This is a genomic window from Bartonella sp. AR 15-3, assembly GCF_002022445.1.
Classification (GTDB): domain Bacteria; phylum Pseudomonadota; class Alphaproteobacteria; order Rhizobiales; family Rhizobiaceae; genus Bartonella.
Genome location: NZ_MUYE01000001.1, coordinates 402,304 through 457,484, shown reverse-complemented (window position 1 = coordinate 457,484; position 55,181 = coordinate 402,304). Strand labels below are relative to the sequence as shown.

Annotated in this window: 71 protein-coding genes, 3 tRNA genes and 4 pseudogenes (2 of these 78 only partly in view); 21 read left to right on the top strand and 57 right to left on the bottom strand. The window is 37.0% G+C overall.

What is annotated here, in order from left to right:
* The 34 genes and pseudogenes from recA to rpsL form a co-directional block, all read right to left on the bottom strand.
* Positions 1-552, bottom strand: the 5' portion of a protein-coding gene (gene recA / locus BAR153v2_RS02070; protein WP_078680099.1) for a recombinase RecA. The gene continues 492 nt to the left of window position 1, outside the view; the window shows 552 of its 1,044 coding nt (coding positions 1-552); its start codon is at positions 550-552; the stop codon falls past the left edge of the window.
* A gap of 233 nt (positions 553-785) precedes the next feature.
* Positions 786-2,105: a replication-associated recombination protein A gene (locus BAR153v2_RS02065; protein WP_078680098.1), complete on the bottom strand. Its 1,320-nt coding sequence runs from the start codon at positions 2,103-2,105 to the stop codon at positions 786-788.
* Between the two features lie 9 nt (positions 2,106-2,114).
* Positions 2,115-3,509 carry a DegQ family serine endoprotease gene (locus BAR153v2_RS02060; protein ID WP_078680097.1) on the bottom strand — a complete coding sequence of 465 codons (1,395 nt, stop codon included), beginning with the start codon at positions 3,507-3,509 and terminating at the stop codon, positions 2,115-2,117.
* Between the two features lie 290 nt (positions 3,510-3,799).
* A complete protein-coding gene (gene rplQ / locus BAR153v2_RS02055; protein ID WP_078680096.1) occupies positions 3,800-4,228 on the bottom strand; it encodes a 50S ribosomal protein L17 in 429 nt (142 codons plus the stop codon).
* 23 nt (positions 4,229-4,251) lie between these two features.
* Positions 4,252-5,265: a DNA-directed RNA polymerase subunit alpha gene (locus tag BAR153v2_RS02050; RefSeq protein WP_078680095.1), complete on the bottom strand. Its 1,014-nt coding sequence runs from the start codon at positions 5,263-5,265 to the stop codon at positions 4,252-4,254.
* Between the two features lie 94 nt (positions 5,266-5,359).
* On the bottom strand, positions 5,360-5,749 hold the full coding sequence (rpsK, locus tag BAR153v2_RS02045; protein ID WP_078680094.1) for a 30S ribosomal protein S11: 390 nt from the start codon (positions 5,747-5,749) through the stop codon (positions 5,360-5,362).
* A 133-nt stretch (positions 5,750-5,882) separates the two neighbouring features.
* Positions 5,883-6,251 (bottom strand): 30S ribosomal protein S13, encoded by a 369-nt coding sequence (gene rpsM / locus BAR153v2_RS02040; protein WP_078680093.1) that lies wholly within the window; start codon positions 6,249-6,251, stop codon positions 5,883-5,885.
* 182 nt (positions 6,252-6,433) lie between these two features.
* Positions 6,434-7,012 (bottom strand): adenylate kinase, encoded by a 579-nt coding sequence (locus BAR153v2_RS02035; RefSeq protein WP_078680092.1) that lies wholly within the window; start codon positions 7,010-7,012, stop codon positions 6,434-6,436.
* Positions 7,009-8,354 (bottom strand): annotated as a pseudogene (gene secY / locus BAR153v2_RS02030) (preprotein translocase subunit SecY). Before secY ends, BAR153v2_RS02035 begins: the two are co-directional and overlap by 4 nt.
* 129 nt (positions 8,355-8,483) lie before the next feature.
* A pseudogene (gene rplO, locus BAR153v2_RS02025) lies at positions 8,484-8,950 on the bottom strand (50S ribosomal protein L15).
* 20 nt (positions 8,951-8,970) lie between these two features.
* Positions 8,971-9,177 carry a 50S ribosomal protein L30 gene (rpmD, locus tag BAR153v2_RS02020; RefSeq protein WP_078680091.1) on the bottom strand — a complete coding sequence of 69 codons (207 nt, stop codon included), beginning with the start codon at positions 9,175-9,177 and terminating at the stop codon, positions 8,971-8,973.
* 30 nt (positions 9,178-9,207) lie between these two features.
* On the bottom strand, positions 9,208-9,756 hold the full coding sequence (gene rpsE, locus BAR153v2_RS02015; RefSeq protein ID WP_078680090.1) for a 30S ribosomal protein S5: 549 nt from the start codon (positions 9,754-9,756) through the stop codon (positions 9,208-9,210).
* Positions 9,757-9,871: 115 nt separating this feature from the next.
* Positions 9,872-10,234 carry a 50S ribosomal protein L18 gene (gene rplR / locus BAR153v2_RS02010; protein WP_078680089.1) on the bottom strand — a complete coding sequence of 121 codons (363 nt, stop codon included), beginning with the start codon at positions 10,232-10,234 and terminating at the stop codon, positions 9,872-9,874.
* Positions 10,235-10,246: 12 nt separating this feature from the next.
* Entirely contained in the window at positions 10,247-10,780 is a 534-nt protein-coding gene (gene rplF / locus BAR153v2_RS02005) for a 50S ribosomal protein L6 (protein WP_078680088.1), read from the bottom strand.
* 37 nt (positions 10,781-10,817) lie between these two features.
* The gene (gene rpsH, locus BAR153v2_RS02000) at positions 10,818-11,216 is read right to left on the bottom strand and encodes a 30S ribosomal protein S8 (protein ID WP_078680087.1); all 399 of its coding nucleotides are present in this window, start codon (positions 11,214-11,216) and stop codon (positions 10,818-10,820) included.
* Between the two features lie 14 nt (positions 11,217-11,230).
* Positions 11,231-11,536, bottom strand: coding sequence for a 30S ribosomal protein S14 (gene rpsN, locus BAR153v2_RS01995; protein ID WP_078680086.1), 306 nt, complete (start codon positions 11,534-11,536; stop codon positions 11,231-11,233).
* 24 nt (positions 11,537-11,560) lie between these two features.
* A complete protein-coding gene (rplE, locus tag BAR153v2_RS01990; protein WP_078680085.1) occupies positions 11,561-12,118 on the bottom strand; it encodes a 50S ribosomal protein L5 in 558 nt (185 codons plus the stop codon).
* Complete coding sequence (gene rplX / locus BAR153v2_RS01985; protein WP_078680084.1) at positions 12,111-12,425, bottom strand: 50S ribosomal protein L24; 315 nt, start codon at positions 12,423-12,425, stop codon at positions 12,111-12,113. The genes rplE and rplX overlap by 8 nt, the downstream gene beginning before the upstream one ends.
* 12 nt (positions 12,426-12,437) lie before the next feature.
* Entirely contained in the window at positions 12,438-12,806 is a 369-nt protein-coding gene (gene rplN, locus BAR153v2_RS01980) for a 50S ribosomal protein L14 (RefSeq protein ID WP_013545242.1), read from the bottom strand.
* Positions 12,807-12,953: 147 nt separating this feature from the next.
* Entirely contained in the window at positions 12,954-13,193 is a 240-nt protein-coding gene (rpsQ, locus tag BAR153v2_RS01975; protein ID WP_078680083.1) for a 30S ribosomal protein S17, read from the bottom strand.
* A 12-nt stretch (positions 13,194-13,205) separates the two neighbouring features.
* Positions 13,206-13,406 (bottom strand): 50S ribosomal protein L29, encoded by a 201-nt coding sequence (rpmC, locus tag BAR153v2_RS01970; protein WP_078680082.1) that lies wholly within the window; start codon positions 13,404-13,406, stop codon positions 13,206-13,208.
* A 12-nt stretch (positions 13,407-13,418) separates the two neighbouring features.
* On the bottom strand, positions 13,419-13,832 hold the full coding sequence (gene rplP, locus BAR153v2_RS01965; protein ID WP_078680081.1) for a 50S ribosomal protein L16: 414 nt from the start codon (positions 13,830-13,832) through the stop codon (positions 13,419-13,421).
* 38 nt (positions 13,833-13,870) lie between these two features.
* On the bottom strand, positions 13,871-14,581 hold the full coding sequence (rpsC, locus tag BAR153v2_RS01960; protein ID WP_078680080.1) for a 30S ribosomal protein S3: 711 nt from the start codon (positions 14,579-14,581) through the stop codon (positions 13,871-13,873).
* Positions 14,581-14,970 (bottom strand): 50S ribosomal protein L22, encoded by a 390-nt coding sequence (rplV, locus tag BAR153v2_RS01955; protein WP_078680079.1) that lies wholly within the window; start codon positions 14,968-14,970, stop codon positions 14,581-14,583. Before rplV ends, rpsC begins: the two co-directional genes overlap by 1 nt.
* 2 nt (positions 14,971-14,972) lie before the next feature.
* On the bottom strand, positions 14,973-15,251 hold the full coding sequence (rpsS, locus tag BAR153v2_RS01950) for a 30S ribosomal protein S19 (RefSeq protein ID WP_013545248.1): 279 nt from the start codon (positions 15,249-15,251) through the stop codon (positions 14,973-14,975).
* A 15-nt stretch (positions 15,252-15,266) separates the two neighbouring features.
* Entirely contained in the window at positions 15,267-16,100 is an 834-nt protein-coding gene (gene rplB / locus BAR153v2_RS01945) for a 50S ribosomal protein L2 (RefSeq protein ID WP_078680078.1), read from the bottom strand.
* A 20-nt stretch (positions 16,101-16,120) separates the two neighbouring features.
* The gene (locus BAR153v2_RS01940) at positions 16,121-16,414 is read right to left on the bottom strand and encodes a 50S ribosomal protein L23 (RefSeq protein ID WP_078680077.1); all 294 of its coding nucleotides are present in this window, start codon (positions 16,412-16,414) and stop codon (positions 16,121-16,123) included.
* Positions 16,411-17,031 (bottom strand): 50S ribosomal protein L4, encoded by a 621-nt coding sequence (gene rplD / locus BAR153v2_RS01935; protein WP_078680076.1) that lies wholly within the window; start codon positions 17,029-17,031, stop codon positions 16,411-16,413. The genes BAR153v2_RS01940 and rplD overlap by 4 nt, the downstream gene beginning before the upstream one ends.
* Positions 17,031-17,771 (bottom strand): 50S ribosomal protein L3, encoded by a 741-nt coding sequence (gene rplC / locus BAR153v2_RS01930; RefSeq protein WP_078680075.1) that lies wholly within the window; start codon positions 17,769-17,771, stop codon positions 17,031-17,033. The genes rplD and rplC overlap by 1 nt, the downstream gene beginning before the upstream one ends.
* A gap of 27 nt (positions 17,772-17,798) precedes the next feature.
* Positions 17,799-18,107, bottom strand: coding sequence for a 30S ribosomal protein S10 (gene rpsJ, locus BAR153v2_RS01925; RefSeq protein WP_007477064.1), 309 nt, complete (start codon positions 18,105-18,107; stop codon positions 17,799-17,801).
* Between the two features lie 68 nt (positions 18,108-18,175).
* The gene (tuf, locus tag BAR153v2_RS01920) at positions 18,176-19,351 is read right to left on the bottom strand and encodes an elongation factor Tu (RefSeq protein ID WP_078680074.1); all 1,176 of its coding nucleotides are present in this window, start codon (positions 19,349-19,351) and stop codon (positions 18,176-18,178) included.
* Between the two features lie 75 nt (positions 19,352-19,426).
* Positions 19,427-21,511: an elongation factor G gene (gene fusA, locus BAR153v2_RS01915; RefSeq protein ID WP_078680073.1), complete on the bottom strand. Its 2,085-nt coding sequence runs from the start codon at positions 21,509-21,511 to the stop codon at positions 19,427-19,429.
* Between the two features lie 33 nt (positions 21,512-21,544).
* The gene (gene rpsG, locus BAR153v2_RS01910; protein ID WP_078680072.1) at positions 21,545-22,015 is read right to left on the bottom strand and encodes a 30S ribosomal protein S7; all 471 of its coding nucleotides are present in this window, start codon (positions 22,013-22,015) and stop codon (positions 21,545-21,547) included.
* Positions 22,016-22,035: 20 nt separating this feature from the next.
* Positions 22,036-22,407 carry a 30S ribosomal protein S12 gene (rpsL, locus tag BAR153v2_RS01905; protein WP_078680071.1) on the bottom strand — a complete coding sequence of 124 codons (372 nt, stop codon included), beginning with the start codon at positions 22,405-22,407 and terminating at the stop codon, positions 22,036-22,038.
* Between the two features lie 472 nt (positions 22,408-22,879).
* Between rpsL and xth the strand changes: the two genes are divergently transcribed.
* From xth to BAR153v2_RS01880, 5 genes and pseudogenes are all read left to right on the top strand, one after another.
* Positions 22,880-23,662 carry an exodeoxyribonuclease III gene (gene xth, locus BAR153v2_RS01900; protein ID WP_078680070.1) on the top strand — a complete coding sequence of 261 codons (783 nt, stop codon included), beginning with the start codon at positions 22,880-22,882 and terminating at the stop codon, positions 23,660-23,662.
* Positions 23,663-23,786: 124 nt separating this feature from the next.
* Positions 23,787-24,692: an amino acid ABC transporter substrate-binding protein gene (locus BAR153v2_RS01895; protein ID WP_078680069.1), complete on the top strand. Its 906-nt coding sequence runs from the start codon at positions 23,787-23,789 to the stop codon at positions 24,690-24,692.
* Between the two features lie 140 nt (positions 24,693-24,832).
* The gene (locus tag BAR153v2_RS01890; protein ID WP_078680068.1) at positions 24,833-25,585 is read left to right on the top strand and encodes an amino acid ABC transporter permease; all 753 of its coding nucleotides are present in this window, start codon (positions 24,833-24,835) and stop codon (positions 25,583-25,585) included.
* 2 nt (positions 25,586-25,587) lie between these two features.
* Entirely contained in the window at positions 25,588-26,295 is a 708-nt protein-coding gene (locus BAR153v2_RS01885) for an amino acid ABC transporter permease (RefSeq protein ID WP_244548617.1), read from the top strand.
* 13 nt (positions 26,296-26,308) lie between these two features.
* Positions 26,309-27,054: pseudogene (locus BAR153v2_RS01880) on the top strand (amino acid ABC transporter ATP-binding protein).
* A gap of 470 nt (positions 27,055-27,524) precedes the next feature.
* Here the strand turns inward: BAR153v2_RS01880 and BAR153v2_RS01875 are convergent.
* From BAR153v2_RS01875 to BAR153v2_RS01855, 5 genes are all read right to left on the bottom strand, one after another.
* Entirely contained in the window at positions 27,525-30,248 is a 2,724-nt protein-coding gene (locus BAR153v2_RS01875) for a valine--tRNA ligase (protein WP_078680066.1), read from the bottom strand.
* Between the two features lie 161 nt (positions 30,249-30,409).
* Positions 30,410-30,955 (bottom strand): DUF2497 domain-containing protein, encoded by a 546-nt coding sequence (locus BAR153v2_RS01870; RefSeq protein WP_078680065.1) that lies wholly within the window; start codon positions 30,953-30,955, stop codon positions 30,410-30,412.
* A gap of 236 nt (positions 30,956-31,191) precedes the next feature.
* Positions 31,192-32,484: a TolC family outer membrane protein gene (locus BAR153v2_RS01865; protein ID WP_371325859.1), complete on the bottom strand. Its 1,293-nt coding sequence runs from the start codon at positions 32,482-32,484 to the stop codon at positions 31,192-31,194.
* Positions 32,485-32,540: 56 nt separating this feature from the next.
* Complete coding sequence (locus BAR153v2_RS01860) at positions 32,541-33,215, bottom strand: protein-L-isoaspartate O-methyltransferase (protein WP_078680064.1); 675 nt, start codon at positions 33,213-33,215, stop codon at positions 32,541-32,543.
* Positions 33,216-33,423: 208 nt separating this feature from the next.
* A tRNA-Cys gene (locus tag BAR153v2_RS01855) sits at positions 33,424-33,497 on the bottom strand.
* 194 nt (positions 33,498-33,691) lie between these two features.
* Between BAR153v2_RS01855 and BAR153v2_RS01850 the strand changes: the two genes are divergently transcribed.
* Positions 33,692-33,766: transfer RNA gene (locus tag BAR153v2_RS01850), tRNA-Asn, on the top strand.
* Positions 33,767-34,423: 657 nt separating this feature from the next.
* On the opposite strand, the gene BAR153v2_RS01845 is transcribed toward BAR153v2_RS01850, so the two are convergent.
* The 3 genes and pseudogenes from BAR153v2_RS01845 to BAR153v2_RS01835 all read right to left on the bottom strand — a co-directional run bounded on the left by BAR153v2_RS01845 (position 34,424) and on the right by BAR153v2_RS01835 (position 36,906).
* Positions 34,424-35,716, bottom strand: coding sequence for a DEAD/DEAH box helicase (locus BAR153v2_RS01845; protein ID WP_078680063.1), 1,293 nt, complete (start codon positions 35,714-35,716; stop codon positions 34,424-34,426).
* Positions 35,717-35,978: 262 nt separating this feature from the next.
* A pseudogene (locus BAR153v2_RS01840) lies at positions 35,979-36,504 on the bottom strand (hypothetical protein).
* 201 nt (positions 36,505-36,705) lie between these two features.
* The gene (locus tag BAR153v2_RS01835) at positions 36,706-36,906 is read right to left on the bottom strand and encodes a hypothetical protein (protein ID WP_078680062.1); all 201 of its coding nucleotides are present in this window, start codon (positions 36,904-36,906) and stop codon (positions 36,706-36,708) included.
* Positions 36,907-37,656: 750 nt separating this feature from the next.
* On the opposite strand from BAR153v2_RS01835, the gene BAR153v2_RS01830 reads away from it, so the two are divergent.
* Positions 37,657-37,742, top strand: a tRNA-Leu gene (locus BAR153v2_RS01830).
* 194 nt (positions 37,743-37,936) lie between these two features.
* Here BAR153v2_RS01830 and BAR153v2_RS01825 read toward each other — a convergent pair.
* The 7 genes from BAR153v2_RS01825 to BAR153v2_RS01790 all read right to left on the bottom strand — a co-directional run bounded on the left by BAR153v2_RS01825 (position 37,937) and on the right by BAR153v2_RS01790 (position 42,603).
* Positions 37,937-38,194, bottom strand: coding sequence for an AlpA family transcriptional regulator (locus BAR153v2_RS01825; RefSeq protein ID WP_078680061.1), 258 nt, complete (start codon positions 38,192-38,194; stop codon positions 37,937-37,939).
* 93 nt (positions 38,195-38,287) lie between these two features.
* Entirely contained in the window at positions 38,288-38,911 is a 624-nt protein-coding gene (locus BAR153v2_RS01820; protein WP_078680060.1) for a lambda exonuclease family protein, read from the bottom strand.
* A gap of 1 nt (position 38,912) precedes the next feature.
* On the bottom strand, positions 38,913-39,704 hold the full coding sequence (gene bet, locus BAR153v2_RS01815; RefSeq protein WP_078680059.1) for a phage recombination protein Bet: 792 nt from the start codon (positions 39,702-39,704) through the stop codon (positions 38,913-38,915).
* A gap of 99 nt (positions 39,705-39,803) precedes the next feature.
* Positions 39,804-40,295 (bottom strand): Rha family transcriptional regulator, encoded by a 492-nt coding sequence (locus BAR153v2_RS01810; protein ID WP_078680058.1) that lies wholly within the window; start codon positions 40,293-40,295, stop codon positions 39,804-39,806.
* A gap of 361 nt (positions 40,296-40,656) precedes the next feature.
* Positions 40,657-41,379, bottom strand: a complete 723-nt coding sequence (locus tag BAR153v2_RS01800) for a Rha family transcriptional regulator (protein ID WP_078680056.1) — start codon at positions 41,377-41,379, stop codon at positions 40,657-40,659.
* A 50-nt stretch (positions 41,380-41,429) separates the two neighbouring features.
* Positions 41,430-41,810, bottom strand: a complete 381-nt coding sequence (locus BAR153v2_RS01795; RefSeq protein WP_078680055.1) for a hypothetical protein — start codon at positions 41,808-41,810, stop codon at positions 41,430-41,432.
* Positions 41,811-41,985: 175 nt separating this feature from the next.
* The gene (locus tag BAR153v2_RS01790; protein ID WP_078680054.1) at positions 41,986-42,603 is read right to left on the bottom strand and encodes an XRE family transcriptional regulator; all 618 of its coding nucleotides are present in this window, start codon (positions 42,601-42,603) and stop codon (positions 41,986-41,988) included.
* 109 nt (positions 42,604-42,712) lie between these two features.
* Between BAR153v2_RS01790 and BAR153v2_RS01785 the strand changes: the two genes are divergently transcribed.
* A complete protein-coding gene (locus BAR153v2_RS01785) occupies positions 42,713-42,973 on the top strand; it encodes a helix-turn-helix transcriptional regulator (protein ID WP_244548616.1) in 261 nt (86 codons plus the stop codon).
* Positions 42,974-43,022: 49 nt separating this feature from the next.
* Positions 43,023-43,355 carry a hypothetical protein gene (locus BAR153v2_RS01780; RefSeq protein ID WP_244548615.1) on the top strand — a complete coding sequence of 111 codons (333 nt, stop codon included), beginning with the start codon at positions 43,023-43,025 and terminating at the stop codon, positions 43,353-43,355.
* Here BAR153v2_RS01780 and BAR153v2_RS01775 read toward each other — a convergent pair.
* Positions 43,300-43,968, bottom strand: coding sequence for a hypothetical protein (locus BAR153v2_RS01775; protein WP_078680053.1), 669 nt, complete (start codon positions 43,966-43,968; stop codon positions 43,300-43,302). The genes BAR153v2_RS01780 and BAR153v2_RS01775 overlap by 56 nt on opposite strands.
* A 71-nt stretch (positions 43,969-44,039) precedes the next feature.
* On the opposite strand from BAR153v2_RS01775, the gene BAR153v2_RS01770 reads away from it, so the two are divergent.
* The 4 genes from BAR153v2_RS01770 (at position 44,040) to BAR153v2_RS01755 (ending at position 46,643) form a co-directional block, all read left to right on the top strand.
* Entirely contained in the window at positions 44,040-44,513 is a 474-nt protein-coding gene (locus BAR153v2_RS01770; protein ID WP_078680052.1) for a crossover junction endodeoxyribonuclease RuvC, read from the top strand.
* Complete coding sequence (locus BAR153v2_RS01765; RefSeq protein ID WP_078680051.1) at positions 44,503-45,597, top strand: DUF1376 domain-containing protein; 1,095 nt, start codon at positions 44,503-44,505, stop codon at positions 45,595-45,597. Before BAR153v2_RS01770 ends, BAR153v2_RS01765 begins: the two co-directional genes overlap by 11 nt.
* Positions 45,557-46,006, top strand: a complete 450-nt coding sequence (locus BAR153v2_RS01760; protein WP_198934313.1) for a hypothetical protein — start codon at positions 45,557-45,559, stop codon at positions 46,004-46,006. Before BAR153v2_RS01765 ends, BAR153v2_RS01760 begins: the two co-directional genes overlap by 41 nt.
* Before the next feature lie 178 nt (positions 46,007-46,184).
* A complete protein-coding gene (locus tag BAR153v2_RS01755) occupies positions 46,185-46,643 on the top strand; it encodes a hypothetical protein (RefSeq protein WP_078680923.1) in 459 nt (152 codons plus the stop codon).
* A gap of 172 nt (positions 46,644-46,815) precedes the next feature.
* Here BAR153v2_RS01755 and BAR153v2_RS01750 read toward each other — a convergent pair whose 3' ends face one another.
* The 3 genes from BAR153v2_RS01750 to BAR153v2_RS01740 are packed head-to-tail and all read right to left on the bottom strand — an operon-like array spanning position 46,816 to position 47,708.
* On the bottom strand, positions 46,816-47,109 hold the full coding sequence (locus BAR153v2_RS01750) for a HigA family addiction module antitoxin (protein WP_078680049.1): 294 nt from the start codon (positions 47,107-47,109) through the stop codon (positions 46,816-46,818).
* Positions 47,110-47,125: 16 nt separating this feature from the next.
* Positions 47,126-47,431, bottom strand: coding sequence for a BrnA antitoxin family protein (locus tag BAR153v2_RS01745; protein ID WP_078680048.1), 306 nt, complete (start codon positions 47,429-47,431; stop codon positions 47,126-47,128).
* Positions 47,409-47,708 (bottom strand): BrnT family toxin, encoded by a 300-nt coding sequence (locus BAR153v2_RS01740; protein WP_078680047.1) that lies wholly within the window; start codon positions 47,706-47,708, stop codon positions 47,409-47,411. The genes BAR153v2_RS01745 and BAR153v2_RS01740 overlap by 23 nt, the downstream gene beginning before the upstream one ends.
* Before the next feature lie 193 nt (positions 47,709-47,901).
* On the opposite strand from BAR153v2_RS01740, the gene ssb reads away from it, so the two are divergent.
* Both ssb and BAR153v2_RS01730 read left to right on the top strand, forming a co-directional pair.
* On the top strand, positions 47,902-48,354 hold the full coding sequence (ssb, locus tag BAR153v2_RS01735; protein ID WP_078680046.1) for a single-stranded DNA-binding protein: 453 nt from the start codon (positions 47,902-47,904) through the stop codon (positions 48,352-48,354).
* A 10-nt stretch (positions 48,355-48,364) separates the two neighbouring features.
* The gene (locus BAR153v2_RS01730; RefSeq protein ID WP_078680045.1) at positions 48,365-48,907 is read left to right on the top strand and encodes a hypothetical protein; all 543 of its coding nucleotides are present in this window, start codon (positions 48,365-48,367) and stop codon (positions 48,905-48,907) included.
* A 3-nt stretch (positions 48,908-48,910) separates the two neighbouring features.
* Here the strand turns inward: BAR153v2_RS01730 and BAR153v2_RS01725 are convergent, their stop codons facing one another.
* Complete coding sequence (locus BAR153v2_RS01725) at positions 48,911-49,333, bottom strand: type II toxin-antitoxin system HicB family antitoxin (protein WP_078680044.1); 423 nt, start codon at positions 49,331-49,333, stop codon at positions 48,911-48,913.
* Positions 49,334-49,353: 20 nt separating this feature from the next.
* Positions 49,354-49,536 (bottom strand): type II toxin-antitoxin system HicA family toxin, encoded by a 183-nt coding sequence (locus BAR153v2_RS01720; RefSeq protein ID WP_078680043.1) that lies wholly within the window; start codon positions 49,534-49,536, stop codon positions 49,354-49,356.
* Between the two features lie 351 nt (positions 49,537-49,887).
* Between BAR153v2_RS01720 and BAR153v2_RS01715 the strand changes: the two genes are divergently transcribed.
* From BAR153v2_RS01715 to BAR153v2_RS01685, 6 genes are all read left to right on the top strand, one after another.
* Entirely contained in the window at positions 49,888-50,214 is a 327-nt protein-coding gene (locus tag BAR153v2_RS01715) for a hypothetical protein (RefSeq protein ID WP_078680042.1), read from the top strand.
* Positions 50,211-50,795: a hypothetical protein gene (locus tag BAR153v2_RS01710; RefSeq protein ID WP_078680041.1), complete on the top strand. Its 585-nt coding sequence runs from the start codon at positions 50,211-50,213 to the stop codon at positions 50,793-50,795. The genes BAR153v2_RS01715 and BAR153v2_RS01710 overlap by 4 nt, the downstream gene beginning before the upstream one ends.
* A 239-nt stretch (positions 50,796-51,034) precedes the next feature.
* Positions 51,035-51,751, top strand: coding sequence for an enterotoxin A family protein (locus tag BAR153v2_RS01705; protein WP_078680040.1), 717 nt, complete (start codon positions 51,035-51,037; stop codon positions 51,749-51,751).
* A 636-nt stretch (positions 51,752-52,387) separates the two neighbouring features.
* The gene (locus BAR153v2_RS01700; protein ID WP_078680039.1) at positions 52,388-52,729 is read left to right on the top strand and encodes a hypothetical protein; all 342 of its coding nucleotides are present in this window, start codon (positions 52,388-52,390) and stop codon (positions 52,727-52,729) included.
* A gap of 879 nt (positions 52,730-53,608) precedes the next feature.
* Complete coding sequence (locus tag BAR153v2_RS01690; RefSeq protein WP_078680038.1) at positions 53,609-54,361, top strand: phage regulatory protein/antirepressor Ant; 753 nt, start codon at positions 53,609-53,611, stop codon at positions 54,359-54,361.
* Positions 54,358-54,636, top strand: a complete 279-nt coding sequence (locus BAR153v2_RS01685; RefSeq protein ID WP_078680037.1) for a hypothetical protein — start codon at positions 54,358-54,360, stop codon at positions 54,634-54,636. Before BAR153v2_RS01690 ends, BAR153v2_RS01685 begins: the two co-directional genes overlap by 4 nt.
* Before the next feature lie 50 nt (positions 54,637-54,686).
* On the opposite strand, the gene BAR153v2_RS01680 is transcribed toward BAR153v2_RS01685, so the two are convergent.
* Together BAR153v2_RS01680 and BAR153v2_RS01675 are read right to left on the bottom strand one after the other, a co-directional pair.
* Positions 54,687-54,968 (bottom strand): type II toxin-antitoxin system YafQ family toxin, encoded by a 282-nt coding sequence (locus BAR153v2_RS01680; RefSeq protein WP_078680036.1) that lies wholly within the window; start codon positions 54,966-54,968, stop codon positions 54,687-54,689.
* Positions 54,955-55,181 carry the 3' portion of a type II toxin-antitoxin system RelB/DinJ family antitoxin gene (locus BAR153v2_RS01675; RefSeq protein ID WP_078680035.1) on the bottom strand. It continues 37 nt past the right edge of the window, so the window shows 227 of its 264 coding nt (coding positions 38-264); its start codon lies beyond the right edge, outside the window — the gene reads right to left on this strand; its stop codon occupies positions 54,955-54,957. The genes BAR153v2_RS01680 and BAR153v2_RS01675 overlap by 14 nt, the downstream gene beginning before the upstream one ends.

The window sequence follows — 55,181 nt, the reverse complement described above, 5'->3', positions numbered from 1 at the left end:
GTTAGAGCGAAAAATCGATGCTGTTAATTTTCGTAATGCCTGACTCATTAACCTAGCTTGTAATCCAGGTAAAGAATCTCCCATTTCACCATCAATTTCTGCACGTGGAGTTAAAGCTGCCACTGAGTCAACAACAAGCACATCAACCGCACCAGAACGAACAAGTGTTTCTGTAATTTCCAATGCCTGTTCACCAGTATCTGGCTGAGAAATAAAGAGATTTTCTAAATCAACACCAAGTTTACGTGCATAAATAGGATCAAGAGCGTGTTCTGCATCAATAAAAGCACAAATCCCACCATTTTTCTGCGCTTCAGCAATAGAATGAAGAGCCAGTGTTGTTTTCCCAGAACTTTCTGGTCCATAAATCTCAATAATGCGTCCTTTTGGTAGTCCACCTATCCCCAAAGCAATATCCAAAGATAATGAACCAGTTGAAACTGTCTCAATTTCAACAACCTGCTCTTTCTGCCCAAGACGCATAATTGAGCCTTTACCAAACGAACGTTCAATCTGTGAAAGAGCAGATTCTAGAGCTTTTGTTTTATCCACAACTATATCCTTAGTGAGTTATAACAAATTTAATATAATATGTACTTGTACTATATACTGTACTCTTCACCTAATTAAAGCCTCTAATTTGGATGTTCACAGACTATTTCTTTTTATTCGTCGTTGTTTCAACAATACCAGACTCTCTCCCCTTAAAAGAAACTAGGTTTTCTTTTACAATATGGCTAAGTACAAAAACTATCAAAAATATACTCCTATTCTCCTCTGAAATCTTATTTTAAATTAACTCGTTTTTGTCTTAACTTCTTCCACCACTCAAGACGCTTCATAATTTCACGCTCAAAACCACGTTTTTGTGGTTGGTAATAAATCTGACGCCCAAGTTCTTCAGGGAAATATTCCTGTCCTGAAAAAGCATCCTGTTCATCATGGTCATAACGATAACCATGCCCATATCCCTCTTCTTTCATAAATTTGGTGGGAGCATTAAGAATGTGCTTAGGAGGAGATAAAGAACCGTTTTTGCGAGCACTATGCATCGCCGCTTTATAAGCAAGATAAGTTGCATTTGATTTTGGTGCAGTTGCAACATAAAGACATGCTTGCACAAGAGCCAATTCCCCTTCAGGTGATCCTAGATAACGATAAGCATCTTTTGCTGCGTTACAAATTACAAGAGCTTGTGGATCTGCTAAACCAATATCTTCAATAGCTATACGAACCAACCTACGCCCAATATATAAAGGATCTTCACCTGCATCAAACATACGTGCAAGATAATAAAGTGCAGCATCAGGATCAGAACCACGAACTGATTTTTGCAATGCTGAAATAAGATCATAATGACTATCTCGTCCTTTATCGTAAATCGGAGCTCGACGCTGAATAACAGCTTGCAGAGTTTTGGCATTAAACACTTCTTCTGACTGTGCAACCCGCCAAATCTCTTCTGCTAATGTTAAAGCTGCTCTTGCATCACCGTCAGACATCCTTATCAAAATTTCTCTAGCTTGATCATCTAAAGGCAGTGCTCTTCCCTCCATTTTTTCAGCACGCTTCAAAAGTATCTCCAAACTTTCATTATCATGTGTGTGAAAAGTTAAAATACGTACACGTGAAAGAAGAGCAGCATTAAGTTCAAATGAAGGATTCTCAGTTGTTGCTCCTACAAGAATTATAGTTCCATCTTCCATAAAAGATAGAAAACTATCCTGCTGAGCGCGATTAAAGCGATGAATTTCATCGATAAATAATAACGTCTGACATCCAGACATTAAACGAGCTCGAGCTACTTCAAAAATTTTCTTTAGCTCCGATATTCCAGTAAAAATAGCAGAAACTTGTTCAAAAGCAAAATTTGTTTCAAGTGCCAATAAACGTGCTATCGTCGTTTTACCTGTGCCTGGCGGTCCCCAAAAAATCATGGAACTAAATGAGCCAGATGCAGCCATACGTGAAAGAAAACCTTCCGCTCCAATTAAATGGTTTTGCCCTACCACTTCATGAAGAAAGCGGGGACGCATCCTTTCTGCAAGAGGGCGATTTTGATTAACAGAAGAATCAAAAGATAAAGTAAAAAAATCTTTATTCAAATAAAATCCTCAACGAATCAATTGACGAATATGTACACCATTGCGCTCATATTCTAGTTCCCAAATATGTGAGTATTTTTGCGTAAGCACTTTTTTCAATTGACTCACAGTTTGAATTTTATGGCCATTAACAGTATGCAAAATATCTCCAGGACGAAAAATACCCGCAGCGTTACTTATTTGGTCAACATTGGTAATTATCACACCTTTCGCAGTAACAGGAAGATGAAATCGTCGACTATTGTACTGCGTTAAATCTAATACTTCAGCGCCAGAAAGAGGGTTTTCTCCTACAATTTTTTCAGATTTTACAAACGCAGACTCTGGTGTTGATAATACAGTTATTTCTGTTTTAAAAATTTTTCCATCCCGTAAATATTCTAAAACAAGGCCCTGCCCAATCCTAGTTGTCATCAAACGATATCCAAGACTATCTGGACTCTCAATTTGCATCCCTTGCACACTCAAAATAACATCACCTACTTTTAAACCAGCTTTCTCAGCGGGACCACCTTTGATAATTTCAATAATGAGAGCACCATGCGAATGTTCTAAACCTAAACCACCTGCAATATCAGGTGTAATACTTTGAAAAGATGCTCCAATATAAGGCGGCACAAAAAACTTTCCACCACGCTTAACTGTATCAAGAACAACTTTAATAAGATTAACTGGAATAGCAAAACCAATCCCTACAGAACCACCTGAACGTGAATAAATAGCCGTATTAATCCCTATTAATTGACCTTTCATATCAATTAAAGCCCCACCAGAATTACCTGGATTAATAGCAGCATCTGTTTGAATGAAAAAATCAAAATCAGAAATACCTATACGCGTACGCGCTTGTGCTGAAACAATACCGCTTGTAACTGTCTGCCCAACACCAAAAGGATTACCAATCGCTAGAACAAGATCTCCAACTTCCACTGTATCAGAATCCCCTAAAGGAAGAACAGGAAATTGAGAACCTTTCGAATTAATTTCAAGTACTGCAATATCAGTTGTTTCATCCTTTAATATAACTGTACTTTCAAATTCCCGGCCATCAGAAAAAGCAACTTTAATTTCGCTAGCATCCTTAATGACATGGTAACTAGTAACGATCAAACCACGTGTATCAACAATCACTCCAGATCCTAATGATGCCTGAGTACGCAAAGACCGCTTACCTTGATAACGACCAAAAAATTGTTCAAAAAATGGATCTCCCTCAAAAGGCGAACGCACTCTAATTTTCCGTGCAGCATAAATATTCACAACAGATGGAACAGTCTTTTTAACTAAAGGAGCAAATGAAAAAGTAATATCTGATTGTTTTTGTGGAATTTGAGCATTCGCATAATGAAACGTTGTTTGTGCCATAATCATAAAAAAAAGTCCCATTAAAATAGAATATTTCATTATTAGCTCCTTCATAAACTAAAGGCTTACTTCATAAGATAAGAAGCCCTCCTACTTACCTTGAAAACCGATAATCATCACTAAATAACTGATGAGTTAGGCACAAAAAACTTATCTAAACAACAAACAATATATAAATTAAACAACTCAATGAATAGAGATCTCCCCTCTCCTTTTATATATTGGAAAAATTAGCCCTACAATTTTAATAAAAAACCGCTCTTAAAATTTAATAAAAAAAACCGCCTTTAAAAGACGGTTTTTAAAAACCTAATAAAAAATTGCTCCTTTTATGAAGTAGCTTCCTCTTTAACAGTTGTTGCTTCCACGCGTGCATGATCAACAGAACCTTTTGCGTCAACATCGCGATCAACGAACTCAATAACTGCCATAGGAGCATTATCACCCGTGCGAAAACCTGCCTTCATAATACGCAAATAACCACCTTTACGTGATACATAACGTGCAGCTAACGTATCAAACAATTTTGCAACATGTTTCGCATCACGAAGAGCTGAAATCGCTTGCCGACGTGCATGCAAATCTCCACGCTTACCAAGCGTAACTAATTTTTCAACAATAGGACGAATTTCTTTAGCCTTTGGAAGCGTCGTCATAATCTGCTCGTGCTCAATAAGCGAAGCCGCCATATTTGCAAACATTGCTTTACGATGACTAGCCGTTCGGTTCAGCTTGCGACCTGATTTACTGTGGCGCATAAGCCTTCTCCTTCAATTTTAATTTAATACTGATCTTCATAACGTTTAGCAAGATCATCAATGTTTTCAGGAGGCCACGCAGGAATTTCCATTCCAAGATGGAGCCCCATACATGCGAGAACTTCCTTAATTTCATTCAATGATTTTCGTCCAAAGTTTGGTGTCCGAAGCATTTCAGCTTCCGTTTTTTGGATAAGATCACCAATATAAACAATATTATCATTTTTAAGACAATTTGCTGAACGCACTGAAAGTTCTAATTCATCTACCTTTTTGAGCAAAGCCGGATTAAAAGAAAGCTCAGGATCCGGCTCTTCAATCAATTCTTTTTGTGGTTCTTCAAAATTAACAAATACCAATAACTGATCCTGAAGAATACGCGCTGCAAAAGCAATTGCATCTTCACCGTTAACAGCACCATTAGTTTCAACTGTTAATGTCAATTTATCATAATCCAGAATCTGTCCTTCACGTGTATTCTCTACTTTATAAGATACTTTACGAACTGGTGAATAAAGGCTATCAACAGGAATGAGACCTATTGGTGTATCATTAGTACAATTTCGTTCCGCTGGAACATAACCCTTCCCTGTATTGACAATAAGTTCCATGCGAACTTCTACGTCTTCATCCAATGTGCAAATAACATGCTCCGGATTAAGTATTGCCATATCTCCAATTGTTTGTATATCCCCAGCTTTAACTACACCAGGCCCTTCTTTACAGAGAATAACCCGCTTAGGTCCCTCCTCTTCCATACGTATCGCAATCTCTTTGATATTTAAAATAATATCTGTAACATCTTCACGAACACCTGGGATTGACGAGAATTCATGTAAAATACTATCAATTTGTACAGCAGTAACTGCAGCGCCACGAAGTGATGACAGCAACACACGACGCAATGCATTTCCTAATGTCAAACCAAAACCACGTTCAAGAGGCTCTGCAACTACACTTACAATATTCGGATCATTATGCGCATGAAACTCCACTTTATTGGGTTTAATTAATTCCTGCCAGTTTTTCTGGATCATATTTTTATTCCTGTTCTTTAGTTCCGTCACCATTCAATCGCAACGGCCAGTGTGAACATCGGAGGAAACTCCGACAATGAAAAACAATACCCAATTAAACACGCCGTCTTTTACGCGGACGACATCCATTATGAGGGATTGGTGTCACATCACGAATGGAAGTAATTAAAAAGCCAACAGATTGCAATGCACGTAAAGCGGATTCACGACCTGCTCCAGGACCACAAACTTCAACTTCCAATGAACGCATACCATGCTCTTGGGCTTTTTTAGCACAATCCTCTGCTGCAACCTGTGCAGCAAAAGGCGTGGATTTACGTGATCCCTTAAATCCCTGAGCTCCAGCAGATGACCATGCAATTGTATGTCCCTGAGGATCAGTAATAGTAATCATCGTATTATTAAATGTTGAATTGATATGTACAACACCTGATGAAACATTTTTACGCTCGCGACGGCGAACACGCGTGGCTTCTTTGGCCATAGCTTTCCTTTCAATGATCTCTCTACTGCCGTAACACCAGCAGCTCCACCTTATTTGCTTTTGTCTCAAAGTTCAACAAAAACAAAATGTCCAAAATAAAACCTTCACAATCAATTAAAGCAATTAAAGATTTTTACTTCTTCTTACCAGCAATTGCTTTAGCAGGACCTTTACGTGTACGTGCATTTGTATGCGTACGCTGCCCACGAACAGGCAAAGAGCGACGATGACGTAAACCACGATAACAGCCAAGATCCATCAAACGCTTCACACTCATCGCAACTTCACGACGGAGATCTCCTTCAACTTGATAACTTTGGTCTATTGTCTCACGAATCTGTAAAACTTCCGCATCCGAAAGCTCATGTACACGACGCTCTAGAGGAATACCAACTCTCTCGATAATTTCCTGAGCAAATTTTTGTCCAATCCCATAGATATATTGAAGTGCAATAACTACACGCTTATTTGTCGGGATATTGACGCCAGCAATACGGGCCACGCCTATTCTCCTTGAGTATGTTAACAGTTTACCATAAAATACTTAAAGCATTTTATAGAAAAAATGGTTTTGGTTCAAACATGTTCCGAACCGCGTTATTCCTACTGAAATGAATCAAATTGATTTCTGATAGATTTCATTACAAAAGTCAACTCTTTTCAATTTATTTTTGATAGAGTCCTTCATTTAAAAAGCTCTTTAATTGCGCGTGACACACCAGAAACATCAGCCATTCCATCAACTGTTTTTAGCAATCCAATATCCGAATAAAACTTTGATACGGGAGCTGTTTTTTCGCGGTATTCCACTAATCGTTTTGCAAAAGCACCAGGATTATCATCTGAACGAACCTGCTCACCAGAAACAACTGTTTCCTGTACACGCTTTTTTATACGCTCAATCAACGCATCTTCATCAACAATAAGCTCAATAACCGCATCAAGTTGTTCATTTTTTGATTTTAAAATTCGCTGCAATGCCTCTGCTTGTGCCACGGTCCGCGGATATCCATCCAATATAAAACCACCTGCGCAATCACTTTCACTAATACGCTCTGATACAATTTGATTAACAATATTATCAGGTACCAAAGAACCAGATTCCATTATCGCTTTAGCTATTTTACCAACTTCTGTTTCTTTCATAATAACTGCACGCAGCATATCACCTGTGGACAGCTGAGGAATATTATATTCATCTGTAAGTATTTTAGCTTGTGTACCTTTGCCAGCTCCAGGAGGACCTAAAAGAATCACTCTCATCGTTTTCTTCTACCTCCACGAAGTTTTGATTTTTTAATCAATCCTTTATATTGGTGTGCAACAAGGCTCCCCTGAATTTGAGCAACTGTATCAAGTGTAACAGTAACAACAATGAGTAAAGACGTACCACCAAGATAAAAAGGAATATGCAATGTTGATATAATAAACTCAGGAAGTAAACAAATCAAAATAATATAAACAGCTCCAACAACAGTAATACGCGTTAAAACATAATCAATATACTCAGCTGTACGCTCACCAGGGCGAATCCCTGGAATAAAGCCAGAGTGCCTTTTTAATTGTTCTGCTGTATCACTCGAGCTAAATACAATAGCTGTATAGAAAAAGCAAAAAAACGCCATCAAAGCAGCGTAAACAATCATATAAAGTGGTTGTCCATGACCAAGAAAAAAAGAAATAGTTTGAACCCATTGTGGCATTTTATCAGAAAAATTATTAATGGTTGCAGGTAACAATAATAAAGATGAAGCAAAAATTGGAGGAATAACACCAGCAGTATTTAACTTCAAAGGAAAATGAGACATATCACCTTGAAACATCTGGTTTCCAACTTGACGCTTCGGATACTGAATAATAATCCTCCTTTGTGCACGCTCTACAAAAACAATAACACCAATAATAAAAACAGCAATAACAACAATTCCGATTAATAAAAAAGTTGATAAATCAGCCTGACTATGAGCAGTTAAAAGTTGAGCAAAAGTAGAAGGGAAATTTGCTACAATACCTGTAAAAATAATTAGTGAAACTCCATTACCAATGCCACGTGACGTAATCTGTTCACCAAGCCACATTAAGAATATTGTTCCACCAACTAATGAAATAACCGCCGTAATACGAAATATTATACCTGGTTCTATAACTATTTGAAGACCCGTTCCTATACCAGTTTCAAGCGCAACTGCGATACCAAAAGCTTGTAAAATTGCCAATATAACTGTCATATAACGAGTATATTGATTGATAATCTTACGGCCTAATTCTCCCTCTTTTTTGAGCGCTTCTAATGAAGGAACAATAGATGTTAACAACTGTACAATAATTGACGCTGATATATAAGGCATTATACCTAACGCAAAAATTGCCATACGTCCAACGGCACCCCAGCAAACATATTAAACAGTCCTAATACACCAGATGCGTGATGTTCAAATGTTTGTCGTAAAACATCAATATTAATGCCAGGTAAAGAAATATAAGTACCAAAACGATATATAAGGAGTGCAGCCAAAGTAAACCAAATACGTTTTTTTAATTCAGTTGCACGCGAAAAAGCGCCAAAATTCATATTGGAAACCAATTGCTCTGCAGCCGATGCCATAAATTTTCTCCAGTTTATAGGCCAAATTTCTAACTTAAATAAGCATATTTTTTTAAGACTCAATATTTCTTGATGAATAATCAATAAAAGAGAAGTGCGCACTCCGCAGTATTATTTATGCCACAATAATCACTGAGTAGCCTTGCAAAAATTAACCTGACCACCAACCTTTTCAATTTTTTACGAGCCATTTCAGAAGCGCCTGAAACATTAAATGTAATCTTAGCTTTTAACTCTCCATCGGAAAGAAGACGCACACCATCTTTTGCCCGACGAATGATACCAGCCTCTTTTAATGTAACAACATCAACTGATTTCTTAATATCCAATTTACCTACATCAACTGCTAATTGAATACGACCTAATGAAACCTCATTGTAAGCTTTAGAAAACAAATTCTTAAATCCACGCTTCGGTAAACGGCGATAGATAGGCATTTGCCCTCCTTCAAAACCATTAAGAGACACACCAGAACGTGACTTCTGACCTTTAACACCACAACCACCAGTTTTACCAGTACCAGAACCGATACCACGCCCAATACGTTTACGGCTCTTTCTTGCGCCCCCACGATCACGTAATTCATTGAGCTTCATTTTATATACTCCTGCAACTTTCAATTTTCATCTATAACTCGAACAAGATGCTGAATTTTAGCAATCATACCTCGCACACAAGGCGTATCTTCTAAAATACGACGGCGATGCATTTTATTTAATCCAAGCCCCTTTAACGTTGCACATTGCACCTGCGGCTTCCGAATCGAACTTCTAATTTGCTCTATTGTTATAGTCTTGCTAATCTGAGGTTTTTTTTGAATCATTTTTAATTCCCTTTTCAACAAGGCTAGATACTATTCTTCCGAACCAATCAAATTTTGACGGCGCGCCTGCAACACTGAATATTTAATGCCTCGCTGTGCCGCGATATTTTTAGGATGTACCTGGTGCTTTAATGCATCAAAAGTCGCACGCACCATATTATAGGGATTTGACGAACCTAATGATTTTGCAACAATATCTTGCATACCAAGTGTCTCAAAAATGGCACGCATTGGCCCACCAGCAATAATACCAGTACCAGCAGAAGCCGCACGCAACAAAACATAACCAGCCCCATGACGACCTTCAACATCATGATGTAATGTACGCCCAGACCGAAGTGGTACATAAATCATTTCACGTTTTGCAGACTCTGTAGCCTTACGAACCGCCTCAGGTACCTCACGCGCTTTACCATGACCAAAACCAACACGCCCCTTTTGATCTCCAACAACAACAAGAGCAGCAAAACCAAAACGCCGACCACCCTTCACAACTTTAGAAACACGATTAATATGAACAAGCCTATCAATAAACTCACTATTACGCTCATCCCGATCACTACGCTCTTTTTGTGCCATTCCTCATTCCTTTTTCTTTTCCGGAAGCACGCTAACAAAGCCTTAGCACAAAACCAAAGGAACTCACACGAAATATCCTAAAGATCTCCTTACTAAGCTTTCTAAGCAATATACTTTAAAAGTTTAAACCACCCTCACGAGCAGCTTCAGCCAAAGCCTTTATTCTACCATGATAAACATATGGTCCACGATCAAAAACAACTTCCTTAACACCAACTTCTTTCGCACGCTCAGCAATTAACTTACCAACGACAAAAGCAGCTTCTTTATCAGCACCACTTTTTAAAGAGTTTTTCAAATTCTTTTCAAGAGTACATGCAGAAACAAGAGTACGTCCACTTTTATCATCAATAATTTGAGCATAAATATTCTGATTTGAGCGATAAACACTAAGCCGCAGACGACCATCAGCAACCGCTTTAATTCGACGACGAACACGTTGGGCTCTACGTTGGACAATTCCCTTAGAAGAAACCATGTCATGAAATCCTTATTTCTTTTTACCTTCTTTACGCACAATATGCTCATCTGCATACTTAACACCTTTACCCTTATAAGGCTCAGGTGTACGATATTCGCGAATTTCTGCTGCTACTTGTCCAACTTTCTGTTTATCAATCCCGAAAACAATAATTTCTGTCGGTTTAGGAAGTGTTACAGTAACATCAGATGGTACTTTATAAATAACATCATGAGAAAAACCTAATGATAACTGAATATCTTTACCCTGCAAAGCAGCACGATAACCAACACCATTAATTTCAAGTTTTTTTTCAAAACCATCTTTTACACCACAAAAAATATTTTCAATCATCGAACGCGACATACCCCATTTAGAGCGAGCACCCTTTGATTGATCACGTGGTTCTACTAATACAACATTTCCCTCAAGCTTAACTAAAACTTCATCATTAACGACATAACTCAACTCACCTTTCGGACCTTTCGCCTTAACTAACTGACCATCAACGACAGCAGTAATTCCAGAAGGAACCGAAATGGGTTTTTTTCCAATACGAGACATTGTCTAACCTGCTTTTCTTCTATTTCCTTTAAATTAATTAGAAAACACGACAGAGAAGTTCTCCACCAACATTTTGTTTACGCGCCTCATGATCGGCCATCACCCCATTGGGAGTTGATAAAATTGAAATACCAAGACCATTCGCCACTGGAGGAATAACTTTAGCAGAAACATAAACACGACGACCTGGCTTTGAAACACGCGAAATTTCACGAATAACAGTTGAACCTTCAAAATATTTTAGCTCAATTTCAATTGAAGATTTTCCATTCCCGATATCAACCTGATTATACCCGCGAATATAGCCTTCTAATTTTAGAACATCAAGAACCCCTGCACGAAGTTTAGACGCAGGGGTGATGACCTTTCCTTTTTTACGACCAAGCGCATTCCGGATACGAGTCAACATATCACCAAGAGGATCTGACATAGACATCTAATAAACTCCCCTTACCAGCTAGATTTAACAATTCCGGGAATATATCCCAAAGATCCAAGATTACGTAATGCAATCCGTGACATCTTCAACTTACGATAATAAGCACGCGGACGACCCGAAACTTCACAACGGTTACGAATACGAACTTTTGCAGAATTACGAGGCAAACCTGCCAGCTGAATAGAAGCTTTAAAACGCTCTTCAAGCAAAATTTCCTGATTCATCACTATTGCTTTTAAACGCGCACGACGTGCAGCATAACGCTTTACCATCCTTTCACGACGTTTATTTTTTTCAACGGCACTCACTTTGGCCATAATTTCACCTCACTATATTTGCCGTTACGAACGAAATGGAAAATTAAAAGCACGCAATAACTCACGCGCTTCATCATCCGTTTTCGCTGTTGTACAAACAATAATATCCATACCCCAAATCTGATCAACTTTATCGTAGTTAATTTCTGGAAATACAATATGCTCTTTAATACCCATAGCAAAATTGCCACGACTATCAAAACTCTTTGGATTCAAACCACGAAAATCACGAATCCGTGGAAGTGCAATTGTAACGAGACGATCCAAAAACTCAAACATACGATCTTTACGTAGTGTTACTTTAGCTCCAAGCGGCATCCCTTCACGTACTTTAAAGGTTGCAATAGAATTGCGTGCATAGGTAACAACAGCTTTTTGCCCCGTTATCAATGCCAAATCTCCAGCTACAATAGATGGTTTTTTTGAATCAGCTGTCGCCTCACCAATCCCCATATTAATCACAATCTTATCAACACGGGGGATTTGCATTTCATTTTTATAATTAAACTTTTCTTGAAGTATTTTACGAACTACTTCAAAATAATGCGTCTTCATACGCGGCTTTTGTTTTCTCTCAGCCATTAATTGTTTCTCCTGAACGCTTGGCAAAACGAACCTTATCACCATCCGCATTCAAACGGAAGCCTACACGAGTAGGCTTACCATCTCTAGGATCAGAAAGCGCCAAATTAGACAAATGAATAGGAGCTTCTTTAGAAATAATCCCAGCCTCTTGTTTCTGCGTTTGACGTTGATGACGTTTAACGAGATTAAGCCCAAAAACAAGAGCATTATTTTCCTTCGGGTTCACCTTGATGACTTCACCCTTACACCCTTTATCCTTACCGGACAAGACAATTACTTTATCACCTTTTCGAATCTTTTGCATAACATTCACTCCTTACAACACTTCAGGAGCAAGAGAAATGATCTTCATATGGTTTTTACCACGAAGTTCTCGAGGAACCGGTCCAAAAATACGCGTACCAATCGGCTCTTTCTTATTGTCAACTAAAACAGCCGCATTTCTGTCAAAACGAATTACGCTACCATCCACACGACGAATATCTTTGGCAGTACGAACCACTACAGCTTTCATCACATCTCCTTTTTTTACACGCCCACGAGGAATAGCGTCCTTAACTGAAACAACAATGATGTCGCCAACCAAAGCATACTTCCGCTTTGAACCGCCTAACACTTTGATGCACATGACACGACGCGCACCAGAATTATCTGCAACATCGAGGTTTGTTTGCATCTGAATCATGAATGGTCACCTTTTCTTAAACACCGACCTCCGGCTGTATCTTTGATACACCCGAACTCGCCCGCTAAATAATAATGAAGCTTTTGTTTCAAAATCCATCTCCGGGTATAAACCAAGATTAAATTTAAAAACAATTCACCTAACTGACTACGCTACACTATCTTTAACAACAATCCAACGCTTATCTTTCGAGATTGGTTTAGATTCCTGAATAAAAATCCGATCTCCAATTTTGAACTGATTATTTTCATCATGCGCTTTATACTTTTTAGATTGCCGAACCGTCTTTTGGAGCAACGGATGAGAATAACGACGCTCCACCTTGACAATAACAGTTTTATCACTCTTATCACTAACAACAACACCTTGCAGAATGCGTTTAGGCATCTTTTAACTTCCTTAATCTTTATTTTCGTTCATTTTCTGACGAAGAAATGTTTTAATACGTGCAATGTTGCGACGAACTTGTTTAATACGTGCAGTCTTCTCTAACTGACCTGTCGCTTTCTGAAAACGCAAATTAAACTGCTCTTTTTTTAAGCTGGCCAATTCATCTTTCATTTGATTGAGCGTTTGCGCTCGTAATTCTGCAGCTTTCATCGCTTAACCTCTTTATTCAGCAATACGCTGTACGAAACGAGTTTTAACAGGAAGTTTTGCTGCACCTAACCTAAGTGCTTCACGCGCCACATCCTCAGAAACCCCATCAAGTTCAAACATAACACGCCCAGGTGCAACGCGTGCCGCCCAATAATCAACACTTCCCTTACCTTTACCCATACGAACCTCCGTTGGTTTAGACGTGACAGGAACATCCGGGAAAATACGAATCCATACACGACCAGAACGCTTCATATAACGTGTAATTGCACGACGCGCCGCCTCAATTTGACGAGCAGTAATACGCTCTGGCTCAATAGCTTTCAAACCGTAAGCACCGAAATTCAAGCCTGTTCCACCCTTCGAAGAACCGTGAATACGACCCTTAAATTGTTTACGGAACTTTGTGCGCTTTGGCTGCAACATTGCTCTCTACTCCAAAATTTTTAATTCAACCACAAAAATTAAACATTTTCGCGGCGACGGTTCAATAAAGAATTCGAATGATCCCCCTCCGTAGCACGACGTTCCGATGCCATTGGATCATGTTCAAGAATTTCACCCTTAAAAACCCAAACTTTAACACCACAAATACCATAGGCAGTTTTAGCTTCTGCTGTACCATAATCAACATCAGCCCGCAATGTATGAAGTGGAACGCGACCTTCACGATACCACTCCATACGAGCAATTTCAGCTCCTCCAAGACGACCAGAGCAATTAATACGAATTCCCTCAGCCCCAAGACGCATAGCGGATTGAACGGCACGCTTCATTGCACGCCGAAAAGCAACACGACGCTCAAGCTGCTGAGCAATGGACTGAGCAATAATTGTAGCATCAATCTCTGGTTTACGAATTTCAACAATATTTAGCGAAGTTTCAGCATCAGTCATCTCTGAAAGTTTGCGACGCAACTTTTCAATATCAGCACCTCTTTTACCAATGATTAGACCAGGACGCGCCGAATGGACAGTTATACGACACTTTTTATGAGGCCGCTCAATAACAACCTTAGAAACAGCTGCTTGCTTTAATTCTTCAATTATATATAAGCGAATTTTTACATCTTCATGAAGAAGACGCCCATATTCACCACTATCAGCATACCACCGTGAATCCCAGGTCCGATTAATTCCAAGACGAAGTCCTATTGGATTGATCTTCTGTCCCATTATACACCCCTCCCTTTTCCTATAACTTCACGCACAACAATAGTGAGATGAGAAAATGGGCGTTTTACTCGATTAGCCCGACCACGCCCTCGAACATGAAAACGCTTCATTACAATAGATTTACCAACATATGCTTCTGCAACGATCAAGGAATCAATATCAAGATCATGATTATTCTCTGCATTAGCAATTGCTGACTCAAGAGTAGTCCTAACAGTACTAGCAATACGCTTACGTGAAAATGTCAAATCAGCTAATGCCATATCAACTTTTTTGCCACGAATCATTGCAGCAACCAAATTAAGCTTCTGCGGACTTACACGAATTGTTCGGGCGATAGCTTTCGCCTCAGTATCTTTAAGTTGGCGTGGAGCCTTAGCTTTGCCCATTCCTACTTCCTCTTCGCTTTTTTATCTGCACCATGCCCATAATAGGTTCGGGTGGGAGCGAATTCACCAAATTTGTGCCCAACCATCTCTTCAGAAACAGAAACAGGGATATGTTTATTGCCGTTGTAAACACCAAAAGTCAAACCCACAAATTGTGGCAAAATAGTAGAACGACGACTCCAGATTTTAATAACCTCATTACGCCCACTAGCGCGAACTTTTTCTGCTTTCTTAAGAAGATAGCCGTCAATAAACGGACCTTTCCAAACTGAACGAACCACTTTAGACTACCTTTCCTATTTCTTACGCTGATGACGCGAACGCATAATAAACTTGTCAGTAGCTCTATTGGAGCGTGTACGCCTACCTTTCGTAGGCTTACCCCAAGGAGATACTGGGTGACGACCACCTGATGTACGACCCTCACCACCACCATGCGGGTGATCAACTGGATTCATAGCAACACCGCGAACATGTGGACGCTTACCACGCCAGCGCGATCGACCAGCCTTACCATCACTAATATTGCCATGATCAGGATTTGAAACAGCACCAACCGTTGCGAAACAATTACCTGGAATCAAACGTTGCTCACCAGAATTAAGACGAAGAATAGCCATCCCTTCATCTCTCCCAACCAATTGCACATAAGCTCCTGCTGAACGCGCAATTTGACCGCCCTTTCCAGGCTTTATTTCAACGTTATGCACAATAGTACCAATAGGCATATTACTAAGAGGCATTGCATTGCCTAACTTAACATCAACATTTGAACCAGCAATAACAGAATCACCAACATCAAGACGCTGCGGCGCAAGAATATAACTTAATTGCCCATCTTCATAACGAATCAGCGCTATAAAAGCCGTACGATTTGGATCGTATTCCAAACGCTCAACTTTTGCAAACATATCACGTTTGATACGCTTAAAATCAACAAGCCTATAACTACGCTTATGACCACCGCCTTGAAAACGGGCAGTAATTCTACCACGATTATTGCGTCCACCTTTTGATGGCAATCCCTCTGTTAGTTTTTTTATGGGTTTACCTTTATAAAGATCCGAGCGATCTACTATAACAAGCTGACGCTGTCCGGGCGTAGTCGAATTAAAGTGCTTAAGTGCCATTATTCTTGCCTCCGAACCTTTTATAAACCTGCTGAAAAGTCAATTGATTGATCTTTAAAGAGTGTTACAATTGCTTTTTTGATATCACTCTGCCGACCAACAATACCTTTGAAACGCTTCATTTTCCCCTTACGGACTACTGTATTTACTGCCTTAACCTTTACATTAAAAAGTGCCTCAATAGCAGTTTTAATTTCAGGTTTTGTTGCTTTCTGAGCAACATTAAAAACAACTTGATTATACTCAGAAAGCATAGTCGACTTCTCAGTAATAACTGGACTTAAAATTATATCATAATGGCGAAGGTCCGTCATTTGAAACGCTCCTCAAGTGTCTCAACAGCTTCTTTTGACAAAACAAGCTTGCCGCGACGCAAAATATCGTAAACATTGATCCCCTGAACTGGCAAAACATCAATATTAGGAATATTAGATGCCGCACGAAAAAAATTCATATCAACTTCTTTTCCACCAATTAACAAAGCATTATTGAAACCAAGTTTAGAAAAACTCTCATTCAGCGCTTTTGTTTTTGCATCTCGAATACTAAGCTTATCAACAACAATCAAACTATCTGTTTTTAATTTAACTGATAAAGCTAAACGCAACCCAAGAGCACGAACTTTTTTAGGAAGACTATGCGCATGACACCGCATCACTGGACCATGCGCTTTACCACCGCCTCGGAATTGTGGCGCCCGAGCAGAAGAATGACGAGCGCGCCCAGTTCCTTTTTGTTTAAACATTTTCGCTCCTGTTCGTGATACATCAGACCGTCCCTGTGAGGGATGTGTCCCTTTTTGACGACGTGCAAGCTGCCAACGAATAACACGTTGTAAAATATCCTCACGAGGAGTAAGACCAAAAATATTTTCAGAAACTTTCAATTTACCAGCTTCTTTACCATCAAGAGTTTTTACCACAAGATCCATTAATCAATTCCCTCAGTTTCAGAAACTTTTTCCATTAAGGGAATTACTCCCATTTCTTTTTTAACAAGCTGACGAACACCAGCAGGTTTTGGCGCATTATCAGGAAGAGGCTTCTTTATAGCATCTCGCACTAAAATCCAAGACCCTTTAGAACCAGAAACAGAACCACGCACTAAAATTAAACCACGATCAACATCCGTAGAAACGACTTCGATATTTTGAGTTGTTACACGCACTCGCCCCATGTGACCAGCCATTTTTTTGCCTTTAAACACTTTTCCAGGATCTTGACATTGACCTGTTGAGCCATGAGCACGATGTGTAATCGAATTGCCATGTGAAGCACGATGTCCACCAAAATTATGCCGCTTCATAACACCAGCGAACCCTTTACCAATACTTATACCAGTTACATCAACCCTTTGACCTGGCACAAAATGTTCCACTGTAATTTCAGTACCAACACCAAGTAAATTATCAGGACTAACACGGAATTCTGCTATTTTAGCTTTTGGCTCAACTACGGCTTTAGCGAAATGCCCACGAAGAGCTTGGGATGTATTTTTGATTTTAGCAAGGCCCACACCTAATTGAACAGCAGTATAACCATTCTTTTCAACTGTACGCTGAGCAACAACCTGACATTTATCTAAACGAAGCACGGTTACTGGAACATGCTCACCAGCATCATTATAAATACGGGTCATGCCTAACTTCTGTGCTATTACACCTGAACGCATTGGGGATGTTCCTTCTGTCTTCAAACCTCAGAGCTTGATTTCAACATCTACACCAGCAGAAAGATCAAGCTTCATGAGAGCATCTACCGTCTGTGGCGTCGGATCAACAATATCAAGAAGACGCTTATGTGTACGCATTTCAAACTGCTCACGACTCTTCTTGTCAATGTGTGGACCACGATTAACCGTAAACTTCTCAATCCGCGTTGGAAGCGGGATAGGACCACGGACATTAGCACCAGTGCGCTTAGCGGTTGACACAATCTCACGCGTCGATGCATCAAGAATCCGATGATCAAATGCCTTTAAACGAATACGGATATTCTGGCCATTCATATTTTTTATTTCCCTAACATACGAAACGCCTTTAATAATCAAAGACATTTCTAAATAATTTATTTCAGCTATTCAATAATTTTAGATACGATACCGGCTCCAACGGTGCGCCCCCCTTCTCGGATAGCAAAACGAAGCTTCTCTTCCATTGCAATTGGCACAATCAAAGAAACATCCATAGCAACATTATCACCTGGCATAACCATTTCCGTTCCTTCAGGGAGTGTAACTATACCGGTGACATCTGTTGTACGAAAATAAAACTGCGGGCGATAATTCGTGAAAAATGGTGTGTGACGGCCCCCTTCATCTTTCGTTAAAATATACGCCTCAGCTTTAAACTTAGTATGAGGCGTAACAGAACCAGGCTTCGCCAGTACTTGACCACGCTCAATCCCCTCACGATCAATGCCACGAAGCAAAGCTCCAATATTATCACCAGCCTGACCTTGATCTAAAAGTTTGCGGAACATTTCAACACCAGTAACTGTCGTCTTAGATGTAGGACGTATACCAATAATCTCTATTTCCTCACCAACTTTAATAACACCACGCTCAACACGACCCGTAACAACCGTTCCTCGACCAGAAATAGAAAAAACATCCTCTATAGGCATCAAAAACGGCTGATCAACTGGACGCTCAGGCGTTGGTATATACTTATCAACTTCACTCATCAAAAGACGAACAGAATCTTCCCCTATGCTCTTATTAGAATCCTCAAGCGCCGCTAAAGCCGAGCCCTTAACTATGGGAATATCATCACCAGGAAAATCATATTTCGATAAAAGCTCGCGAACTTCAAGCTCCACAAGTTCTAAAAGCTCGCTATCATCAACCTGATCAACCTTATTGAGAAAAACAACAATCGCTGGTACACCAACCTGACGCGCCAACAAAATATGCTCACGCGTTTGAGGCATAGGTCCATCTGCTGCAGAAACAACTAATATGGCCCCATCCATTTGCGCCGCTCCTGTAATCATGTTCTTAACATAATCTGCATGACCAGGACAATCAACATGAGCATAGTGACGGCTCTCCGTTTCATACTCAACATGCGCAGTAGATATCGTTATACCACGCGCCCGCTCTTCAGGCGCCGCATCAATTTGGTCATATGCTTTAAATTCACCAAAATACTTCGTAATCGCTGCCGTCAATGAGGTCTTCCCATGGTCAACATGACCAATCGTTCCTATATTAACATGCGGCTTCGTACGTTCAAATTTGCTCTTTGCCATTTGAGCTCTCCATTTTCTGTTCAAATTATGAACTAAGTTTAAAATTAATATACGATTATAAACTATGTATATTGATTATGCATATTTCTTTTGTATCTCCTGTGCTACAGCTAAAGGAACAGGCTCGTAATGATCAAATTGCATTGTATATTGAGCTCGCCCCTGACTCATCGACCGAAGTGTATTTACATACCCAAACATATTCGCCAAAGGAACCATCGCATTCACAACTGTCGCAACACCACGAGCTTCAGTACCTGAAATTTGACCTCGACGAGAATTTAAGTCACCAATCACATCACCAACATAATCCTCCGGCGTTACAACCTCCACCTTCATAATCGGTTCAAGCAGCTGAGCACCAGCTTTTTGCGCACCTTCCCGAAATGCTGCACGCGCAGCAATCTCAAAAGCTAAAACAGAAGAATCGACATCATGATAGCCACCATCAATCAAAGTAGCTTTTACACCAAGCATAGGGAACCCTGCAAGAGGACCTGACCCCATAACACTTTCAATACCTTTTTGGACACCTGGAATATATTCTTTAGGAACGGCACCACCAACAATTTTTGACTCAAAAATGAAATCATCACCATCATGAGGTTCAAAAATAATTTTCACACGAGCAAATTGCCCAGCCCCCCCAGATTGCTTCTTATGGGTATAATCAATTTCAGCAACTTTTGTTATCGATTCACGATAAGCTACTTGAGGTTGCCCAACATTTGCCTCAACTTTAAATTCACGTCGCATACGATCAACAATAATATCAAGATGAAGCTCACCCATTCCAGCAATAATCGTCTGAGCGGATTCTTCATCCGTTTTAACACGAAATGAAGGATCCTCCGCAGCCAAACGATTAAGGGCAAGACCCATTTTTTCTTGATCTGCCTTTGTTTTCGGCTCAATAGCAATTTCAATAACAGGTTCAGGAAATTCCATCCGCTCCAAAATAACAGGCTTCAAAGGATCACAAAGAGTATCCCCCGTTGTTGTCTCCTTAAGACCAGCAAGAGCAACAATATCACCCGCAAAAGCTTCTTCAATATCCTCACGAGAATTAGAATGCATCTGAAGCATACGCCCCAAACGCTCTTTCTTTTTTTTCACAGTATTTTCAAGAGAAATACCTTTTTGAATTTTACCAGAATAAATACGACAAAAAGTCAACGATCCAACAAATGGATCATTCATAATTTTAAAAGCAAGCATAGAAAGCGGAGCTTCATCTGAAGACTCACGAGTTACTTCAGCTTCAGTTTTAACATCAAGACCACTAATAGCTGGAACATCAACCGGAGAAGGAAGATAAGAAATTACAGCATCTAAAAGAGGTTGAATACCTTTATTTTTAAAAGCCGTACCGCAAAGAACTGGATGAAACTGAACTTCAATTGTCCCTTTACGAATAAGGGCAACAAGCTGCTCATTAGTCGGCATAACCCCCTCCAAATAAGCCTCCATAGCCATCTCATCGACCTCAACAGCCATCTCAATCAATTTTTCGCGGTATTCTTCTGCCTTCTCCCTTAATCCAGCAGGTATTTCACCCACTGTAGCCGAAACCCCAATAGAACCATTCCATGTCAATGCCTTCATCTCGATAAGATCAACAACACCTTCAAAATCATTTTCAGCACCAATCGGCAACTGCACAACAAGCGCCTTAGCACCCAATCGCGAAGCAACCATTTCTACACTACGATAAAAATCAGCCCCAACCTTATCCATTTTATTAACAAAAACCATACGGGGCACATGATATTTCTCAGCTTGCCTCCAAACAGTTTCTGTTTGAGGCTCTACACCAGCATTTGCATCCAACAATGCTATTGCACCATCAAGAACACGCAAAGAGCGCTCAACCTCAATTGTAAAATCAACGTGACCAGGCGTATCAATGATATTAAAGCGTCGCTTTCGACCATCACGGCCTTCCCAAAAAGTGGTTGTAGCAGCAGATGTAATCGTAATACCACGCTCCTGTTCCTGCTCCATCCAATCCATTGTAGAAGCACCATCATGCGTTTCACCGATCTTGTGATTCTTACCGGTATAAAATAAAATACGCTCAGTCATCGTGGTTTTACCGGCATCAATATGCGCCATAATACCAAAATTACGATAATCCTCAATTTTATATTCGCGAGCCATTCTTTTTTTGCCTTAGATCTTTTTCAAACATACCTACCAGCGATAATGAGAAAACGCACGATTAGCCTCAGCCATACGGTGAACATCTTCTCGCTTTTTCACTGCAGAACCACGATTATTAGCAGCGTCAACCAACTCACCAGAAAGGCGATCAATCATTGTTGTTTCATTACGCCCACGCGCTGCCGCAATCAACCAACGGATAGCTAAAGCCTGCCGACGATCAGGACGGACATCAATTGGAACTTGATAAGTAGCACCCCCAACACGGCGTGAACGAACTTCAATATGTGGAGCTACATTTTCCAACGCCTGATGAAACAAAATCACAGGATCTGTCTTAACCTTATTCTCAATAGAATCAAGAGCACCATAAACGATACGTTCAGCTACTGATTTTTTACCATCAAACATAATGGCATTCATAAATTTTGTAATAACCAAATCACCAAATTTGGGATCTGGATTAATTTCACGTTTTTCTGCTCTATGGCGACGGGACATTGGCTTTGTCTTTCGAATATTTATTTCGGACGCTTTGCGCCATATTTAGAACGACGCTGTTTACGATTTTTAACACCCTGAGTGTCAAGCAAACCACGAACAATATGATACCGAACTCCTGGCAAATCCTTTACACGACCACCACGAATCATTACAACAGAGTGCTCTTGAAGATTATGCCCCTCTCCGGGAATATAACCAATTATTTCAAATCCATTTGTCAACCGAACTTTAGCAACTTTCCGAAGAGCAGAATTTGGCTTCTTCGGTGTCGTTGTATATACACGAGTACAAACACCACGCTTTTGCGGGTTTGCCTGAAGGGCAGGAACCTTATTGCGTTTAACTGGCACTACACGTGGCTTTCTAATCAACTGATTTACGGTAGGCATGCAACCTTCCTTTTAACAATCTGCGTTCGTCGTTCCCATTTGGGCCTTCATTGATCTATATCTACTCCAATAATATTCAGAATAAATATATGTTCATAATACAAAATCGGGCATGACTGAACAAACAGCTTACCCGACTACCAGCATAGGAGGCCACAGCCTCTTGCATTAGCATTTGTTTTTAGATCTTACAAACTTCTATTAAGATGAATACAAATCACCTTAATTCTCAATGCGCTTTCGTACTGATCATAGTAGCTTTTAATAGCGAGAACATATACATTCGTCAAGTACCAAACATCAGAAAAGTTTGTAAAAGTAAAAATTCAAAAAAGCTAATGCATAAAATAATAAACCCGTACAATAAAAATGGCTCCAATATCAAAAATGGCTCCAATACATTTGGGGGTAATTGCATAATATCTAACAGAACAACTTGCTAATTACAGATCTGATATTTAAAATTAATAGCATGAAAATAGTAACATGGAATATAGCCGGTATAAAAGCGAGACATGAGACATTATGTAAATGGCTAAAACAGAATCAACCTGATGTAGTTTGCTTACAAGAAATTAAATGTATTGATGAGAATTTTCCGCGTAATACAATTGAAGATTTAGGCTATCATGTAGAAACGCATGGACAAAAAAGCTTCAATGGCGTTGCAATTCTTTCTAAAAAAATACCTGATGAAATTATTTGTCGATTACCAGGTGATCATAATGATAAGCAAGCACGTTATATTGAAGCTGTTTATTCAACAAATAAAGGAAGCATTCGTGTTGCTTCCCTCTATCTTCCAAATGGCAATCCCATCAATAGTGAAAAATACTTTTATAAAACAGAATGGATGAAGAGATTGTACACACATGCAAAATCATTACTTGAATATGAAGAACCTTTAATCCTTGCTGGTGATTATAATGTTATTCCGACCTCATTAGATGCAAAAAATCCGCAAGAATGGAATAATGATGCTTTATTCCTTCCACAAATAAGAGAAATATTTCAGTGTATTACTCATTTAGGCTTTTATGACGCTATCCGAAATGTAACAGACACTCCATCATTTAGTTTTTGGGATTTTCAGGCTAATGCATGGAAAAAAAATAACGGTATACGCATTGACCATCTATTATTATCACCAGAGGCTGCAGATCAACTGATTTGTGCATATAGCCAAACAGAGGTAAGAGGATATCAAAAACCCTCAGACCACATTCCCATTTGGGTCGAGCTCAACTGTGATTAATTAAGATATAATGGGATATATAAAAAAAATCCCCCTAAAGTAATAAATATGCTACATCACATACTGAAATATATCCTGAATACAGTAACAAGAATAAAGAATTATTATAAAAATGGAGGAAATAATGAGAAAGTTATTTTTAATATTTATTGCAGCAATTTTTATGGGATTAACAAGCATTGCTCATGCTACAAATGATACACTTGAGAAAATTAAAAGAACAGGAGAAATCACTTTAGGTGTTCGCGAATCATCAGGTCTAGCCTATGCGCTTGGCAATGGCAAATATACAGGCTTCCATACTGAAATGGCAGAACATATTATTAATGATATCTCAAAAAAAATTGGTCAACCAATCAAAGTTAATTATCTTCCCATTACATCACAAAATCGAATCCCTCTACTGAAAAATGGTACCTACGATTTTGAATGTGGATCGACAACAAATGATTCTGCTCGCAATAAAGAAGTTGCCTTTGCATATACAACCTATGTTGAAACGGTTAAAATCGCTGTAAAGAAAAATTCTGGCATTAAATCTATTGATGATTTAAATGGCAAAAAAGTCGCAACAACTACTGGCACAACAGCCGTGCAGCTCATCCGTAAAAATAAACGTCAGAAAAACATTCATTTTCAAGTTGTGAACGGTAAAGACCACGGAGAGAGTTTCTTATTACTAGAATCTGGTCGAGCTGATGCATTTGTCATGGATATATCGATTCTCTCTGCAAATATCGCTAAATCAAAAAATCCATCTGATTATGTAATTCTTGACACTACACTTTCCGTTGAACCTATCGCTTGTATGCTCCGCTTAAATGACAAAAACTTTGAACAAGCCATTAATGATAGTATCGTACGTCAAATTAATGATGCATCACTCGCGAAACTTTATAATAAATGGTTTATGGAACCAATTCCCCCTACAAATACTATCATCAATCTTCCTCTGTCTAAAGAAACTCAATATGCTTGGGAGCACCCAAATAATAAGCCCCGGGAAGCTTATATAGAAAATAATCTATAAAATCATTACAAGAGAATAACCATACTCCTTACAAATTAGGTATAGTCATAATCTGAATTTTTCAATACACTTAGCTTATATCAATATAGCTGATTTATTCTCTCTATTTAGCAGCTGATTAACTTGAGGAAAATCAATTAATGGACTTTTCGTTCCTTTGCACAGATGATCTTAATCATACACTGGTAGCCGGATGTCTCGGAACTCCTGGCATAAGTCACACCTATTTGGATACACTCCTCGATGGTTTTAAAAATACGGCCATATTATCTATCTACTCATTGATACTGGCTATATTTGTAGGCGTTATTATAGGAATGATACGTACCTTGCCTAAAACTTCCATCATTAATAATTTTTTACGTGCTATTGGTACTTTTTGGGTAGAAATTATGCGTAATATTCCTTTACTTGTTCAAGTGTTTCTATGGTACTTTGTCGTGCCTAAAATTTATCCACCTGCAATAAATTTTTCACCCATTTTATTAATAATCTGTGCTTTAGGATTTTTTACATCTGCGCGTATCGCAGAACAAGTTCGCTCCGGTATTGAATCTATTCCTTCTGGGCAGCGTTATGCTGCAATGGCCATGGGATTTAATACTTATCAAAGTTATCGTTATATCATATTACCACGTGCTATTCGCACAATCATGCCACCACTCACTTCAGAAGCAATGGGCATTGTAAAAAATTCATCTATAGCGTTCGCTGTTTCCATTAATGAGCTAATGCAATTTCAATATCAAACAATTGAAGAAGTAAGTCATGTTTATGAAAACTATCTACTTGTTACAATCCTTTATATTATCATATCCCTTTTCATATTTGTCCTTATGACAATAATCGAGAGAATGATTAGAATTCCCTCTTTTCAAACGGAGGGATGTTAAATATGATAGTAGAATTTATAAATACCTATTCTCCTTTTAATTTCTCAGAATTTGATTTTTCGTTTTTTACTTTCGATATATTCTATTCTTATATTTTATCAGGCTTGTTTTTTAGCTTTTTTCTAACGATTTTTACAACGGTATTTGGTCTCATCTTTGGCATATTATTGGCAATGATGCGTCTTTCTTCTCTTAAACTGATTTCTACAATTGCTACAATTTACATTACTGCCATGCGATCAATACCGCTTGTAATGGTTATTTTATGGTTTTTTGTTCTTTTGCCTTTTATAATAGGTACATCAATCGGAGCCAATAAATCAGCATTAATTACTTTTACCGCATTTGAAGCCGCTTATTTTGCTGAAATTATGCGTGCTGGTATACTTTCAATTTCGCAAGGACAAAAACATGCAGGCCAAGCTCTCGGAATGACATATTGGCAAAATATGAGCATTGTGATTCTTCCCCAAGCCTTCAGAAATATGCTACCAGTCTTTTTAACACAAATCATTATCCTGTTTCAGGATACAACACTTGTTTATGCAATCAGTGGCAATAGCCTTTTGAACGGATTTGATATTGTTTCTAACAATTTCGGTGTAAAACAAGAAGCTTATATTTTAGCAGCAATTTTCTATTTTGTGATCTGTTTTACATTATCACAAATAGTTTCATTCTTGCAGAAAAAAATATCCATTATTCGCTAAAGGGGAGAAAATAATGTCTACTCATATGATTGAAATAAAAAATGTTTCTAACTGGTATGGCGAAGTTAACATTCTTAAAAACTGTACAACCAATATCAATAAAGGAGAAGTAGTTGTAGTTTGTGGACCGTCAGGATCAGGCAAATCAACTCTCATAAAAACTATTAATGCTCTAGTGCCTTTTCAAAAAGGTGAAATTTGGATTAATGGTATACCAGTTCATTCAAAAAAACCAATTTATCCAAATTGCGTAGCCACGTAGGAATGGTATTTCAACACTTTGAGCTTTTCCCACATTTATCCGTAACGGAAAATTTAACTATTGCACAAATTAAAGTTTTAAAACGCGGTAAAAAAGAAGCGCTTGAGCGTGGTTTATTATATCTTGAACGCGTTGGACTCATCGAACACAAAGATAAATACCCTGGACAACTTTCCGGAGGGCAACAGCAACGTGTTGCTATTGCACGCTCTTTAACTATGGACCCACTTGTCATGCTCTTTGATGAACCAACTTCTGCTTTAGATCCAGAAATGGTAGGTGAAGTATTAGATGTCATGATAGGCTTAGCAGAAGAAGGCATGACAATGATTTGTGTTACTCACGAAATGAACTTCGCTCAAAAAGTATCAAAGCGTATAATTTTTATGGATCAAGGAATGATACTCGAAGACTGTTCGTCTGAAGACTTTTTTTCCAACCCACAAGCTAGAATGCCAAGAACTCAAGAATTTTTATCGAGAATCCTTCATTATTAATCATTACATTGTAATTCAGATTATATATAATCTAAATTTTAATTGCATGTCCTTAATAATGTTGTTTTACAATAAAATTAACAGTTCTTAATGCTGTTGTGTATTATATTTAATTTTATCTAAAAGTAAAAAGTGAATTCTTAAATAGAAAAGCTCAATATTGACCTTACGCATTGATTATTTAATAAATCTCAATCAATATTATTCTATACAGTTTCTTTCCTCAAATATTATATTTTCAAAAATAGTCTGAGCAAAAAGACTACTTTTTTCAATTACATATCGAAATTATCATACTTCTTATAAAATTTTCTTCTCCTATTAATTTTTGCCTAAATACTATCTAGATATTTACTAATTTATGATGCCTCACTTAATCATAAATTGAGCAACCGACGTACATGCATAAATCACCCAACATACCATCTCAAATATTTTTTAAACCTTCAAAAATAAATATAAAATCTGAATTAAATCAACCGTTCTAAAGCAACAGATACTTTCTTTTTTGCATCATATAGCTCTGTAATTCTCTTACGTTCAAGCTCAATAATTTCCTGTTTTGCATTTGCTATAAATTTTGGATTATTTAATTTAATTAATATCTTCTCAATATCTCTTTCAATTTTATCCATATCCTTTTTCAAACGAGCGCGTTCAGCATCTAAATTAATCAACTGGCCCAATGGTAAACAAAAAATTGCCTCTCCTAAAATTATTTGGGCTGATATGGCAGGAGACTGATCAGAAAAATTAATCTCTCCAATACGTGCTAATCTTTTAAGAATAGCCTCATAACGGTGTACACGCTCTTGAATTACCTGCCCTCCTTCTAAAATTACAAGAGGTGCCAGCGCACTTACTGGAACATTCATTTCAGCACGCACAGAACGAATACCACTAACTACATCAATAATCCAACTAATATCATTTGCAGCTTCTTCATCTTTAAATTTTACTTGTGGCCATTGCATTAATGCTAACATATTCTCACGCTTCAGATCTTGCATTGCTGTAAGAGACCATAACTCCTCTGTTACATGAGGCATAAAAGGATGGAGAAGTTTATAAACTTCATCAAGCACCCAAGCTGTACATGCTTGTGCTTCCTTTTTAGAATCTTCATCTGAACCTTGAAATATAGGTTTAAGAAGTTCAAGATACCAATCGCATAATGCATGCCAAATGAACCGATAAAGTGCCTGAGCAGCATCATTAAATTTATAGTTTTCGATGCCCTTAGTAACTGCCGAAACGGTTTTGGATAATTCTGTTAAAATCCAACGGTTAATCGCAAGTTTCGTTTTTTCTGGTTTGAAAGATAAATCATGCCTAACACCATTCATTTCAGCAAATCGAGTGGCATTCCACAATTTCGTAACAAAATTACGATAGCCTGCAACACGTGAGGGATCAAGTTTTACATCACGACCTTGCGCCGCCATAATAGCTAAAGTAAAGCGTAGCGCATCTGCACCATATTGATCAATAAGTTCTAACGGATCAACAATATTTCCCTTGGATTTTGACATCTTTGCGCCATACTGATCCCGCACAAGAGCATGTACATAAACAGTTGGGAAAGGTACTTCTCCCATAAAGTGCATACCCATCATCATCATACGAGCAACCCAGAAAAAAATAATATCAAATCCAGTAACCGATAAAGATGTTGGATAAAAAGTTGTTAACTCAATTGTTTTATCAGGCCAACCTAACGTTGAGAAAGGCCAGAGAGCAGATGAAAACCAAGTATCTAAAACATCCTGATCACGTGTTAATTGCACTGTTTTACCATAATAAGATAAAGCAGAATCTAAAGCCTCTTTTTCATTTTTTTCAACAAAAATCATACCATCAGGACCATACCAAGCAGGTATCTGATGTCCCCACCATAATTGACGAGAAATACACCAAGGCTGAATATTCTGCATCCAATTAAAATAAGTTTTTTCCCAACTAGCTGGAATAAATTTTGTTTTCCCTCGGCGAACAGCTTCTATCGCTGGCTTTGCTAATTCCGCAGCATTGACATACCACTGATCTGTTAAAAGTGGTTCAATGGGTACTCCACTTCGATCCCCATGAGGAACAACATGAGGATGATCATTAAAAGTTACACAATAGCCTCTTTCTTCCATCAAAGAAACAATTCGATTTCGTGCAACAAAACGATCAACTTTATCTAAATGCTCCACCAACGCCTTCAACTCATCAGATAAGACTAAACCATCAAAAAATGCCTCATTATCATGCAAAAAAATCTCAGCCTTTTGCGTCAAAATATTAATTAAGCCTAAATTGTGCCGCTGTCCTACTTCAAAATCATTAAAATCATGCGCCGGTGTGATTTTTACAGCTCCACTCCCCTCATCAGGATTGGCATAAGAATCACCAACAATTAACAATTTGCGACCAACAAGTGGTAAGATAGCATTTTTTCCTATGAGACCTTTATAACGACCATCTTCAGAATTAACCGCAATGCCCGTATCTCCTAGCATTGTCTCAGGGCGTGTTGTTGCAACTGTTATAAAAGTTGTAGAATCATCCGGATTAAAAACTTTTCCTTCAAGTGGATACCTAAAATACCACAAATAACCTTTGACTTCTTTCAGTTCAACTTCAAGATCCGAAATAGCCGTTAACAACTTTGGATCCCAATTGACTAAACGCTTGTCCTTATATATCAACCCTTGCTTGTAAAGCGTAACAAAAACTTCACGAACAGCCTGAGATAAACCCTCATCCATTGTGAATCGCTCACGTGACCAATCGCACGAAACACCAAGACGTTTGAGTTGATTAGTAATAATTCCTCCGGCTTCATGACGCCATTTCCAAACGCGTTCAATAAATTTTTCTCTTCCCATTTCTTGACGCGCTGGCTCTTGACGTTCTGCAAGTTGGCGCTCAACAACCATTTGCGTTGCAATCCCTGCATGATCCATACCCGGTTGCCACAGCACATTTTTGCCTTGCATCCGTTGGAAACGCACTATAATATCCTGAATCGTCGTATTTAATGCATGCCCCATATGAAGTGAGCCTGTGACATTCGGCGGTGGCAGCATAACGCAAAAAGTTTCTGCGTCTGGCTCTAAATCTACCTTTGTTTTAAAAGCTCCACACTTTTCCCATTTTTTTGCAATTCGTGGCTCCACAGAAGCAGCATTGTAGTTTTTTTCTAGCATCTTATCCACTTAATTCATAATACCGCTGAAAAAACAATTTATGGTCAAAAAACTAGCTACACCACATGCAAAACACTATTTATCTAAATAGCTTTATAAAACCATGTTCGAACTCTAAAAACCAAATTAAATAGCAGATTATATAACGAATTTAAAAGCTCTTAAGATAAATTCTTAACAGTTTTGACAATTTCTTCACGTAGGATTTTTTCAAGTAAAATAGGCAACTGACATTGTAACCACTCCGCTATAGCGGGACGTAATACATCTCTTGCAACCTTTTCAGCAGAGGAAACAACATACGCAGATAATTCTACACAATCAGAAGATGGATTTCTTTTCTGTGATACAAATGTCTCATCATATTGTTTTACTTTATGAACAGAATCTTGTTCTTCAGAAGAAAGACTCATCCCTTGCATATCCATCTTATTTTCCAATTTTGTATCATTTGTTAAAGAAGAAACTCTATCTTCGCCAGAAAAACCAATACGATCAGCTAAAGCCTTCATCGCATCATCAACAGATAAAGTCGCATCATAAACATCTTCTGACGGTGTTACTGAACTCTTTGCAGAAGCATTTGCTGCAATAGATTCACTTGAAAAATTATCAGACTGAACTGAATTTTCTTCAATTATTTCACGGATAGATGTCAAAATCTCATCCATACTTGGCTCATGTAAAGCATTTGAACTCTGTACCATACTTAAAACCTCTCGAAACGCAAAAACAAACTAAACTACCATCTACTGTAGCAAAAGAACGATAAAATCAACACATCTCTTTGTCTGAAATATGATACTACACACAACTTTTTTCAACATGCTACAAATTTAGGCAAAAAATATTTTCAATATCAATAATTAATTTACAATATACCCATTTATGCAAATTAGAATTATTTTAATTGTGTAAAAATCACTAATTATATCCTCGATTCTCAGCGAACATATTTAATCGTTTTCAAGCCCAAATAACTTGCAGTCAATTTACCAACAGAATATTGAACACTATAACTTGCAACAACAACATCACATTCTGCTGCTATTAGCGCAATCTGAGCATTAATCAACTGTGTCTGAGAGTTTAAAACATCCAATGTAGTTGCCTGCCCTACACGATTTTCTTGAATACGACCTTTAAAAGCAATGTCAGCAGCACGAACACTCTCACGATAAGCTGCAACAGACGCACGAGCACCCTCTAACTGGAACCAAGCAGAAGTAAGTGCTTGTTTTACATCACTTTGAGCCAAATCAAGCTGAAAATGGGCTTGCCTAAATTGTTCCTTTGCCTGGCGAATCTGCGCAGATGTACGTCCTCCTTCAAAAATTGGAAAACTAAGTGAAAGCCCTACTGATTGAGAAACTCCATCCTCTCCAAGCCCTCTATAAATTCGATTATAAGATGTTGTCGCAGACAAATCAACTTTAGGAAGCAATGCTCCTTCTTTTGCTTTGACATTATAAAAACTAGAATCAATTAAATATCTTGCATAAAGAATCGCGGGGTGCATAGCGATACTAATTTGATAACCAGAATCAAGATTCATTGGTAATTCTTTTGCTATCAATGGACGTTCTAATTTTTCAGGATCAGCACCAATTACTTGCCGATAAATTGCTTCCGCTGATCTTACATTAGCATGAGCAACACTGAGCTCAGAAACGGCGACAGAACGAGCTGCTTGTGCTTGAGCAAAATCAATACGACCCCCTTCCCCTACCTCAAGTTTTGCTTTATCTGAACGAACTTGCTCTTCAAGGGCAATCAAATTTTTTCGACGCAGATCCGCAATACGACGCGCTTTGTATACATTAGTATATGCTTTCACAACTTCAAGAAACATATTCTGCTCGGCATTACGAAAATATTCATGCTGCGCTTGCATTTTTAATTTAGCTGAAAAAAACGTATTTTGCGTAATAAAACCATCAAATAACCTTTGATTTAGCCTTATTCCTATAGATCCAGAGGTACTATAAGGAGCTATAACAGCTTTATTTCGACCATAGCTCCCAATTCCTTCAATTTGTGGAAAAAAGCCTGAACCTGCAACAACCACATCATCTCTTGCTATGCGCACAGCCGCACGCTCACTATTCAATTTAGCATTATGCAGATAAGCTTTAGCAAAAGCATCCATCAATGTAGCAGCATAAGCCAATTCAGAGATAAAAATGCAAAAAATCAGGAACAAACATACTTGAAATTTCTTGTTTATTTTAAACACAACATAAATCCTAAACTAATCATACTATTCTTTATATCCATTTATAAAAATCAGCATTAAAATACAAAATCAGGCAACCTTAAAAATTCAGGTAAGGGCTTCACAGAAAGATTAAAACTACGACAGACCGAAATAGTACTTTCTTTTCTTACACAGACTCGTGCAATACCAGCATTACCATGTCCTTCAACCATAACAAGACGTCCATCTTCTCTCATCTGATCAAAAATACCATCAGGAATGAAATCGACGGCACCTTCAATAAAAATTACATCATAAGGTCCTTTAACAGGATATCCCTTCTCTAAGGTCCCATGAACAACCGTTACATTATTATACTGATTACGCTCCAAAATTTTGGCGGCCTGTTCTGCCAGAATCTTATTGCCTTCTAATGCAATAACGGATTTCGCAAGTTCTGAAAGCAATGCAGAACAATAACCGCTATTTGCACCAATATCTAAAACAACATCCGATGATTTTATAGCTGCCAATTGTAATAATTTTGCTAAAGATGCAGGTCTCATTAAATAACGTACAGGTAAATTACTCTGCGCTGGAAATACAACAATATCAGCATCACAATAACTTAAATTTCTAATATTTTCTGGAACAAAATCTTCACGTGGCACTGTTAAAAATGCTTTGAGAACCAACAAATCTGTCACATCTACTGTACGAATTTGATTATCAACCATTTTACGGCGAAGCTCTATAAAATCTATGATCATCACTAAATTTCTCTCCCATACGCAATAAAAGCTCCAAAAAAGCAGCAACAGTTTTAAGATGTGAACATTTGCTACTACTAATGGTGCGCAAAAAGCATGCTATAGTCAACAATTAAGATCCCAATTTCGCCAATTTTAATGTACGCTGTATTCTACTAGATACGAAAGTAACTCATTTGAGATTTTGAGAATTATCAATCAAATTAACTGGAGGCCTCGCCCGGAATCGAACCGGGATACAAGGATTTGCAGTCCTCTGCGTAACCATTCTGCCACGAGGCCCCATTAAAATGTAAAGATCGTCAATAAGGGAAGGCAAAGCATCCGTCAAGGCAAAGAAACTTTTTCTAACCTTTTTATTCATTCATATCATATTGTATTGTAATTTGAAGATTTAAAAAATTAAAGTAATTTTTCTCTTTGCAAATCAATATTGCTTTGCTATAGGCTTTGTAAATTAGGTGATTATACACTGTTCCCCGGTAGCTCAGTGGTAGAGCAACCGGCTGTTAACCGGTTGGTCGCTGGTTCGAATCCGGCCCGGGGAGCCAAACTGCTTTTTTATTGAAATAACTTATTGATTTTACACATATTTTTTAAGGTGAGGGATTTATAAACACAATGTGAGGGAATAAAATTTTATATTTTCTCCAAAATGTATTACCAGTTAATGTCTTCTTTTGGATTGTTTTATAGCTACTATAATCTGCAATCTGTGTGATTTTGTCTTTTAGATATGTTACCAACTTGCACGTATGAGCATTCTGTTTATTATGCTTGAAGACTTATCTTGCTAAACTTGAATTGATGACAATAAAGTCTTTTCACTTTAGGTGAATAAAGCACTATCCGATAAAAAAATCACATTCATTATATCCCACATCCGTTAAGTAGGATTAGTATGCACATCGGCATCACTTTTCTTTTAATTTTATTTTCTATTTTCAATCGTGTTAATGCTCTCTTTAGTAGGTTTTCTTTATTCATTTTTTCTGTTTAACCTTTTTCCTAAAATAAAAAGCCCTTACTAAAATCATAAAATAGTGAAAACTGTCATCATCAATAGTAAGCATAAACGGACTTGAATGCCTCTACAACATATAAAGTAAGCTGATTTCACATCAATACACCTATAGTAGCATATTCGTTTCGCTTACTACATTAACTTTCAAACGCAATGAACTCACATATTTTGGTTTTTTTGTATTCTAATGAGTTTTTTTACTTTTTAATTGTGCAATTTTATCGGTGCTATTTAAGTTTTCCCGATCTTTAAATTCTCTTAAATGACGTTTTTTACTACCTTCTCGCTTGTAAATTTTCGGTTCAGCTAGTTTTTCAGGTAATGATGCAAACTGCAAAGGAATCTCTTTTCGTGTTATTTTCATACGAATCAAGCGCTCTATGGCACACAAACGTACCTGCTCTATTTTTTCATCAAAAAGTGTAATAGCATCACCAGATGCACTATTTCGTCCGGTACGACCAATACGATGCACATAGCTTTCAGCATTATCTGGCAAATCATAATTAATAACATGGCTGATTCGCGGAATATCAATACCACGTGCAGCAATATCAGTTGCAACTAAAACTCTTACCAGTCCTTCACGAAAATCTTTTAACGCACGCTGCCGAGCATTTTGTGATTTATTTCCATGGATTGTCGCAACAGAATATCCTGTTTTTGCTAAACTACGCGCAACAGAATCGGCCCCATGCTTAGTACGTATAAACACAATAACTGAAGCCAAAGCAGGATTTGTTAAAAGTTTACCCAAAACACTCTTTTTTTCACTTGTAGAAACACAATACAGCACTTGAGTAATCTCCGCAGCAGTAGTTCCTTGAGAAACAACTTCTATTTTTACTGGTTTCTTAAGTAAATTATCTGCAAGCACATTAACTTCTTTTGACATTGTCGCAGAAAAAAGTGCCGTTTGACATTTCTTATGCAAAAAGTTTGCAATTTGTCGCACATCATTAATAAAGCCCATATCTAACATACGATCAGCCTCATCTAGAATGAAAAAACGAGACTTAGACAGATCAACATATTTACTACGGATAAGATCTATTAAACGTCCAGGTGTTGCAACCAAAATATCCACACCCTTTGCCATCCGTCTAATTTGTGTCAAACGCGACATTCCCCCTAAAATCAAACAAGTTGAAAGATGGGTTCCTTTTGCAACAGCACTAATTGCTTCTTCAATCTGAATAGCAAGTTCACGCGTAGGAACCAAAATTAAGGCTCGTGCAGTTTTAGGATGACGCTTATCACCTAAAGCTAAAATTCGGTTCAAAATGGGTAAACTGAATGCCAATGTTTTTCCAGAACCAGTTTGTGCAATACCTAAAATATCATGCCCTTTTAACATTACTGGAATAGCTCGCTCTTGAATAAGCTTAGGTTTATGCATACCAGCAATAAACAGGTTTTTAACTAAAAGAGAGGACAAACCTAGTTCTGCAAAAACATTTTCTTTACTTACACTCAAAATAAAATTTTCCCTAGCTCGATAATTATCAATAAATTACAAGCTAAAATCGTAGTATTAAAAACATACAATAGAGTCCTAATTTTAATTTTGTGGACCAGTGCTTGAAATAAAATAAACCGCCAGACACCATACATAGGCATCTGAATCCCAAATAAGATATACAAAACCTTTTTGTGTAAAAAACTAATTCATCAACACAAACGCTTTAATAGGCAATATCACCAGATTAAAATAAAAAGCAAGTACCTTGCAAAATTATTTATTTTTCTATTACCGTTTCCTTCGGCATATTCATTCCCTTAAGATCAGGATAAATCTCCAGAAAAATTGTTTTTGTATAGTCTTCTGTCCTCCATAAACTAAAAACCATTTATCATCATCAAAAATCGCTAAGGTTTTATATTTTATGATACGATCCTTTGTCTCAATCACAGTTGGAATCAAAGCATAAAAAATATCATTATTCATTTGCTTATAGTCTATCTCTGTTTCATCTAAATGATAAGCATCAGTAGGCAAATTTTCAAACTGAGTACGCAGTTGCTCAAGAAAATATTACGTAAACTATCCTCTGTTGTGCTTAACCGGCTCGCCATTTCTCTATAAAGCCGATCAGGCATATGAGCAGAAATAATAGAAAAATCTCTATTTTATGGCCTTATTAATATCAATAACCAAATTTGAAAGCGCAATTTTTTGCATTACTGTTGGCTCAGTGACTACATTATATGTTCCAATACCTAATAATAAAATACACTCAGCATACAATAAAAAATGGATTTCACTTTCTATATTCCTTTATTCAAAAAAATTTCAAATTACAAAACTAAATAACTCTATAATCATCTGTAACATAACGATTTTTCTAATAAAAATATTTAAGTTATCTTTATAAGATATGGAAATTAATATATTTTTAAAATAAAATAAACACAGAATAAAAACTTATAATTAATTTCGTAAGGCATTAAAAGTGTATAATCTCGTCATGAAAATAATAATTTGAGCTCAAAACTATATACCCCATCAATATTGCTAAAAGCTAAAAATAAAATACTGCCCACCACCCCCTGAAAAGGCGAAATTTGTTTTTTAATACCTACAAAGTATTTAAAATCAAAATTACTATTAAAAATAATTAGAAGATTTTTTTCTTCACGAAAAATACTTTTCAGAGCGTCAATCAAGAAAAACTATCCCCAAAACAATAGCTCCACAATTCAGGATTTCAATCATTTCAAAACAATTCGATTTTTAAAAACTATAATAATAAAATATGTAAGAACTGCTTCAATATCTCACAATTTAATTATACTCGTTTCAGTTATAATAGTCTCATCTACAAACGTATCAACATTTTCTAATTTGATATGTTTCCCATTATTAAAAATAAAAAAATCATTTTTCAACCTCCTGTAGTTTAACAAAAAGAAACTCTGCTTGCCAATCACATTAACGAAATAAATTACTTACATCACTAATCAGCCACTTCCTTCCTACAGATACAATTATCAAATCTGATTTGTTTTTCTCACTGGAATTTTAATTTTATTACAAAGCAACTTAACGTCAAACTATTCGTTTGCAATCTATCAAGAATTATAAAAAACAAAATAGCATCACAAACTTATATAACCGTATATAATAACTATTAAATCTCTATATTTTAAACAAATATTTACATTACATTTTTAACTGAAAAATTATTTTACTGAAACAGCATCTTCAAAAAATTATGTAAAACCATTATAGCTTTAGTTATATTATAAACAAATCTACTCATAGCATGAATTGTTTCCTTTTATCACAAGCATCATACAGATTTTAGCCATAAAAATTATAAATTTTCTGTCAAAAATTCTATTAAAAGCTGAATACCTCACCTTTTATTATTAATCCTTGATTCAATAGAAGATATAGCTTATGAGAAATTGTCCGCGGACGTGATGAAATCGGTAAACATAGCAGACTTAAAATCTGCCGGCCTAAGGCCTTGCGGGTTCAAGTCCCGCCGTCCGCACCAGTACATCTGAATTTTCCCTTGTTTTTCAATGGTTTATTAAAAATCATAAAAAATTAAACCACCTTTTGAACCACCTTTTGCAACTCCATTATAACGCTACCAGATGGCACCACGATGGTGCTAAAATGCGAATCATTGTTACTTTTTGAGATAGCTTTTTAGCATTTTGATCTCCTCCTCATCTTTTAGGACAATTATACTGAATCTCTTTCAGTTTTTTTGGCTTCAATATAACGATCGATTTCAATAATGTCCCATTTTAAATAACGTCCTTCTTGTATAGGCTTAGGAAAAGCTCCAATTTTCACAAGCTCTCTAATGTAAGTCATTGACATTCCTAGATAAATTGAGAGATCTTGTATATTAACAAGTCGTTGCAAGCGCATCGACAGTAAAGCTTGTTCGAATAAACTTATTTTTTCTATTGAGGCGGTTAATTTTTCTTCGTTCATTTGAAATTTTCCTTATTATCGACGTGTTGAGAATAATTATAATGGGTGGGAACGTTGGGTGGGAGTGCTGGGAGGAGAGAGCACCCCCTAACTTTAAGCAGCTTGAGCTGTAATCTGTTTTATGTCTTGTTCGATTTCTTCTAAAAAGGTTTCAACCGCTTGATTGATGGCTTCAATCTGCTCATCATTGCGATGAATACGCTGAACCTTAAGACGTAAGTGAGCGGATTGTCCTGCAAACCGAGGATCATAGCTTACAAAATCACACCACTGACGTCCTGTACAAGCCATTTGAAAGTGCATTTGTGCTAAATATTCTGGTTTGATTGTTTCTGTCATCCAGAAACGAAGGTGGTTTGCAGACTGGGGACATTTAATCTCAACTAACCCGTCCTCACCAATGAGCCCATCAGGACTTGCTCCGGCCATTTGAATGGTAGGATGTTGGATGAAACCACATTGAGTGACCTCTGTATCGTAAATGAAGGCATATTCTTTCAATGCATTCTCTTCATGTTCAATGCCCCATTGCATCGCTGCTGTTGTATAAGATTGGCTTATTTCACCGACGAAACGTTCTGTTATGAGTTTGATTTTGTATTCTTCATATTTGCTTGTGGGCAAGTTTTTAGAAGTTCGACTAAGGACGTTGTAAATATTTGAAGAGGTGACTTTCCCTAAACGTGCTTGAAACCATTCTGCAGTTCTTTGCTTCATTTTACACCACCCTTTGCTCTGGGGGATGAACACGGTCTTGACTGTAGATGTCATCATAGTCATAGACAATTTCAACCGGCTGTTGTTCTTGAGGGGGTTGTTTTTCTCTTTTTTTCTGTAAGAGCTGCAAAACAATTTGCCCTTCTTGCAGAGAAAGATCTGTTATATTTTTGACATTTGCAAAGCTCAAAACTTTTGTTTCATCTGTTTGTGTTTCATGCATGAGGCCTTGGATTTCCATGATCATTTCATCGGATACAAGCTGCCTTTGTGAATGAGAGCCTTGATTAATCCGTTCAGCTTCATCTTCATCGTAAATACCAGAAAATCCGAAAGCATAACGGGCACATTGGATGACCGCTTTATGACGCAACATGCGTGCAGGATACTTTTGCCACGGGTCAGTTTTTTGTTTGCATTCGTTAAGATATTCAGTGACCTCAATAGGATCTTTAATTTCTTTCAAACGAATAGCACATTTGATGGCTATCAGCTGGCCATTCTTGTCAAGTTGATCTTGAAAGGTCATCCCATCAAATTGAGGATTTGATTTGATAATCTTGATCCATCCGTCAATAGAGACAACAGGAATAATCCCGCCCCCTCTTTTAGGAAGAGCGTAAATCTCTTTTGTGAGTGGATTGAGTCCATAAGTATTAGCGACGGAAATAAAAGCAGCAAACTCTTCATCAGAGAAGTTATGGCTGATACAGGTTTTAATAATGGTTTTACGAAACTCTTGTTCTGAGAAGCCATATTTTTGTGAAATAAGGGCTAAAGGAGAATGTGTCATGGGAGAAATCCTTGATTTACAAGCACTTTTCTAGAATCTGTGTGATATTGACCATCTCCTTGTCTTCAAAGACGAGGAGATGAAGTTATATTTAAAAATCTAAGCGGCTTTTATGACAGATTTTGCTAGAACCTGTTTTGCTTCTTTAATTAAGGCTTTATATTTTCTGTTTTCTTCATCGACTTTGAAGGCATCAAGAAGACGCATATGAATTGGACCTAAAAGATACAAAACTTTTTCACCAGCGTTCATCCCCTCCCAATAGCTTGGCAAATCAAAGCGTGTATCATTATCATAATCGATCTGTATTTGCCTCTCAAGTTCTATCCAGCGATCGATGATTTTAGCACGCAAAATTGTACTGTATCCAGAAACTAAGATAAGGCACTCGCGTTTAGGGAGGTTATAGCAGACTAATTTACGTCCTGTAGAATCCTTATAATTTCCTTGAAATTTACTCACCTCAATTTTGAGGTCAGTACATATTTGTCTAATATCTCTTACAATATTGTCATGCCTTTTATCGCATAACTCAGCAATTTCACGGCTGGACATTGTTAATGCGGTTTGAGTGTTTACTAAATTGTTCATTGTGAACTCCTGTGTAATTAAACGTTTTTCATTGACACCCAAAAAGAGTGCCGGGTGCTGAAAAACACGGTACACAGTCCGTCGTTATGCTTTCCCCATAAGGGTATTTTATAGCGCAACTACACCCGACAAATCTATTATACGCATGTAGCATATAATGAGTCAAAGTCTTTAATGTGCGGAGAAGAGATTGTATCGGCAATCCACCCGCTGTGTATTTAAGGCGTTTTTCAGGCACCTGATTTGATAGTAGACATACTGATAGTATATTGTCAAATAAAAAATTAAAAAATTGATACAAATAAAATATATCTATTTCATCAGTAAGTTCGTATTTCTTTTGCATTATTGCATTCCTTAATTAATGCATGTTTTGTCTTTTAAGCTCTTGAGACAGCACACCAATACCTTTTGTCGTGATTTTTGCGCAAGGAATAACTTTTTCTATTCCACTTGCAGTTTGAAATGTGATGGTTGGACAATCCATCAGTTGCTTTTGGATTTTGTCTTGATAAGGAAGCAAATTTCCACCTGTTGCTTTTCTGTAAACCCAACCTTTTTTTTGTAAGAAGAGAACGAACGGTTTTGGTTGTATCTCGAGTATTTTAGCAGCTTCAGTAAGACTAAAGAGCCCCTCATGGCGTTGCAAACTTTCAAGCGCCATTGCCTTTGGTGTTAGTTCAGCAATAAGAGTATCTTTTCGTTCATTTTCATCTTTTAAATGGGTTAACACTCCAAGCATTACTTGCGGACTGGAGTAATCAATCTGTGGAACTGCCACTTGTTTTTCCAGTTCTTGCCAACGGTCTATGATTTTAGCCCGTAAGACAGTACTGTAACCTGAAACAAGAATAAGACATTCACGTTTTGGTAGATGATAGCAAAGTAGCGTACGACTTCTTGAATCTTTATATAATCCAGAAAAATCATTCAGCTCAATTTTGAGCTCAGTAAATATTTGCCGAATATCACGCATAACATTTCGATGTTCTTTACCGCATAATTGAGCAATTTCGCGGCTAGACATAGTCTGAGCAGTTTCTTGTCCAACAGTTTGTTTTGTAATTTCTATAAGATGATTCATGATAAATTCATTTCTTAGTATGATGAGAGTATTTTTAAAGGGAGCTTCTTTTACAGCACATCAGAGAGTCTGAGACGGTGCTGCTCTTCATAAGTGCCATAGATCTCATCATCAATTTTTTGATCTTCTAGATCTTTTTTAAAGATTTCATAGGCATTACTGTATTCTACAAAAGGAGGAACATCGCTTTCTTCATCAAGCATCCAGCTGTTTTGATCTAAATATTCTTCAGCAATTTCTTCGGAAATATCTTCCCATCGATTTGTTGAGAGCTCGATGCGAATAATTTTTTCAACATCATCGATACCCGATAAAAAGTTTAATACTTCTGTTTCATCATAAAAAGGACCAGACTGTGCAGTGTTTTCACTTTCATTACTGCACATTGCTAAAAGAATTTCATCTGAATTAATAAAAATCAGCTTTTTCATTATTACCCCCTCTAATGCCTCTCGGCTGTTGTTTGTGTTTGTAGCTTTTATTAATTAATATAACTATAATTATAAAATATCAAGTAAAAAATTATAAAAAGTTATATTTTAATAAAAATCATTATAACATTTTACAAAAGTAGAAAGGGAAAATGCCTTTTAGCGTAACTGATAATTAGCGATAAGATCGAATCATTTTGCTGTAAGAGCTTGTTGGTAAGGTAGCAAAAATTTCTCCAATCCATGTAATTTTAGCATTTTTAATGGGAGGTGCATTCCAAGAAAGCAAATCTATTTCGCCATTCATACCTCTACTAATCTGTTTTATATATCTTTTATTATCATGTGTGAGAATAACCGCTTCTTTTCCAAAGAAGTATTCTATCGTTTTGATTTGACGCCGTCTTGCAATAACCATATCTCCATTTTTATAAACAGGAAGCATAGAATCTCCTTTAACTTCAAAGGCAATCATATCATCAGGTAAAACAAAGGGAATTTCTATTTGTTCAAGACCATCTTCAGGGATTTGTTCAAAACTTGGATCTATTTGCGTTCCTGCTCCTATATATCCCATAAGAGGAACGAAAGTTGTTAAATGGTTGTCTCCCTTTAATTCTTTATATAGTTCTAGAATGGCATCACGATTAGAGCCGCGGGGATCAGAATCTTTTAACCATTTAGATACTGAAGCTTGTGTTACGTTTAACCGTCTAGCTACATCTTCTTGCGTTAAGTTAAATTCGGTCAAAATCTTTTTTAATGTGCTTATGATATTAGATTTATTATTCATACTTCTGCTTACCTTATTTTTTTATCGTTGATAAAGATAAATTTCCTTGACTATATATAACTATAATTATATGAATAAAATAAGACAAAGCTGTTATTGGAGCTTGTAAATGGATCAACGAGAAGATTTTAAGAATTTGACTAAGTCAATACGGAACAAATTTAATTGGACACAATCAGGGATGGCTAAAATGCTTGGTGTAACTCAAGCCGCTGTTTGCAAATGGGAAAAAAGAGGATCTATCTCTGTAATAAATTATTTAAAGCTGCAAAAATTGAAAGGCAGCTCTGATGCTAATTCTGTTTTTAACGAAATAACAAAGCTTCAAGATTCCTCTCCACCCTCATTTTGCGATGATTTTTCTGGATGAGTGTGAGCAACGGTTTAATTCTGATGTTTAAAGAAGAAAGGAAATAAAGATGGATTACGGTTTAGCAGCGATGATTGTGCTTTTTATAGTCAATGTAATCATGTTTTTTGCTGGCTTTTATGTCTTTCGTAAAAAAATACAAAACTTATCTTATACTTTTAGCTCTTCAGAAGATTTAATACATGCAATAGGTTTTCCAGATGGTTGTACAATTGTTTTTAGTAATTCTGATTGGAATTTTTCTTTTGATGAAAATAACCATTTAATAGCTCAAAATGCTTTAGGATCAAAGTTGTACTTAGAGGTGCACAGTAACACACAAGCTTTCAAAGAGAAATTTCAGGAATTATTCGAGAGGCATAATAAGCGGTCTGCATATTAAATGAAGTGTTTCGTAATTGATATGCTTTTAACCGATCTGTTGCATATTCCATCTCATCCCATGATGATTGGATTCGTTTAGCTTCTTCTTTAGGGAAACGTAAAAACATACGTTCTAAAAAAATATTAGTATTAAAAGTTTTTGTAAAATCATATGTCGGAGAAAATTGAAAAGTGAGTTTAATAGAAGCAATGCATGTATTGCTAATATCGGCCCAAAATTGCATTCCTATGATAACAAAACATTTTGTATGTGCTGGAATATTTATAGATTGCAATAATACTTTTGTCTCTGGCGCTTCAGGTGGGCTTATAAAATAAATTCTATCTGCATTATTATGGCAATAAGGTACACAAGGGGCATTAAATTGACCAACAGAAAGAAATACTTCAGGCCAAGAACTAGTGTGTTCCCAGTTAATATCACTACGTGGCTTCTGGCAGTAAACACCAGAAACAGAATGCAACTTAATATCAAAGGGGGTTATATTGTGAAAATTAAACCATGTAATATCATCAGAAAATTCTTCATAACAAGATGTAATAAACAAAGGTTGCAGTAGAATACTGTTTAATTGATTGTTTGCGTTTTGAGTTGCGCCATTATCAGGCATTTTTCCTCCTCCGACGTTGCAAAACAATTGTAGCGAAATGATTTTATAAAAATATTTTTAACGGAATACAGATGACTAACACGATTCTCTGTCTTGATCTAGGCACCAAGACTGGTTGGGCGCTCTGCGGTGCAGATGGTCATATAATAAGTGATACCGAACATTTTCCATCACGCTGTTTTGAAGGCGGTGGAATGCGTTATTTGCGTTTTAAGCAGTGGCTTATGGAAATCAATCGGTCCGTTGATGGAATTGACGCAGTATATTTTGAAGAGGTGAGACGTCATGTAGGTACCGATGCAGCACATGTTTATGGCGGCTTTTTAGCAACGTTAACAGCGTGGTGTGAACATCACCAGATCCCGTATGAAGGGATCCCTGTTGGTACGATAAAGAAAGCAACAACAGGAAAAGGAAATGCTTCGAAAGAAGAGATGATAGAGGCAATGTGTTCCAAAGGACACTCGCCTTGTGATGATAATGAAGCAGATGCTTTGGCAATTTTATATTTAAAGAAAAAAGAAGGGGAAATCTATGTCCAGTAAATTACCTTGGACGAGACTTTTTGCAGACAAGTGGCTTCTTGATCTTGCTTGTTTACCTGCAATTGAAGGCAATGTTTATATGCGGTTGCGATTGCAAATGTTACGCACTAGAGAGTCTCTTGTAAACGACACACAAATATTATCTCATTTTACGTGTTGTTCAGCAAAAAGATTTGAAAAGGCATTAAATTATTTATTTAGATCTGGACATATCATTTGCTTAGAAAATGGTCGTTTGTGGATTTCAGATGTTGAAGAAGAATTAAACAATTCAGATGAAACTTTAAATAAGTTTGCAGAAAGAGCTGCAAAAGCTGCAACCACTAGGAAAAATAAACATCAAGAAGATTCTTCAAGAAAGCCTCAAGATTCTTTAAGAGGTCTTCAAGATTCTTCAAGAAGTCTTCAAGATTCTTCAAGAAGTCTTCAAGATTCTTCAAGAGGGTACATTAACAATAACAATAACAGTTATAATAAAAAAACTAATACTATCGTATTAGCAAAAAAAGAAATTGGTTCTGAAAGTTTAGAACCTATCGATTTGGTTGATGAGCCAATTGAGGTTGATGCTGTTGAGAACCAAGCAGAGCAAATTGCAACCTCATCAGACAACCAACCTCCCATTCACGAGCAAGAGAACATTTCCCAAAAAGCAAAACGGTCGAGAAGTGATCGAGGCTGTCGACTGCCTGAGGATTTTGAGCCTGATTACGAGTTTGCCATTGCAGAGGGCTTACCTCCAGAGCGTGTGAACATCGAGAAAGCAAAATTTCGAGATTACTGGAATGCGAAGACAGGAAAGGACGCTACCAAGCATGATTGGCCAGCGACATGGCGTAATTGGGTGCGAAAAGCAATCGACGATTTAGAAAAAGGAAAAAACTATGGGAAAGGCAACGGATATCACACAGGAGAACAGCGTAGCAAAACTTATCGAATTGCACAGTACATGTCCGATATCAAAAATTCAGACAGTGTATACAAATTTTTATTCGAGGATGACAACCGAACCACCATTCCTTTGGAAAACGGGGCAAAAACCATTGATTGCAGAAGCGGAGAGAATTACTTCATTAGTCCATGACGCATTGAAAAAGCTTGAGAAAAAAGCCACTGAAGAGGAAATCCAAACAACGTATCTTGTGCTATCGAATGGTCTCAAAAACCAATCACAAACAGACGAAAAAGCAACAGCGCTTGCGTATCTTTACGCCCTTGAAGGCATAAGCAGTTGGGTATTGCAAACAGCAACAAAGAAAGTTTTGAAAGGCAAAGCAGAGGGCTTAAACCCGACCTTTATGCCCTCAACAGCAGATTTTTATCGTTATTGTGAAAATCTTGAAAATAGCATTCGCTTGCAAGCTAATCGCCTTCTAAAGAATCTTGAAAAGCCTGAGATAAAGGCAAGTTATCAAAAGCCCTCGATACCATCAGAATGCATAGAAAAGTTTCAAAAAGAGCTTGCAGAGGTTTTAAAAGGGATTGAAGGATAAACAGCAAAATAGTGAAAAGTGCTGATCGTTTTGTGATTGGATATGTGTTTAAATCGACAGAAAGGCACCTTAGAAAGAGATTTGATAGTTTTTTGATGAATTCCACATGAGAAACATAAAAGGCGCTGTGTGATCAAATTTGAGTCAAACAGAGCATGATGCAAAAATAGGAAAAAAGATGCAGATTTTAAATTTAAAACAGTTGTTCTTAACAAACCGTCAACAGCCGATGCAAAAGAAGTTTGTAGCAACGGCAATTGGTCATGTGCCATGGGGAGATGGAGCGGCAGAATATTTTTACAATCTTTACGAATATGAAGATGGCACAAGAGAGTGTGAAAAGTTTGATGGTGGCCAGTATTATACCATACCAGAAAATGCGGATTTCAGTACCAAAGCGCAGGTAAAGGCCTGGATTTATGGAGGAAATGTGCCACGGAATATTCTGAATGTCGAGCCTCTCATAGAGGAGGTGAACAAAAACATCAAAAAACATTCTGTAAAGATGGTGATGGACGATCGAGATGATCGAGATGATGAACCTATGTTGAAGAAAATGGAAAAGGAGATAGAGAAAGCTCTTCATCAAGAATTTAAGAAATCCGCAAAAAAGAAAAGTATTTCAAAAGAAATTTGACAGTACTGAGGTCGCTTAAACCTATTTTACAAAAGGTTGTAATAAATCAAGTTAAGCGTTCTGGCAAAAACTGGAAAGAAATATTTCTGAAAATTTGTAATGCTACTAAAGAAACAGGCGCTATAGCTGATGCTGTTCAAAAAGTTATTAATTTATTTTAGAATTAGAAATTCTAAAGATGTCCTGTTTGCTCTAAGGATAAAATATTAGGGAGTGGATTGTTATGCCGTGCTTGCCAGAGATCATGCTTTTGTTGTAATTTAAGCCAAAATTCGGCATCGTTTAAACCAGCCTTTTCTAATCGTAAAGCAAGGTTAATACTGATGGCTGCATGACCGTTTAGGACACGGGATAAAGTTAAACGTGCAACACCGAGATGATTTGCTGCTTCTGTTATTGTTAATCCTAATGTATCAAGCAATTCTTCTTTTAAAATGCCACCAGGATGTGGAGGATTGTACATCATAAAATTTATAGATTATTTATCGCATTGAACGAAGCATGGCATCACGTAAAATGGCATTAATCCGCGTTTGATATCCTTTCCCTTGGCTTTTAAGCCATGCTAGCACATCTGAATCCACACGTACAGTTGTGACAGTTTTCGTTGGTTTATAGAATGGATTACGAACGGTGTTTTTCCAGAATGCATCATCTAGTAATGGAATATCACTATGATCAATTGCACTGTCCGGCATTGCAGCCAGTTTATTAATTTCAGCTTTCTGTTTGTCTGTCAAAGGTGATAAGTTACCTACATCAATTTCATAATGAACTTTCTTCTTCATAACGTTTCCTCTCTTTCAAGTTTGCTCGCCGCGCTGAAATGATACGAATGACTTCTATGCCATCATTATCGTCATAAACAGTATGCGCTACGAGCAACAGTAAAAAGCCATCCACAAGGCCTAAAGTTTGCCAACGATATTCTCCGTTTTCAATACGGTTTTGTTTAACCATGGCAAATGGATCTGCAAAAACACGTGCAGCTATTTCAAAACTTACACGATGCTTTCTAAGATTACTTTTTGCTTTAGTTTCATCCCATTCAAATCTTATTTTCATATCTTATGTTAATACATTTATGTATGTATATCAAGAGTTTTAAATGACCACTGAACTCTCTATGTTTTTTATATATTGAATATAATTTAATACTTTAAAAATAGTGTTTAATAAATTGAAATACATTGAAAAAATAAGAAAATCATGTTAAGATCTTATGTCTATAAAATACAAGTTTAAGGTCAGGAAAAACATGCTGAATAAAGTGACATTAATCGGACGCCTTGGTGCTGATCCAGAAGGAAAAATGATGCCTTCTGGTTCAGAGATTGTGAATTTTCGTATGGCCACTTCGCAGAGCTATGCAGATAAAAAGACCAATCAAAAGATAGAAAAAACTGAATGGCATTCTGTGGTGATTTTTAATCCACATTTAGCAAAAATTGCTCTTCAATATCTCAAGAAAGGAAGTAAAGTTTATCTTGAAGGACAACTTCAGACGCGTAAATGGCAAGATAAAAATGGTAGTGAACATTCCGCAACAGAGATTGTCCTGCCTCAATACAGAGGTGAGTTGAAGTTGCTTGATGTAAAGAACAATCAACTTGCATCCCATACCTCTTCACCTATCACTTCCGAAAGTTATGCCGCCACTTCAAAAGCTGCTGATTATAGTACAGCTCTTAATGATAGCATGCCATTTTGATTGATAAAATATGACAAAGAGAAAAAAACGTGCAAAACGTGGACGTCCACGACTTAAGAGACGTCTAAGAGAAGCAAATGGACGTATCTTAAGAACAAAAACACCGCGTAAATCCATGGATAAATTGGCAATTGAAATGCGTGCCAAACGCTTTGGCTTGACCATAGAAGAAGCAAAAAATCCGCTTTCGAGTACTTACGTAGGTCGGCTTTATTTGAAAGGTGAGCTTACTCAAGATCAATATGATGCTGCACAAAAGTACCTACAAATCAAAAATGACTATTGGTGTGCAAAAGGATTGCCTAGTGCTGTTTATGATGAAAGTCCTATAATTTCTGATAACGGAGCAAGAGAGAAATGGGTACAGATGGCAACAGAACATTTTTCAGCTGTACAAAATGTTGTTCAAGAAGCTCAATGTTTATACCATCAATATAATCTGCATGCCGCATTACAGTATCTTGTGATAGAAGATCAATCACTACCACAACTTGTATGCTCACTGCGTATTGTTCTTAATGCGCTTTATAAACATTTTACACAAAACCGCTAAATTTCAAGCAGCATTTTGAACATTAATAGTGATCTCTTTTCCAAGAACAATGAGAGCGGTTTCTAAAGCATCTAATTTTGTTGCGTGGTTTAAATCCAACAATCTGTCAATTTGTATTGGGTGAAGTTGTAAAAGACGTATGAGATCAGCTTTGCGTAAGTCTTTTTCAATCATAGCGTTATGTATTGCAATTTTTAAAGTGGCCAATGAAGATACTTCAACAAAAGGATAAGCAGTATCATGAGCTCCAAAAGGAACGACTTCACGATCTCGGAAACGTCCCATAATGACTGTTAAAAGTGCGTTTTTAGCATTTTCTAAAGCTTCTTTTTCGTCGTTACCATAGGTAATAAATTCCTGAAAGTCTTTGCAAAGGACAAGAAGAGTATCATTATCATCTTTGATAAATTTAAGTGCATATTTCATTTACATCTCCATATTCAGACCTACTTCAATTCAAGATCTTTAAGAATCTTTTGAACTAATCCTGTTCCTAATTCTTTCCGCGCACTATGCATAGGTAAAACGGATTTTTTAGAACCACGCTTTACAAGCAAATGGCCGCCTTTCCCTGAAGTAAAACTGCAACCATGTTTTGTAAGATATCTTTTTAATTCATGACTGTTTATAAATATAATATAACATCTAAAATGTTTAAATACAACAAATATGTTATCATTTATAGAAAATTAAAGAACAGCTTTTAAAATGCCATATTTAGGTAAAAAAATAAAAAAAACACAAGAATATAATTTTTTTGTTGACATGACGTAAAAAGTCGTATTTAATGACATCGCTGCAGTAGTTGAATTGCGTCAAAAATTCAAAAATATCCCCTCAAAATTCAGTAAAATATAAGCTTGAATAATGGCTGAAAAGCCCTGTTTTCTGGGTAATTTGGGCTAATCTATTTTTCAAAGAAAAAAAATTAATATTTGACATCATTATGTCATTAATTAATTGCCTCAAAAGGAGCGAAAATGAAAGCTGTCATCACTAAGCCAATGTGTGTTCTTGGCGATAATAAAAGCACTGTTCGCTTTGAACCATCAACACCCAATAATCCATTTGTTGAAGTTTCCAATCAAGTCTATGCTCGACTTAAACGAGCAAACGCCGCAAAACCTTTTGTTGGAGTCAAGACAACAATAAAACCTGAAAAGGTAATTGAACAGACTAAGCTAATAGAAAAAGAAGTTATACAGATACCCTCTGAACCAGATGTAGAAGAAACTTCACTTCAACAGACCGAAACACCTAAAACTTCTAAATCATCAACATCTCCTGCCCAAAAGCTTAAAAGTTGAAATTAATCATCCATCAAAAATGGTATCTTCAACAAGTAAAAGATACTTTTACCAATCTTCAAGCACCACGCCTTAATTGGGCTTTGCGTAATGCTGTAAACACCTCTGCAAAACAAGTCGAACGCTTTGCCGAAAAACAAATTGCTGACATTACATCTGCCCAATCAAAGCGTATCAAGCGAGGCATTTATATTAAAGAAAAGGCTACAGCAAAGCTTCTCGAAACGGATATCATTGGTTCTGGAACACCGATACCTCTTAAATTCTTTCAAGCAAAAGAAACAAAACGCGGTGTGACTTACACAATGTTTGGAAAAAAAGAAATCTTGCCTCATGGTTTTATCAAGGGTGGGAATTTTCCAAAACGTGTTGAATTAAAAAAGATGAAAGGCAATGTGTTTCAAAGAGTGGATGGAGATAAATTTCCCATTGCAAAACAAGAAGGACCATCAATTGCTGCGGTAATGTCAAAGCCAGACATTGGAAGTGCTATCGTACAATATGCCAATGAACGATTAACCAAAAACATACAGTACCAACTTGCTCGTCAAGAATATGCCACCAATAAGAAAGCTAAATAATGTTCTTAAGCTATGTCAACACACTCCTCACTTTAATTGTAATTTTTAGAGAAGATTATCGCTTGCACTTTGGTTTTCTAAAAAAATCTATGAGAATTTACTCTTTTTTTACTTAAATGTCTATATTAAGAAGGCAAATGAAACATTTAATGGAGAAAGTGAGAAGGTAAGAGCTTGCTCATATGTTCTATAAAGTGATCAACTCATCCTTAAGGATGAGGAAGGGGGGATAAAGGAAGATGTTTAAATTATTTGTTTCTGTAATAATTATTATGTTTTCGCAGTCTGTCTTTGCGGATGGTATCCGTAAAGTTTATCGAGCGGCTATGGAATCTCCCGAAGAAATAAAACGTGAAGGTGGTTTCATTCCGCGAGGGATGGATGGAACACGGCCTAATCAACCTCCACCAGATATAAATTTATGGAATCATGTGCATGGAAGTGAAACAGGAATGTCACGTCATAATTCTGGCTATGTATCTACATCAACAGCTCGAATAATTGCAATAAATTGGGTAAATGAGCACCTTAATCATAATGGTTATGTTTATCATATTAGAGCTACCCCTAATTTCATTGATGTTAATGCATCGTTACTGGATTATTCTCCACATCCACAAGAATCAGAAATGGCTGCATTGGGTAGGATTCATTGGAATCAAGTTATAGGATGGGAAAGAGTGAGAGGGGGAACTGTTGGTGAATTTATTCCGAATCCAGATTATAGAGAGCAATTATATATGCATCTTGCAGGAGGAGGAGCTCAACCACAGTTAGCAGCTTTCCCTGATGGATATCCGGCTTGGTCACATCAGCCATGGCTTACATATGCTCAGTGCGAATTAAAATCATCCTGTTCTCCTAAAAAATCACCACAGCAATTTGGAACGGATTGGTTTTTGAAATCTCATTACGCTATACGTACAACATTAATTATTACTATTGATGAAGATTAGATTATCAATGTATCTACTATAACAAAATTATATATTTATTTTTATAAATAAAATACTGCATAAATAATAACAGAATAGTTTTATCCTTCATATTATAAAGCTTTGTTTTTAAGGTATGAGTATAAGATATGCATTAATTAAAACTTGCAAAAAGTAGCTTGGAAGAACTGGAAAAACAAAGCAAAACAAACATCATGTTGAAATCGCTCTATCTGAGGATTAATCTTGGTGTGAGTTTAGCTAACGATTTGCTTATAAAGAGCTGATGGAGAGATAGTTTTTAATATTAGCCACTGCACAACACAAACCGTATCTATTTTCTCACAGTTATATACAGAGAAAATGAGCAAACGCTAACAAATGTTGAATATGTAAAGGGGAGAACATAATGATCATGCAGATGATGTTAGTATACTGAATATATTGTTGCATAACAATTAGCCACACAAATCTATAATTATTGAGAGGAGGACTTACCCATAGAGCCTATGAAGTGAATTGCATAAGTAATCAGCAGTAAGAATCTACCAACAGAAGCTAGTTTACTTACAGATTGGAGATCTTAAGAATCTTTGTCCTTTGTGATGAGAAGGAAATTAAATTCTACTATTTTAAATTTTAGAGAGGGAAACTATCATGAAAATTAAAAAAATACTTCTATCCTTGATTATGACAATCTTAATGATAGGATCATCTATCAGCGGATCTTATGCACAACAAGCTATGGACCAGCCTTATGTACAACCGGGTTATATAGGTACGGTTACAGTTGATCTACAGAACTCTTACTGTGTTTTAGAAGTAAAGTATAAATCCAGTACAGATACACAGTTAGGGACTTGGAAATGTGATAGCATAGTAGGAAAAGCCATTCTTGATTTGGCTAAAATAGCAGCCCTGCTAGACAGACCAGTAGAGGTAATTTTTATGAGTAGTACAGACACAGCAAAACCGGTATTAGGCATTACGTTAAAATAAAGTCAATAATCGAAATTGAATTTAGGAATACTGATATTTTTGCAGATGTCTTAGATGTTATTTTCCTCTCCGCTATTTTATTGAGTATGAAAAGAAACTAAGAAGCCAATCTGCTAATCATAACAGTTATATACATTTTATCTTTCCTAAAAGATTGAGATAAAATGTCTTCTACTACAAAAGCTATTTACATTTATGAATCGCTTCACATGCATCTTGTTAAGGCTGTTACGTTAGCAAAAAAAAGTAAACACTATAAAGCTCTCATTAAAAAACAAAACAAGTCTTAGCAAGATCTATCGTAAAAGCTACTTAGATTTAAATATGATCTCATTTTCTCTATTTTCAAAGTAGAGAAGATGTTAATTTAAAAAAGATTACCAATTATGCTTCTCTTATTTCCATAAAAAGCCAATAAAATCAATGTAAAAGGTACTTCCCAGCGGGTTGGGTCTGTTGCGGGGAAGGACAGCGCAAGCTATCGCTAGCGACAGAATTTTCAAATTGACTGTACATTGTACACTTAACTCACTGATAAATAATGATTTCAATATGTACACTGTACAGTATGTGAAACGTTTTCTTAGCAAGAAGTAATTTTTGTTACTTGACAATTCTATAGTAATAGGTATTTTCGAATCAGGTGCTTGAAAAACACCTTGACGATAAGCGGATGGATTGCCGAAACAGTCTCTTCACCGCCAATTAAAAACTTTGACTCGTTGTATGCTACAAGCATATAGTGCATTTGTCGGGTGTGGTTACACTATACAATACCCTTGCGGGGAAAGTGTAACGACGGACTTATCGCCGTGTTTTTCAGCGCCCGGCACTTTGTTAAAAGTGTCAATGAAAAACGTCTAACGATAAGGAGTTCTCATGAATACTCTTATAGAAATTAAAGAAAGCACTTTTAGTGAAGCAACCATTCAGACTATGTCTAGTCGCGAGATTGCTGATTTGTGTAAAAAACAACACACGCATATTATGCGTGATATTCGAAAAATGTTAGGAGAATTATACTCTGAAAGTACTGAATCCAAATTTGGATTGAGTGAATTTACAGGGTTATACAAAGATTCAACAGGTCGCTCTCTTCCTTGTTACAACCTTCCCAAGCGTGAATGTTTAATTCTTGTTTCAGGTTACAGCACTGCCTTACGAGCTAAAATCATTGACCGTTGGCAAGAATTGGAAAAACAAGTAGCAACACCACAAGTAGATCTTGCCAATGCTTTGGAAAATCCTCTTACGATTAAGCAACTCCTTTTAGAGAGTATCAATCAATTAGAAGATTTGAGAAATGAGGTGAGCACACTCAAGCCAAAGGCAGAAGCTTTGGAAGGCTTAAAGCGTTCTGATGGTTTGTTTGGTCTTATTGAAGCTGCAAAGATATTAGAGGTACGGCCAAAAGATTTGACTAATTACCTACGTAAGAATGATTGGGTGTATCGACGGGCTCCAAGTGGTCCTTTGTTACCTTATCAGGATAAGATCAAAAAAGGTTTTATGGATTGCCCTGCTATCACCATTCAAAGACCCGATGGTACAGATAAGGTGCTTCCTTCAACAAAAATTACACCAAAAGGATTGGCTTGTTTGAGAGAACAAATCCATGGAGGTGTACAATGAACACCAGTGTCGATTTCTTATGCGATTTATGGATAGCGTTGTTTCGGTTTTCTAATGATGAAAATATTAACGACAAAGAATGTACTGCTTTGGTTGACATCATGAGTCTGGTAGAAAAGATTTTGATTGTAAAACTTCAAGATGAAGTACCAAATATACTTAAAATCTTGACAGTTCTAACAGATTTTGGAGATTCAGAACTATCGCATAGCATGGATTCTTTGTTGCGAACCTATGCTCCTACTTTGGAGTGCCCCATTAAAAACGTTGCTTAACTTTAAAACATAATTTCATCTCCTCGTCTTTTAGTAGACGTGGAGGTGGTTTAAAGATCAAGTTTTGAATGGGAACCAAGACGCACTAAAATCAATCGATCTTGACCAATCAAGCGATAAATCAATACTAAGTCAGGTCGAATATGGCAATCTCGATAATTGCTCCAATTCCCAATTAATGCATGGTCATGATATCGAGATTCTAAAGGTTGATCATTTGCTAATGCTGCAATGATTTGGCGCAAATCAGTATCTAAAAGATGCCGATACCGTCCTTTCATTTCACGCTTGAAATCACGTTTGAAGATAGTGGTACGTTCAATCGTCCGCATAGAGATCGTCAAATAATTCGTCTACGGAATGAAACTTTTTTAAGTTACCTTCCTCTAGTTCTGCAAAAGCCGCTATAGTTTTCGCATTAGGTTGAAACAAGAAGGACGGAATAGCTTTATCTTGTGCAATACGTGTCATCAACACTCTCACAACATCACTTACTGATAAACCTGAAGCTTGAATAACTTGACTAGCAACATTTTGAATTTCTT

What these genes read in the sequence shown, in the direction of transcription:
- BAR153v2_RS02060 (WP_078680097.1), bottom strand. Translation starts at nt 3,509, where the DNA reads ATGAAATATTCTATTTTAATGGGACTTTTTTTTATGATTATGGCACAA.
- rplQ (WP_078680096.1), bottom strand. Translation starts at nt 4,228, where the DNA reads ATGCGCCACAGTAAATCAGGTCGCAAGCTGAACCGAACGGCTAGTCAT.
- BAR153v2_RS02050 (WP_078680095.1), bottom strand. Translation starts at nt 5,265, where the DNA reads ATGATCCAGAAAAACTGGCAGGAATTAATTAAACCCAATAAAGTGGAG.
- rpsK (WP_078680094.1), bottom strand. Translation starts at nt 5,749, where the DNA reads ATGGCCAAAGAAGCCACGCGTGTTCGCCGTCGCGAGCGTAAAAATGTT.
- BAR153v2_RS02035 (WP_078680092.1), bottom strand. Translation starts at nt 7,012, where the DNA reads ATGAGAGTGATTCTTTTAGGTCCTCCTGGAGCTGGCAAAGGTACACAA.
- rpmD (WP_078680091.1), bottom strand. Translation starts at nt 9,177, where the DNA reads ATGATTCAAAAAAAACCTCAGATTAGCAAGACTATAACAATAGAGCAA.
- rpsE (WP_078680090.1), bottom strand. Translation starts at nt 9,756, where the DNA reads ATGGCACAAAAAGAGCGTAGTGATCGGGATGAGCGTAATAGTGAGTTT.
- rplR (WP_078680089.1), bottom strand. Translation starts at nt 10,234, where the DNA reads ATGGTTTCTTCTAAGGGAATTGTCCAACGTAGAGCCCAACGTGTTCGT.
- rplF (WP_078680088.1), bottom strand. Translation starts at nt 10,780, where the DNA reads ATGTCTCGTATTGGAAAAAAACCCATTTCGGTTCCTTCTGGAATTACT.
- rpsH (WP_078680087.1), bottom strand. Translation starts at nt 11,216, where the DNA reads ATGTCTATGTCAGATCCTCTTGGTGATATGTTGACTCGTATCCGGAAT.
- rpsN (WP_078680086.1), bottom strand. Translation starts at nt 11,536, where the DNA reads ATGGCCAAAGTGAGTGCCGTTGAAAAAAATAAACGTCGTGAAAGGATG.
- rplE (WP_078680085.1), bottom strand. Translation starts at nt 12,118, where the DNA reads ATGGCTGAGAGAAAACAAAAGCCGCGTATGAAGACGCATTATTTTGAA.
- rplX (WP_078680084.1), bottom strand. Translation starts at nt 12,425, where the DNA reads ATGCAAAAGATTCGAAAAGGTGATAAAGTAATTGTCTTGTCCGGTAAG.
- rplN (WP_013545242.1), bottom strand. Translation starts at nt 12,806, where the DNA reads ATGATTCAGATGCAAACAAACCTCGATGTTGCAGATAATTCTGGTGCG.
- rpsQ (WP_078680083.1), bottom strand. Translation starts at nt 13,193, where the DNA reads ATGCCTAAACGCATTCTGCAAGGTGTTGTTGTTAGTGATAAGAGTGAT.
- rpmC (WP_078680082.1), bottom strand. Translation starts at nt 13,406, where the DNA reads ATGAAAGCTGCAGAATTACGAGCGCAAACGCTCAATCAAATGAAAGAT.
- rplP (WP_078680081.1), bottom strand. Translation starts at nt 13,832, where the DNA reads ATGTTGCAGCCAAAGCGCACAAAGTTCCGTAAACAATTTAAGGGTCGT.
- rpsC (WP_078680080.1), bottom strand. Translation starts at nt 14,581, where the DNA reads ATGGGACAGAAGATCAATCCAATAGGACTTCGTCTTGGAATTAATCGG.
- rplV (WP_078680079.1), bottom strand. Translation starts at nt 14,970, where the DNA reads ATGGGCAAAGCTAAGGCTCCACGCCAACTTAAAGATACTGAGGCGAAA.
- rplB (WP_078680078.1), bottom strand. Translation starts at nt 16,100, where the DNA reads ATGGCACTTAAGCACTTTAATTCGACTACGCCCGGACAGCGTCAGCTT.
- BAR153v2_RS01940 (WP_078680077.1), bottom strand. Translation starts at nt 16,414, where the DNA reads ATGACGGACCTTCGCCATTATGATATAATTTTAAGTCCAGTTATTACT.
- rplD (WP_078680076.1), bottom strand. Translation starts at nt 17,031, where the DNA reads ATGGATCTTGTGGTAAAAACTCTTGATGGTAAAGAAGCTGGTAAATTG.
- rplC (WP_078680075.1), bottom strand. Translation starts at nt 17,771, where the DNA reads ATGCGTTCAGGTGTAATAGCACAGAAGTTAGGCATGACCCGTATTTAT.
- rpsJ (WP_007477064.1), bottom strand. Translation starts at nt 18,107, where the DNA reads ATGAATGGCCAGAATATCCGTATTCGTTTAAAGGCATTTGATCATCGG.
- tuf (WP_078680074.1), bottom strand. Translation starts at nt 19,351, where the DNA reads ATGGCAAAGAGCAAATTTGAACGTACGAAGCCGCATGTTAATATAGGA.
- fusA (WP_078680073.1), bottom strand. Translation starts at nt 21,511, where the DNA reads ATGGCTCGCGAATATAAAATTGAGGATTATCGTAATTTTGGTATTATG.
- rpsG (WP_078680072.1), bottom strand. Translation starts at nt 22,015, where the DNA reads ATGTCCCGTCGCCATAGAGCAGAAAAACGTGAAATTAATCCAGATCCC.
- rpsL (WP_078680071.1), bottom strand. Translation starts at nt 22,407, where the DNA reads ATGCCTACCGTAAATCAGTTGATTAGAAAGCCACGTGTAGTGCCAGTT.
- xth (WP_078680070.1), top strand. Translation starts at nt 22,880, where the DNA reads ATGAAAATAGTAACATGGAATATAGCCGGTATAAAAGCGAGACATGAG.
- BAR153v2_RS01895 (WP_078680069.1), top strand. Translation starts at nt 23,787, where the DNA reads ATGAGAAAGTTATTTTTAATATTTATTGCAGCAATTTTTATGGGATTA.
- BAR153v2_RS01890 (WP_078680068.1), top strand. Translation starts at nt 24,833, where the DNA reads ATGGACTTTTCGTTCCTTTGCACAGATGATCTTAATCATACACTGGTA.
- BAR153v2_RS01885 (WP_244548617.1), top strand. Translation starts at nt 25,588, where the DNA reads ATGATAGTAGAATTTATAAATACCTATTCTCCTTTTAATTTCTCAGAA.
- BAR153v2_RS01875 (WP_078680066.1), bottom strand. Translation starts at nt 30,248, where the DNA reads ATGCTAGAAAAAAACTACAATGCTGCTTCTGTGGAGCCACGAATTGCA.
- BAR153v2_RS01870 (WP_078680065.1), bottom strand. Translation starts at nt 30,955, where the DNA reads ATGGTACAGAGTTCAAATGCTTTACATGAGCCAAGTATGGATGAGATT.
- BAR153v2_RS01860 (WP_078680064.1), bottom strand. Translation starts at nt 33,215, where the DNA reads ATGATCATAGATTTTATAGAGCTTCGCCGTAAAATGGTTGATAATCAA.
- BAR153v2_RS01825 (WP_078680061.1), bottom strand. Translation starts at nt 38,194, where the DNA reads ATGAACGAAGAAAAATTAACCGCCTCAATAGAAAAAATAAGTTTATTC.
- BAR153v2_RS01820 (WP_078680060.1), bottom strand. Translation starts at nt 38,911, where the DNA reads ATGAAGCAAAGAACTGCAGAATGGTTTCAAGCACGTTTAGGGAAAGTC.
- bet (WP_078680059.1), bottom strand. Translation starts at nt 39,704, where the DNA reads ATGACACATTCTCCTTTAGCCCTTATTTCACAAAAATATGGCTTCTCA.
- BAR153v2_RS01810 (WP_078680058.1), bottom strand. Translation starts at nt 40,295, where the DNA reads ATGAACAATTTAGTAAACACTCAAACCGCATTAACAATGTCCAGCCGT.
- BAR153v2_RS01800 (WP_078680056.1), bottom strand. Translation starts at nt 41,379, where the DNA reads ATGAATCATCTTATAGAAATTACAAAACAAACTGTTGGACAAGAAACT.
- BAR153v2_RS01795 (WP_078680055.1), bottom strand. Translation starts at nt 41,810, where the DNA reads ATGAAAAAGCTGATTTTTATTAATTCAGATGAAATTCTTTTAGCAATG.
- BAR153v2_RS01790 (WP_078680054.1), bottom strand. Translation starts at nt 42,603, where the DNA reads ATGAATAATAAATCTAATATCATAAGCACATTAAAAAAGATTTTGACC.
- BAR153v2_RS01785 (WP_244548616.1), top strand. Translation starts at nt 42,713, where the DNA reads ATGGATCAACGAGAAGATTTTAAGAATTTGACTAAGTCAATACGGAAC.
- BAR153v2_RS01780 (WP_244548615.1), top strand. Translation starts at nt 43,023, where the DNA reads ATGGATTACGGTTTAGCAGCGATGATTGTGCTTTTTATAGTCAATGTA.
- BAR153v2_RS01775 (WP_078680053.1), bottom strand. Translation starts at nt 43,968, where the DNA reads ATGCCTGATAATGGCGCAACTCAAAACGCAAACAATCAATTAAACAGT.
- BAR153v2_RS01770 (WP_078680052.1), top strand. Translation starts at nt 44,040, where the DNA reads ATGACTAACACGATTCTCTGTCTTGATCTAGGCACCAAGACTGGTTGG.
- BAR153v2_RS01765 (WP_078680051.1), top strand. Translation starts at nt 44,503, where the DNA reads ATGTCCAGTAAATTACCTTGGACGAGACTTTTTGCAGACAAGTGGCTT.
- BAR153v2_RS01755 (WP_078680923.1), top strand. Translation starts at nt 46,185, where the DNA reads ATGCAGATTTTAAATTTAAAACAGTTGTTCTTAACAAACCGTCAACAG.
- BAR153v2_RS01750 (WP_078680049.1), bottom strand. Translation starts at nt 47,109, where the DNA reads ATGATGTACAATCCTCCACATCCTGGTGGCATTTTAAAAGAAGAATTG.
- BAR153v2_RS01745 (WP_078680048.1), bottom strand. Translation starts at nt 47,431, where the DNA reads ATGAAGAAGAAAGTTCATTATGAAATTGATGTAGGTAACTTATCACCT.
- BAR153v2_RS01740 (WP_078680047.1), bottom strand. Translation starts at nt 47,708, where the DNA reads ATGAAAATAAGATTTGAATGGGATGAAACTAAAGCAAAAAGTAATCTT.
- ssb (WP_078680046.1), top strand. Translation starts at nt 47,902, where the DNA reads ATGCTGAATAAAGTGACATTAATCGGACGCCTTGGTGCTGATCCAGAA.
- BAR153v2_RS01730 (WP_078680045.1), top strand. Translation starts at nt 48,365, where the DNA reads ATGACAAAGAGAAAAAAACGTGCAAAACGTGGACGTCCACGACTTAAG.
- BAR153v2_RS01725 (WP_078680044.1), bottom strand. Translation starts at nt 49,333, where the DNA reads ATGAAATATGCACTTAAATTTATCAAAGATGATAATGATACTCTTCTT.
- BAR153v2_RS01715 (WP_078680042.1), top strand. Translation starts at nt 49,888, where the DNA reads ATGAAAGCTGTCATCACTAAGCCAATGTGTGTTCTTGGCGATAATAAA.
- BAR153v2_RS01705 (WP_078680040.1), top strand. Translation starts at nt 51,035, where the DNA reads ATGTTTAAATTATTTGTTTCTGTAATAATTATTATGTTTTCGCAGTCT.
- BAR153v2_RS01700 (WP_078680039.1), top strand. Translation starts at nt 52,388, where the DNA reads ATGAAAATTAAAAAAATACTTCTATCCTTGATTATGACAATCTTAATG.
- BAR153v2_RS01690 (WP_078680038.1), top strand. Translation starts at nt 53,609, where the DNA reads ATGAATACTCTTATAGAAATTAAAGAAAGCACTTTTAGTGAAGCAACC.
- BAR153v2_RS01685 (WP_078680037.1), top strand. Translation starts at nt 54,358, where the DNA reads ATGAACACCAGTGTCGATTTCTTATGCGATTTATGGATAGCGTTGTTT.
- BAR153v2_RS01680 (WP_078680036.1), bottom strand. Translation starts at nt 54,968, where the DNA reads ATGCGGACGATTGAACGTACCACTATCTTCAAACGTGATTTCAAGCGT.